A 57,671-nucleotide genomic window follows, 5' to 3' on the forward strand; every position below is an offset into this window, starting at 1 on the left:
GGACTTAAAAGAAAATGATATTGTACTTATTGATACCGGTTGTCGCTTAGGAAGGTTATCTGTCAGATATTACACGAACTTATGTCTATGGAACACCAACTGAATCCCATATAAAAATCTGGAACTTAGAGAAGGCGGCACAAAAAGCAGCTTTTGATGCAGCACAATTAGGCGCAACGTGTGGTACTGTAGATGATGCAGCGCGAAAAGTAATCGCCAAAGCCGGTTTGAGTCCTGATTATGAACTTCCCGGATTACCTCATCGGGGTGGGCCACGGAACAGGCTTGGACATCCATGAATATCCCTATCTGGTTAGAGGGAATCCTACTGTTTTGCAAGAAGGAATGGTGGTAAGCAATGAACCTATGATTTGTATTCCGGGACAATTTGGAATCCGTCATGAGGATCATTTTTATATGACTTCAAAAGGTCCTAAATGGTTTACAACTCCTATGCATAGTATTGACAATCCGTTTGGTATTGGTATAAATTAATTTCTTATAACGACATAAAAAAAAGGGGAAACGATTCATCGTCTCCCCTTTTCTTTTACTCCAATTTTTTATTACTTAACCAATAATTTTTTATGCTCTGTAAAACTACCATCTGTAGCTACGACAATATAGACTCCTTTTCTCAGACGATGTACAGGATAAGAAGTTGCATTTTCCAGCACATCTATTATTGCTCCTGTACTATCGTAAATAGTTATTTTTATAGTGGATAAATTTAAATTCAACAAATTAAAATTAACTACATCTGAAGCCGGATTTGGATACATCGTAAATGATTTCGTAAAATCGACCTGATGGGCTCCTGCGCTTCCATTTTGTAAATTAATCGTTAACGGTGCGCTCCAATCGCTAAATTCAGTAGCATTTTTTGCTCTTACCCTAAATTGATAAACAGTTTGTGCCCCTTGTTTTGGAATCCATAAATAATAGGTCGCTGAAGTTCCAAAGGTAGTCCAGCCCGCAGTTGAATTATTTAATTGCACTTCGTAACCTGTAGCATTGGAAACGGTATTCCAAGATGCGTAAAATCCTGTGGCATACACTCCGGCATTACCAATATTCCCTGGTGTTGCTAATGTCACGGGATCCGGCGGTACCACTGTACCTGAAACCACAGAATAATCTTCTACTTCGCCATCGGCAATATTGCCACAAGCTAACGGATTTGAATAGTATTTCATTACAATACGCATTCTTGTAGTTCCCGCAAAAGCAACCGGAGTAAAACTGCCTGTAGCTGTACCATTGGAAGAAATTCCATCAATCACTTTTTCTGAAGCTTCAAAAACATTGTTTTTATTATAATCAATCCAGATTTCCCCAGTATTCTAAATAGGCATCACCTGAAAAACCCGCTTTCAAACTTACATTTGTAAGCACGTTTGGACTTACCGTTATTACTTTAGAAGAATAATCAGCATATCCTCCCGCATCTTTGCCGGAAGCATTCGTAAAACTTCCGATAGTTACTGAATTGATGTACTCATATTTATTATCTGCTTGTGTAGTACAATAAGATGAATTTGCAGTAATAGTAGCAGTAACTTCATTAGAATATGCCGAGTAAACGGAATTTGCTTTTGCACGCACTCTGTATTTATAAGTGTTTCCAGCTGTTAAACCTGTATTTGTATAGGTTACTGCTGTACTTGGCAATGTTACTATCTCAGCAAAGACATTGTCAGTTCCGGCTCTTTCAATTACAACGTTCGTGGCGTTTACAGCATTATTTACCCATGTTAATTGCACTTGTAGACTGGCATTATTAGCAGTTGCAGCCAAACCTGAGGGAGCCAAAACAGTTGTAGTGGTTTGAGCTCCGGCTAAAATTAATTCGTTAGGCTTTGTGTTATACGCATAATCCAAAACGCTGTAACCAACTCCTCCTGCTTCTACTTTAACATGCATCCAACCGTAACAAGTACGTCCTCTGCTCTTGTATTCAAATCCTACATATCCGGTTTGATTGTCCCAGGTGGTGTAAGTTGCTGTTCTTAAATCTAACTGATCCGGATATGCTGCACCTGGAGCTACAAAACTGCTTGACGCATCAATCGCGGTCCCCTGATTGATTAAGGCAATATTCCTTGTTCCGGCCTGACCAACTAATCTTTTGCCATACGTTTCAATTTTTAAAGCAGCAGCAGCAAATTGCCACGCTCCATACTCTGTGTTATCTCCAATACCTAAATCAAAATATTGCCATGTTTGTGCTGCCGAAGCAACAAAATCAGGATTATTAACATAGAAAATTCCGTAAGGCGCATCAAACTTCAAATTAATAGTTTTGGCAGCATTATCAAGAGTTGAGATTCCGCCTGTAATAGCAGCATCTTTAAAGGTTATTACCACTGCAGCATCGTTCGCCGGAATATGGGCAGCTGCTTTTCCTGTAAAAGAAACCACCAGCTTATTATTTGCCTGAAGAGTTAACACGGCTGTTAATCCTGAAGGAACGCCTGTGATTGTATAATCAGTTCCTGAAGTAAAGGTTCCGATACTTTTAGTAAAAGTTCCATTATTGGTCGATAAAGTGATTGTACTGGTTGCTGTAACACCTCCATCATTAGCTTCTGCTTCATATAAAACACTATCAGATAAAGTAACTGCTGTTTTATTTGACATTCCGGTATAAATTGGCGCATTAGGCTGCGTGTTATAGGCATATTCAGAAATGGTATAACTATCACCATTAGCCGCAACATCGACTTTAAACCACCCATAACAAGTTAGTCCTTCGATTTTATATTCAAAACCTACATAACCGGATTTTCCATCCCAGGTAGTATAATTTGCTGTACGCAAATCTAACTGATCAGGGTAGGCACCCGGAGCCGTCATATTGCTTGATGGTCCTACGGCTACATTTTGTGCCAGCAAAGAAATATTTCTGGTCCCGCTTTGGCAAGCTAACTTTTTACCGTAGGTTTCAATTTTTAAAGCATTAGCAGCATAACGCCAACCGCCAAATGATGTATCATCTCCTTTTTCGATATCAAAGGGTTTCCAAGTTAGAGCAGAAGAAATACTAACATTAGGCATATCTACAAAGAATATTCCGTAAGGATCTGTAAATTTCAAATTGAAAAACAAGGATGTACACGATAAACCTGTCGTTCCTCCGGCAAAAGCAGCCGGTAAAAATGTAATTCCGGCCGTTGTGTTTTGTGCTGCGGCATGATTTACAGCTTTTCCTGAAAGCGTTACCGTTAATTGTCCGCTTGAATTTACGGTAACTACAGGTGTAATTCCAGCCGGAAAAGTGTGCGTAAAATGTGTCCCTGCCAACATAGTTCCCGAGTTTAATGCAAAAGTTTTGCCGCCACTTAGTGTTACAATTGATGCGGAATCAAAAGCTCCGTCATTTACAACTGTTTCTTTAAAAGTGGTTGCGCTTGCGATTAAACTGCTTTCTGTTGTGTTTACTCCTGTATCGATTAAATTTTGAGGCTGCCAAAGTGTAATTCTTGCAGGATGCTGTAATGCTGCCATCATTCTGTCGATCTGCCCTTGCGTATACATTTTATAACAGCCTTGTGCACCATTATATCCCATATAGTTTTCAAAGTTTACCTTGTCACCACTGCAATTTGTTCCCGGCGTACAGCCAAGTGTGTGTAAACCGTCCTCTGGAGGTGTATCATCAATTTCATCTGTTCCGGAGCAACCACCTTCAAAAGTGTGGATCAGGTTCATAAAGTGACCAAACTCGTGTGTCAGGGTTGCCGAAAATTCTTTGCTATAAGAGTTATCATAAAGATAGGCGCCATTAAAAACAACACGTGCAGTATTGCTTGCTGTCATATCAGAATTAGGATACCAGGCCACTCCGGAATTATTGTAAACGCCATCATTATACAAATCATTCTGAATGTACACATTCATGTATTTAGTATTGTCCCAGGCATCTGCGGCGATCTGATCATCATAACCGCCTCCATTGCCGTAACCATTTTTCGCAGGATGAAAAACAACTCCGTTTGTACATCCTCCGTTAGGATCTTTTTTTGCCAGTTTAAATGTTACTTTTATAGTCCCTCTTCTTGCCTGAAAAAAAGGCTCAACAGTTTGATAATCGGCATTTCTTCCGTTAAAATCATCGTTTAACTGTGCCAGATGATTAACAATCTTTTCGTAGGTAATTGTTTTACCACTTTGTACATCTCCATAAATATGAAAAACTACAGGAATGGTATAGGTAACTTCTTCTGTTTTTGCAGTTTTACTTTTACGCTGAAGAGCAAACTTTTTGGTAAAAGCGTCAAAATCTTTTTTCTCCTGAAGTGAGCGTGGATTATTCCGGTACACTTTTGCATTTTCTTCTGTTGTCCGGCAAGGGAGTCCTTGCGCGCTAATTTTTCCTATCGAAAAAACCAGCAATAATAGTAGTAGTTTTAATTTCATAATTTATTTGGGTTAATTTGTTAACACCAAAATTAACAGGATAGGCACTACTTTAATGATACTATCTTAATTAAAAACAATACATAGTTATCAACTTTTTAACTTTAAAAAAACACTATATTAAAAAATAAACAACTTTAACTGAGTATTTAAAAACAAAACCTCCTTTTAACCAAACATACACAAACCACTAAAAACAAAAACCGGAAGCCTATCTAAAGGCTTCCGGCTAAAAACAATACAACTAATTCAAATCAAAATTTATCCCAGAAAATTTTCGTGGTCATTAAATCTCCGCCAATAGCAGTAGCGGCCTGCTCATAATTTTCTTTATTGAGTGTTTTATCAAAAAGGGAATATATATTGCGCACGGGTACTTTTCCTCCTGAGGCATCAACTGCCGTTGAAGGAGCTTTTAGAACAGGGAAATCTAATCTTCTGTATTCTGTCCATCCTTCATATCCCCTGTTATAATAGGCAATCCAGAGTTGGTATGCGATCTTTTCTTTTACAGTTCCTGCTGCAGTTGCAAAAGCAACATCAGCTCTGTTGCTATAGGTTTGTGCATCAGCATTTGAAACTCCCCAAAAATGCATGCTTGCCAAAATTCCTTTTTTATAATATTCTTCTGCAGCATCTCCAACACTAAACCCCCTGTTGGCTGCATCTGCCAACAAAAAGCAAGTTTCTGTATAATCAAAAAGAACTCCCGGATTTGTCTTCTCCTTTAGTCTTGGCCCTATATTAGAAAAATCGCTATAACTTACTTGTTTGGCGTAAGGAGCTCCTTTATACTGGCCTTGTTTCTTAGAATTTGGATTAAAAAAGATGTCGCGTCTTGGATCCTCTTTTGCATTCAGTTCATTGACAAAAAACTCTGTTGGCACAGTCTGGCTTTCATTTACCAAAGTATCATACAAAGGATTCATATCCACAAGTGAAGAAAAATAGGCAAACAATGCTGTTTGACCTTCGTTTGTCATTACTCCTGAATTATAAGCACTTTCAACCATCGTTTTGGCTTTAGCCGGTTCTACATCAGCAAGATGCAATCCAAGTTTTAGTTTTACACTATTGGCTAATATTTTCCAGTTATTTACATTGCCTTTATATATTAAATCTGCTGCTCCAAAGCTCTCTTTAGTAACATCCATGTCTGCAATTGCAACATCGAGTCTTGCTGCGAGATCTAAATAAATGCTTTTTGCATCATCATATTTAGGATAAGGATGCCCTTTAATATCCAGGGCTTCGCTATAAGCAACGTTACCAAACAAGTCAACAAGGGTTTGATATGTCATAATAATCTGAACTTCAAGAACTGCAATTTTGTTTTTCTTAATTGCAATATCCACTGCTCCCAATACTTCTTTATCTTTAATTTGTTTTTCTGCGTTTACCAGATCCTGCAGAACATCTCTGTATAATAAAATCGCATTAGAATTGCCTAAATTCCTTCTTTCCTGATTGTAGTTTACCTCATCAGTATAGGTTGTAGTTGTCCAATATTGGGCGTATCCTCTAAAATTGTTATTGTTTACTGAAGCGTTTGTCAGGAAAAATGCATACTCAACTTGTGCGCTTGTCATTAAGGCGCCGGGTAAAACAGTTGTATATGCTTTTTCGTCCTGATTTAAATCCTCCAGATTATCACATGAAACAACGGAAAGCAAAAGGACTCCTGCAAAAAATATTTTTTTTATTATTTTCATCTTGTTTGTTTTTAGAATTGAACTTTCATATTAAAGTTATACTCTTTTGATGTTGGCAAAACTCCAGTCTGAAATCCCTGAAGATTTCCGGAGGAAAGTCCCGCTTCCGGATCAGCATAGGGTAAATTTTTACTTATTATCCATAAATTAGATCCATTCACAGCGAAAATTATATTGCTTATAAAAGTATTTGTAAGGAATCTTGAAGGCAATTTATAACTTAACCCTACCTCACGTAACTTTACATAAGAAGCATCGTAAACATATTGCTGTTCCGGCATCGAGTTATAAAAAGAATATCCATTAGATCCCTCGACACTTACCACCACATTATTGGGAGTTCCGTCTTCTTTTACACCAGGCAATAAAACACCTCCTCCGTTTGCCACCGGATCTCTTTGCGGATTTCCTAAATGGTTATTAGAAACTGTACTTTGGTATATTCCGGTAGTGTGCCCAAAACGCTGGTCTAAAGAATAGACATCACCTCCCTTTTTGACGTCGATTAAAAAATTAAATGTGAAGTTTTTATACGTTAAAACGTTATTAAAACCACCAATCCAATCCGGATTTATATCCCCAATAGTAGCTCCGGCAGTTTGAAGGTATCTTCCGTTTGCACGAATTACTTTTTCTCCGTTTAAATAGGTAAACCCTGAACCTATAAGCTGACCAACAGGTTTACCAACTTCTGCAACATAACCTACACCCTGAAAAGAGCCTAGCGAAATTCTATCTGCCCCGCCTAGCGAAATCACCTCGTTTTTATTTGTAGACCAATTCACTTTTGCTTCCCAGGAAAAATCTTTTGTTTTTACAGGGATTACGGTCATTGTCACTTCATAACCTTTATTCTGAACATCTCCTGCATTGATCCAGGCTCTTGTATAGCCGGTTTGCGTTGGGGTTTCAATTGAAAGAATCTGATTTGTTGTATTTGTTTTATAGTAGGAAAAATCAAATCCCAACCTGTTTTTAAACAATTTAAGTTCAATTCCGGCTTCAAATCCTTTGGTTAGCTCACTCTTTAAATTAGAATTACTTTTACTGTTTTCAGTAGAAAAACGAATTCCGTCTGGACCAAAATTATCACTCTTGGGATAAGTTGATGAAATCACGGCAAACGGAGCGTCATTACCGGTTTCAGCATAATTTAAACGGAGTTTTCCAAAAGACAACCAATCAGTCCTGATATGATTACTGAAAATATAGGTAGCCGTAATAGAGGGATAGGAATACGTATTATTATTTTCCGGTAATGTAGACGACTGATCCACACGATAAGTTCCTTCGAGGAAATAAGTTTCCATAAAATTAAAACTTGCATTAGCATAAATACTATTAGTTCCCAAAGTCACCTGAGATTCAGAAGGACTGTTTATTTTATCGATAGAATTATTTAAGGCATAAATTCCCGGAACTACCAATCCTCCATTGGTCGCAGCAAATATTGAGTTACTGACAGAGCGTCTTGAATTTGCTCCAGCCATTCCGTTAAACTTGATTTTATCAGTAATAGTAGTCTTGAAATTTAGAATTAAATCAAAATTTATCTCTCTAAAAGTTTTATCAAATCTTGTATATTGTCCCAGTGCATTTGGAGTTCTTTTTGACCCTACCGCAATGCGCTCTTCCTGTAGTTGATGATAATAATCTACAGCACCTTTCGCTGTTACATCAAACCAATCGTTTATTTGCGTATTCAAAGCCATATTACCAAAGAATCGATCACGGTCTAAAGTATTATAATTGTTGGCTCTTTGAAAATAGGGATTATCATGAAACTGAATTTTCAAATCATTAGGACCTCCTACGCTCCATGTTGTGTTTTCTCCTGTCAAATTATAAGCCTCTCTCAGATCCTTAAAATCAACACTTGTTGAATACCATTGTCTGACACTGCTTAAATAATTATTTCCGCCATCTCCGTAACCCGTTTCATTCATTCCCTTAGCATTTGCCTTTAAATAATTGGCAGAAGCCGATATTCTGGTTTTGGGTTTTAAATTATAACTTGCCGAGAAATTGAAATTATCTTTACGATTATTACTATTTGGCAAAATTCCCTGACCCTGGTCATAATTAGTATATCCTACTCTAAAGTCACCATTTTCATTAGAAGCTGAAACTGCAATATTATTGGTCACCGTTATGCTATTCTGATAAAAACTATTTGGATTCTCCCTTACCGGATTCCATGGGGTTGCTTTTCCGTAACCGGGCAGTTCAGGATAAAATGAACTCCAATTGTATACTAGTAAATTAGAATCAAATTTAGGTCCCCAGGAAGCATCATCTGTTGCAGCATAAGGATGTACGCCATTACCTAAATCAACTGTACCATAAAAATCGCCATATCCGCCACCGTATTGATTTTGATATTCCGGCAGCGTCTTTTTATCTACTACACCAATAGTAACTCCGGAACTAAAACTGACTCCTAAACCACCTTTAGATTTACTTCCTTTTTTCAGGGTTACCAAAATTACCCCGTTAGATGCTCTGGAACCGTATAAGGCAGAAGCGGCAGAACCTTTTAAAACGTTCATTGTTTCAATATCATCCGGATTAATATCCGAAGCTGCATTTCCATAGTCATATCCTCCGGTATTACCACCGCTTTTCTGATCTGTACTATTGGTATTGTCATTATTTAAAGGAATACCATCAACAACCCATAATGCCTGATTATTTCCTGTTAGAGATGTCGTACCACGAATGATAACATTAGTCGAACCGCCAATATTATTATTGCGCCTTATTTGTACACCTGCAATTTTTCCCGAAATAGAGTTTGCGACATTCCCGGTGTTTACTTTTGTCAGCTCATCACCTTTTATTTCCTGAGTTGCATATCCCAGGGATTTCTTTTCTCTTTTAACTCCCAAAGCTGTAACAACAATTTCCTGAAGCTGCTCTGAACCTCCTGATAAAACTACGTTAACGGCATCACCGGTAACTTTTTTCTCCTGAGTTTTCATTCCGATATAATTAAAGATAAGAACAGAATTCAGACTTGTTTTAATCGAATATTTCCCGTCAAAATCTGTTTGAGTTCCTGTTTTTGTTCCTTTGATCAATACACTCGCACCCGGTAAAGGCACTCCTGCATCATCTGAAACAATTCCTGATACAATCCGCTCTTGTGCAAAGGCAAATTGTGCTAGCAGTACAAAAAAGAGTACAGCTGTTTTTCTTTGAAAAAACTTAAATTTCATAAAATGGTTTTATAATTAGTATTGGCAAATATTTTGCTTTTTTGATAATTTTTATGATAATATATTATCACAAAAACCTATTATATTACCCTTTAACTACATATTTTACACTTTTGCATGTATTATCTTATCCTAGACAAAAACATCACATTTTTTTTAAAAAAATTTTGATTTTTAAATTTGTTTCAAAACAAAAAAAGGAGAATTTCTTTTTATCGAAATTCTCCTTTTACTTATTATTTATTACAACTTACTTAGCTCCCGGCGGGCATTTTTCTTGTATGAATTTTATAAAAGTATCTATCAAATGTTGCCTCGTGCCTTCTCCCTCATAGATACTATGGGAACGATTTGGGTAAATCATTAAATTAAAAACTTTATCGTATTTAACGAATTCATTAATCAAAACCTCGGCATTTTTATAGTGCACATTATCATCCCCTGTTCCATGAATATAAAGCAAATTTCCTTTTAAATTCTTTGCATGTGTTACCGGCGAAGCCTGAATATAAGCTGCTTCATTTTCACCCGGCAATCCCATGTAGCGTTCCGTATAGATATTATCATAAAAATGCTGATCTGTAACTGCCGCTATGGCAACTCCTGTCTTGTAAATTTCAGGGTATTGAAACATCAGGTTTAAAGTAACAGCACCACCACCACTCCAGCCATGAACAGCAACTCTGTCTGCATCAATAAAATTCCATTTTAAAATTTCTTTCGCTGCCATTGCCTGATCACGAGTATTGATAATTCCGATATTTTTATAAATAGATTTTCTCCATTTTGTTCCTTTCAATACCGGGGTCCCTCTGTTATCCATTGCAATTCCTATGTATCCTTGTGGAATTAACAGATCTATAAACCCATTAAAATAAGGCATATCATTCGCAACAGAAGCCATTGGCTCACCATAAACATAAAAAAACAACGGATATTTTTTTGTTGGATCAAAGTCAAGTGGTTTAGCCATAATTCCGTCCATTTCGATACCATCTACAGTAGTTATCTTAAACTTTTCTAAAGAAAAATCACGTACCGGTTTTGTAAAAACATCTGCTTCGCCTGGCAGTATTTTTTTATGATCCGGCAGCGAAACTAAACGGATATTAAAATCCCGGTTGATAGTAGAATTTGTGTGTTTTGCATACGATCCGTCAGTAGAAAATTCATATTCATTGGTTCCTTCGAATATTTCAGGAGTAACCCTTTTTGTTTTTCGGGAATTTAAATTCGTTTCATACAAATACCGCTGAGTTGCATCCTTAGGACTTGCGATATAATAAACTGATTTTGTTTTATCATTATATGCATTAAAATAAGCATCAAATTTTCCGGTCGTGATAAGTTCTTTCTTTTTTCCGTCCCTGCTAATTTTATAAATATGCATCCAGCCATCCGCATCAGAACTCCATAAAAAAGCTTTTCCGTTATCTACAAACTGACAGGGGAAACCATCATATACTCCGGAAGAAATGTCAAAAACATCAATCCACTCATTTGATTTTTCCTGATAAATTAAATCTGCCTTACCGGATTGTGTGTTGCAATTATAAAGAGAAGCCTGATTTTGATTTCTATTCAACTGCACGACCATTACAGCATCTTTGTCAACCCATTCCATTCGAACCAAATAATTATTATCAGGTTCACCGGGGATATCAAGCCAGTTTGTTTTTAGAGCACTAATGTCAATAATACCAATTTTTACTGAAGAAGGTTTTTCTCCCGCTTTAGGATATTCTACAGGAACTACGAACGGATATAAAGCATCTGTATTATTGATCATTAAGTGAAATTTTGTCCCCGAAGCATCAACACGCCAAAAAGCAATACTTTTTCCGTCAGGACTCCAGCGAAATCCATCACGTGCGGCAAGTTCTTCTTCATAAACCCAATCAAAAGTTCCGTTGATGATTTTATCAGTTCCATCTGTTGTCAATGGTGTTATTTTACCTGAACTTAAATTTTCAACATAAATATTATGTTTCGACACATAAGCAACATTTTCATTGTCATTAGAAAATTTAGCAAACATCAAGGAAGATTCTTCTAAATTTGCTCCAAGCTTTCTGCCTTTTCCTGTTGTTATATCAAAAAACCAATAATCACCTTTGGTATTGGCTCTCCATACTTTTTTTGAATTGGTATAAACCAGTACTTTTGTCTTATTTTGATTCCAGACCAATTCTTCGATCGTCCCCTTGAAACCTGCATTTTTTAATTGTTCACGGGTCAAAACAGTCTTGTTCTGATTTAATTTATCGACATCGTAAACCAAAATATTCTCTTCTGAATTTACCCAGAACGAATGCGAATTTGGCAGCCACTTTAATTCATTTATGTCAATATTTTTTTGGGCAAAAATACCTGAGCAAACAAAAAGCAGTGCTAAAAATTGTTTTTTAATCATGATTTATTTGGTGTTTATTAGCTGTTCTATTTCCTCTGTTTCGATGGGCATTTCTTCACACAGATTAATATTTCCATCCTCGGTCAGTAAATAATCATTTTCTAATCGGCAGCCAATACCTTCTTCCCGAATATAAATTCCGGGTTCGCAGGTCAGCACCATTCCTTTCTCAAAAGGTTTTGAGTATAGCCCTACATCATGAACATCCAGGCCCAGATAATGTGCCGTTCCGTGCATGAAGTATTTTTTGTATGCTGGATTCTGAGGATCCTGAGAGGCTATTTCTTCTTCCGTAATCAATTGTAGTTTAACTAATTCTGCTTCGATTAATTTTGCCATTTGCGATTCGTAATCTTTCGACATAACACCGGGTTTCAAGAACTTTGATCCCTCTTTTAAGCAATGCAAAACCGATTCGTAAACTTCTTTCTGACGTGGCGAAAATTTCCCGTTTACCGGAAGACATCGTGTAGTATCAGAATTATAATTTGCATAACAAACGCCAAAATCGACCAACACCATCTCACCATCTTTACAAACTGAATCATTGGTATTGTAATGAAGTGCACAGGCATTTTTACCCGACGCAATAATGGGTCTGAACGCATGACGGTTTCCGCCATTTTTAATATATTCGTACGCCAGTTCAGCTTCGAGTTCGTATTCTTTTGCCTCAGGTTTTACAGCTTTCAACAGCGCTTTGAACCCTCTGATACTTATTGCAATTGCTTTTTGAATCAGGGCCATTTCTTCATCAGATTTTATTGGTCTCAGATCCCGGGTAATTTTAGCAACGCGCTCATATTGATGCAATGGGTATTTCTGTTTACACCACTGAATCATTCGATCCTGACGCGTATTCATTTCTGATGTTACCCTTTTAATATGTTCGTTATGTCCTAAATAAATGGCATCTGCTTCGAACGCAAAAAGCTGTATTGCTTTTTCAAATTCATGAATCCATTTTACATTCTTGATTCCGGAGATAGCCGAAGCTTTTTCTTTGGTCAAAAAATCGCCTTCCCAGATTAAGGTATCTTCGCTAACTTCTTTTACAAATAAAATCGCCTTATTTTCTTCTTTAAAAGCATCGGGATAAAGCACCAGAATCGTTTCATCCTGTTCAATTCCTGACAAATAAAACAAGTCATTGTTCTGTGCAAATCCCATGACATCATCTGCATTATTAGGCATTACATCATTTGATGTCAAAATTGCCAAACTGTTGTTTTGCATCTTTGCCACAAACCTTTTTCGGTTATTTTCGAATAAAGAAACCGGAATCGAATCGTATCTCATCTTTTATAATTGAAACATTTTAGTATTGACAGAGAGCGTTTTACCGGAAATAATCTCCTCGATTATTTTCCCTGTCGCAGGCGCCAGGCTTAATCCCATCATAGCGTGCCCTGTTGCGAAAGTCAAATTTACGACTTTTTTTGCCCTTGTAATAACAGGCATTCCGGAAGGTGTACAAGGCCTGAATCCCAACCAGGTATCTTGTGCTTCCGGCATTTCGACTTCCATATCCGGATAAAATTCGTTTATACTATTTACGATTCCCTGCAATCTGTTCTGGTTGATTTTTGTATCTCCGGTATGTGTAATTTCCATTGTACCTCCAAAACGAATGTCTGTATTCATAGGCGTGACAGCTACTTTTCCTTCGCACAAAATAGAAGGAATCGAAGGTTTATGATTTTTATCCTTCAGTGTAAAACTGTACCCTTTTCCCGGTAAAATTGAAATCGAAATTCCTGTTTTTTTAGCCAGTACAGGACTCCAGGATCCAGCTGCCAAAACCACTTCATCTGTAGCAAATGTACCTTTGCTGGTCACAATCTTTGTAATTTTATTATGATCAAAAACAAAATCCTGCACATTTGTCGCCGGATGAATTTCGACATTTAATCGTTTTAATTCCTGTTTAATAAAGTCCAGAAATTTTTGAGGATACAAATGTGCGTCACTTTTATAATGAACTCCACCTAAAACATTTGTTTTTGTGCCTTTCTCTAATTTCGTGACCTCGGCTGCCGAAAGATAATCAACTTCCAGGCCTAATCTTTGCGCTTCTTTTGCTTCATGAAATATATCTTCTGCTACTTTTTCTGTTTTGTACAACATCAAAAGTCCTTTTTCTTCATAGAAAAAAGAATCATTTTCTTTGGCAAAATCCTGATATAACTCTTTACTCAACAAGGATAAATCACGCAATGCCGGCATTGCTTTTTCTACATGTTTAGCGTTGGCATGTTTATAGAATTGAAGTCCCCATTTTATCAAATCAGAATTCAGTCTTGGTTTTACATAAAACGGACTTTGGCTATCAAACATCCATTTTATTCCCTGGGCGATCATACCGGGTTGTGCCAACGGAATTATATGCGACGGGACGATCATTCCGGCATTCCCGTATGAACAGCCATCACTCATTTCTGACTGATCAAAAATAATTACTTCATATCCTTCTTTGGCAAGATAATAAGCTGAACACAAACCTATAATACCTCCTCCAACTATACTTACTTTTTTCATTTGATTAGAATTAAAAAAATTCATTGAAGGAGCATTTTATTCTTCTTCAATGAATAGAAATTTTTAATAGTTTATTAAATTACCTGAAAACCATGCGCATAAGGATCATCTGCTTCATCAATCATAATCGTGTTATAACCATATACTTTTGCCCAACCCTGAATACTTGGCACTATTGCAGGAATATCTCCAATAGTTGTTTCTTCTACAATTCTGCCAATAAACTTGCTCCCTATATAACTTTCATGAATAAAATCTTCGCCAATTTTAAGCTTTCCCTTAGCATGCCACTGAGCAATTCTTGCAGAGGTTCCGGTGCCGCAAGGCGATCGATCAATGGCTTTGTCTCCATAAAAAACAGCATTTCTTCCGGATGAAGTCGGATCTAAAGGTTCTCCTGTCCATAATAGATGTGTCACATCCCGAATCGTATCATTTTGTGGATGAATAAAATAATCCGGATATTTCTCATTGATTCGCTTGCGAACTTCCTGACTGAACTGAATAATTTTTCCAGCCGAAAAATTCTGAATTCCTGAGAAATTTTCTTGCGGATCTACAATTGCGTAATAATTTCCGCCATAAGCAACATCAAAAGTAATTTCGCCCAATTCCGGACAATCTACAGTCAAACCTTCGGCGGCCAGATATGATTTTACATTCGTCAAACGAACCCAGTCTACCTTGCCTCCGCTTTGTTGATATTCAATATTTACTAAGCCGGCCGGAGCCTCCATTTTTATTTTTCCGGGTACTTTAGGTGTAATCAAACCTTCTTCGATGGCAATAGTAATAGTACCTATTGTTCCGTGACCACACATGGGCAGGCAGCCTGATGTTTCGATAAATAATATTCCAAAATCATTTTCAGGATCAGTTGGCGGATATAAGATACTGCCGCTCATCATATCATGACCGCGGGGTTCAAACATTAATCCTTTGCGAATCCAATCAAATTCTTTTAAAAAATGCTGGCGTTTCTCACTCATATTAGCACCTTTTAAATTTGGTCCTCCACCAGCCACAACTCTCACAGGATTTCCGCAAGTGTGTGCATCTACACAAAAAAAAGTTTTCTTTGACATTATTTTATCTGGGATTTTGTTTGAATATTATTTAGCGTTCTTAAAATTTGCAACGGATTTTCATTTTTTAATTCGGCCGGCAACAAATCATTGGGCCAATTCTGATAACTAAAGGGTCTTACCCAGCGATAAACAGCATGAATACCAACGGCGGTAAATCTCGAATCCGAAGAGGCAGGATAAGGACCTCCGTGAATCATCGACGGACAAACTTCAACTCCTGTAGGAACACCATTAAAAATCAAACGTCCTACTTTGTTCTGCATTGCCACAACCAGTTTAGTGTACTCTTTTAGCTCCTCTGATTCTCCAATAATTGTCCCTGTCAATTGTCCGTCTAATTGGTTGACAATTTTCAATAATTGTTCCTCATCCTCGCATTGCACAAGGATCGAAACAGGTCCGAAAACCTCATGACTTAAAGTTTTATTTTCTAAAAAGGTTTTACCGCCTACAGTCAAAATTTTCTGAACTCCAAAATTAGGATCAGCTTCACCTTTATATTCTGCAATTTTAGAAACCCCTTTTTGAGAAATCATTGTTGCCACTCCTTCTTCAAAACTATCTTTCATTGAAGGATGCAGCATACAAAATGGTTCCATTTTTTCAATAGCGTTTTTTAATTCTTCTGAGAATTTATTTAGTTGGGCATTTTTTATTCCAATTAATAAACCGGGATTGGTACAAAACTGTCCGGCTCCAAGAGTAATTGATCCTGCATAGGCAGTTGCCCATTTTTGACTATTTTTTTCTAATGCTTTTGGCAGAAACACCACTGGATTTACACTTCCCATCTCCGCAAAAACAGGAATAGGTTCCGGTCGTTGTGCGGCAAGATCAAATAAAGCTCTTCCGGCACGAATACTTCCCGTAAATCCAACTGCTTTTACCAATGGATGTTTAACCAGGCTGGCTCCAAGAGTTGTTCCGCCACCAACCAGATTAGAAAAAACCCCATTAGGCATATTCGTTTTTTCTGCTGCTTTCAAAATTGCAGAAGCCACCATTTCGCCTGTACCAACATGCATCGAGTGACTTTTTACAATTACAGGACAACCCGCGGCTAAAGCCGAAGCGGTATCTCCGCCAGCTGTTGAAAATGCAAACGGAAAATTACTTGATCCAAAAACTACAACCGGACCTAAAGGGACCAACATTTTTCTTAAATCTTCTTTGGGAACAGGATGCCTTTCTATTATTGCAGTATCAATTGCAGCCTGAACCCAGCTTCCTTCAGTAAGCATCTGAGCAAACGCACGAAGCTGACCAACCATTCTGCCTCGTTCTCCTTCTGCTCTGCCCATCAGGAATCCGGATTCACTGCAATACTGCACTAACAAATCATCTCCTAAAGCTAAAACTTCGTCTGCAATAGCATTTAAAAAAACAGCCTTTTCAAGACCTGAACACTTTTTATAAGTCCCAAATGCCTGATGGGCTAACGCAACAGCTTCTTCTATTTCTTCCTGAGTTGCTTCTGTAAAAATCCAGGGATTTTCCTTATTTAGCTGCGGATTAAATGTTTTGAATGTTTTTTGTCCCTCAGCTTTAAGTTTATTCCCTACATAATTTTTCCCTGTAATCATATCTCTTTTTGTTTTTGAATAAGTATTTTACACTCCTTAAAAGGAAACTTCAAACCAATTGTACCAACAGAAGATTATAAATTTTTATAATCGGGCAATACCGGTCTGGATGCCAAGGATTTTGTAATAATATCTAAAACATGTTCTCTTTCAGTCCCTCGTAGCGGTAATCTTGGTGCGCGAACATTTTCTGTTCCAATTCCTGTTGCTACTTCTGCAAGCTTGATATTCTGAACTAAAAAAGCATTAATGTCTAATTCTAATAAAGGTAAGAACCATCTGTATATTTTGAGCGCCTCCTCTATTCGGCCTGCTTTGGCCAATTTATAAATTGCTACTGTTTCTCTGGGAAAGGCATCTACCAACCCTGAAACCCATCCATCAGATCCCATCAATAAACTCTCCAGGGCCAAAGTGTCAACTCCTGATAATATTTTTAACCGATCTCCAAAACGATTAATCATTCTGGTTACATTAGAAATGTCTCTGGTTGATTCTTTTACGGCCTGAATATTATCGAATTTCAAAATTTCTTCAAACATATCCAGCGTAACTTCAATTTTATAATCTATAGGATTATTGTATACCATTATGGGAAGCGATGTGTTTTTTGCCACTTCCGAAAAATACATTACTGTCTCATAATCAGAAGCTTTATAACGCATAGGAGGCAACATCATCAAGCCTTTTGCGCCATCTTCTTCTGCTTTATTAGCTGCCAGAATCGCTCCACGTGTAGTTTGTTCTGCAATATTCATGATCACAGGCACCTGATTATTAACTATGCCAACAGTACCTTTTACCAACTCTCTTTTCTCTTCTTCTAAAAGAGTACTGGCTTCTCCCAGTGTTCCTCCAAGAATTATTCCTTCAACACCGGCTTCTAATTGTGCTTTTAAGTTTACCTCAAACATGCTGAAGTCTAATTTATCATCTACAGTAAATTTTGTAGTTACTGCCGGCATTACGCCTTTCCATTGAATACTCATAATATTGATTTTAATTGGAACCAAAATTATTTATATTGAGCAAAGCAGGAGGCTAATAAATTACCACAAAATAATACTATATTACCACATATAAGCCAGTTAGGCAAAAAACAAACTAATATATTGCTGTTTTTTTACCAAAATAAAATATATTTGAAGTAACTAACCTAACCCAACCATGAAAGTTTTCCCCTTTAAAATCCCTAAATCGGGAGAAGATCCCCTTATATATCAAGAAGACAGAGAAGTTGTTTTTTATGACAAATTGCATCAGCATGAAGAGATTCAAATCAGTTTTATAGAAAAAGGCCAGGGTGCAATTTTTGCAGGTGACACTATTTCCCACTATAATGATGGTGATATATTAGTAATTGGAAGCAACTTACCACATGTTTTCAGAAGTGAAGTACACGAAAATGAATCCTCTGTAATGCTTACTTTATTTTTTACGACCAACTCATTTGGCAAAGATTTTTTTACGCTTCCTACTTTTAAAAATATTAATCCGTTATTAGAAAACAGTAAAAATGGATTTATAATTCATAACGCTCCGAAAAAAATCACCAAATCTTTTAAAAAACTAAAAAAATCAGACAATTACGAACGTTTCATTCTGTTTTTAGGAATACTGAAATGGCTTTCAAACAATGATAAAGAACATTTGTCTAATCATTTGTATGATAAAAAAATAACTGATAACGAAGGGAAGAGAATGCAAACGGTGTTCGAGCATGTGATGACTAATTTTCAGAAAAATATAAATTTAGATGAAATAGCTTCAATTGCCAATATGACCAAAAATGCATTTTGCCGTTATTTTAAAGTCAGGACAAACAAATCTTTTTTTCAGTTTTTAATCGAAATAAGAATTGAGCATGCCTCGAAATTATTAGCCAATAATGATGAACTTTCTGTTTTAGAAATTGCTGAATTATGCGGATTCAATAACATCTCCAATTTCAACAGAAAATTTAAAGAATTAAAGCAAACTTCACCTTTACAATATAGAAAGCTAAACTTATAGCCACTCGAAATCTGCTTTTTTTTTAACCGAAAAGTACGCTAATATTTTACTTTACGTTTAGAAAACACAAGGTTCACAAAGCCAGATCAGCACAAAGTTTTGCGAACCTTGTGTTTTTATAATGCCCTACCGTTTAAAAAATCTTTGCGTACTTTGCGGTTAAAAAACTATTCCATGGAAAGTCTTGCCATGATAGGATAATGATCTGAATTTTCGAAATCAGGGAAGCTTTCAAATTGTTTTACTTTCATTTTACTGTCTGTAAAAATATAGTCAATTCGGGCCGGATAATAGCGGAACTTATAAGTTGCCCCAAAACCTTCTCCTGCTTCTTCAAAAGCATCCTTTTGTTTTCCTTTTATACTTCGGTAAACGTATGAAAAAGGGCTGTTATTCATGTCTCCACAAATAATAAATGGAGTGGTACATTTTTTTATATTTTCCTTAAAAATTTCTGCCTGCTCCTGTTGCTGCCTAAATCCTTTACTGATTCTCGTATAAATAAGCTGCGATTTTTCCTGATTTACATTATCAATATTATTTGAGATATCACTTACATCCGGCGAAATTTTAATAGATTGCAAGTGCATATTATACACTCTGATTACATCCTTACCCCGCTTGATATCTGCATAAATTACATTGTTGTCTGAATTTGGAAAAATAATATTTCCCTCGAAAATAATAGGAAACTTAGAAAAAATAGCCTGTCCGGTTTTAATCTGTTTTCCATCAATAAAAATATAACGGTGCGGATACACTTTCAGATCAATATGAGCTGAATTTGAATATTCCTGAATACACAGAATGTCCGGATCCTTTTCGTCAATAAAAGCTTTAATATTGGATGGAATATCATCACGATCCAACCATTTAAAAACATTAAAAAGACGAACGTTATAACTCATTATAGAGAAGTCTTTTTCATCTTTAACATATTCCTTGGCAGAGAATTTATAAAATTTACTGATAAATGTAATTCCGGTTAACAAAACCAGACCAGACAAAATAAGACGCTTTTTAAACTGAATTGCCCAATAAACAAAGAAGAACCCATTGAACACAAAAAAAGCCGGCATAAAGAGTGTCAGCACCGATAAAAGCGGAAAACTTCTAGGTGCTAAAAAAGGCAAAATATAAATACTAAAAGTTACTACAGTCAGCACTATATTCAAAAAGAACATTATTTTATTAAACCACGAAAGGTTTTTCATATTTTCTTGCTAAAAGGATTATTTTCCAGCTTTAAATAAAAACTCTTTTTCTTCTTTTGTCAGACAATCATAACCGGACTGGCTAATCTTATCTAAAATTTCATCAATTTGTTGTTGCGTTTTATCTTTCGTAACAATTCTGGATGCAACTTTTTCTGCAGGTTTTTTATAATTCTTATGAACTTTTTTGAAAGGGGTCGAAGGGGATTTTTTGAATAGGTTTGTAAAGAAATCTATTGTTCTGGAAATGATGATACTTAAATCTGTACCATTTTGAAGCAATTTAATAAAAATAAAACCAAAAAGAGCTCCTGCTAAATGTGAAATATGCCCACCGGTATTATCTAAACGAAACTGCATTAAATCCAGAACAAGAATTACCGTTGTAATGTGCCAAAGCTTTACATTACCAATAAGCAATAAACGAACATTCATTAAAGGCTGATACGTCGTCACGCCAACTAAAACTGCCATGATCGCAGCTGAAGCTCCAACAATACTACCCGGAATATTTAAAAAATAAAAACTTAAAGAGAACACAACACCAGAAAAAACAGCCCCTAAAATATATAGGCCGAGGTATTGCTTCTGAGTAAAAAAAGTCAGGAACAGATTGCTCGCGAAATTCAAAACCATCATATTGAACAACAAATGTAAAAATGAGGAATGAAAAAATGCATACGTCAAAAAGGTCCATGGCCTAAACATAAATACATTTGGATCTGACGATAATGCCAGCCAGTCTGGATATGCAAAACTCCCGCCCGAAAACTGATAAAAGAACACTAATGAGATCAGAAAACAAGCAATGTTCCAGTAAATAACACGCATTGCTATGCCGCCTAACTTATATTGTAGTTTTAAATCATCAAGAATATTCATAATAGCTTCTTTTAGTTTCTATTTGCGATATTAAAATTAAAAATTAATTCCAACGATTACCATTAAATTGATTCTTTTTCCAGTACCACATAATTAAAAAACCAAACAAAGCACCTCCAATATGTGCATAATGCGCTACTCCGTCACCAATTCCCATAAATGAATTCCCCAGAATACCAAAGAAGCCATCATAAAGAAGCATATAAACCGGTACAAAATATTTCGCTTTTATCGGAATAGGAATAAACATAAGGGCCAGCTCTGCATTAGGAAACATAAATGTAAAAGCCACAAGCAATCCGTAAATTGCACCAGAGGCCCCCACAACAGTTCCCAAATACGCTTCAGTAAAATGTTTAAATTCAGAAACTGATAATATCTGTTGCCATCTTGTGTCTATTTTTCCTTCATCTAACAATTGCAAAATTTGCACTTTATTAAATCCGTTGGCAATTAAAGTTTGTAGTGCATCCTGATAAAAATAATAATTTACAGCAAAATTCACCAAAGCTGCCCCTAAGCCACAAGAAATATAAAAGAATAAGAATTTTTTCCCACCCCAAAAATGCTCCAGTGTAGAACCAAATGAATATAATGCAAACATATTAAACGCAATATGCATTACACCTCCATGCATAAACATGTGCGTAAGTGGTTGCCATACTTTGAAACCAGGATTTTCAGGAAAAAACAACGAAAAATATTCGTAAGAAACCGGCACTAATTGAGAACCAATAAAAAATATAATGTTGATTATCAACAATTGTTTTACTACGGGAGTCATATTCATCATAAGGCAAACTTTTTATCTATATCTTCCACACGCATTGTAATGAAAGTTGGTTTTTGAAAAGGTGATATATTTGGATCTTTACAAGCAAACAAACCGTTTACTAAATTATCCTGTTCTTTTTCGGTTAAATAAGATCCTGTCTTAACCGCTAAACTTTTGGCCATCGATTTGGCAATAGTATCATTTTGACTGTAACTATTGGCTGGAATTCCGTCTTGTAAATCACTTAACAATTGCTCAATCACAAGAGAAACTTCACTTTCGGTAATATTAACCGGAATTCCCGAAATCACAACATGATCAGTTTGTGCTTCTTCAAAAACAAAACCAGTTGTTTCTAAAGACGGTTTCAATTCTTCAATTAACGTCATTTCATCCGATGAATAAAATAAATTCAAAGGAAACAACAATTGCTGACTTGAAGCCTGGTTCACAGTCATATTCAATAAAAATTGCTCGTACAAAATACGTTGATGCGCACGTTGCTGATCAACGATTACCATTCCGGATTTTATGGGCGAAACAATATACTTTTTATGAATCTGATATGTTCCCTGACTTGCCTGCTCAATTTCATGATCATTAAACAATGACGAAGTTACTTCTTCATTTTCAAATGTAAAAGGCGAACTTTCTATTGTATCGGTTTCTAAACCTACATATAAACTTTCCCAGGTTGCTGTAGGCTCTACTCTTTTATTATATCCGGAATAGGAACCTGAACCCGATCCAGACGCGGAACTAAAACCTGATCCGGAACCTGAACCTGATTTAGAATAATGCTGGTTGGTTTTATCATCTGTAAACGGATTATAAGTACCATCAACCTGAATTGTTGGTGTCTCTCCCTCTAAATCTTTATAATGATAAGGCGTATCTAAATTAGCATCACGATCAAAATCAAGAACAGGAGACACATTAAATTGCCCTAAACTATGTTTGATTGATGCTCTAAGAATAGCATATAAAGCCTGTTCATCATCAAACTTAATTTCAGTTTTAGTAGGATGAATATTGATATCTATCGTGTTTGGCGGCACCTGCAAATACAAGAAATAGCTAGGCTGTGAACCGTCTTTCAAAAGTCCGTCGTATGCAGCCATTACTGCATGATGCAAGTAACCACTTTTAATAAAACGATCGTTTACAAAAAAGAACTGTTCTCCCCTGCTTTTCTTTGCAAATTCAGGTTTACAAACAAATCCCTGAACATTGATAATTTCTGTATCTTCGTTAACAGGAACTAATTTTTCATTTGTTTTACCGGACATAATCCCAACAATACGCTGGCGATAGCCTGCGGCAGGCAAATTATACATTTCACTTCCGTTATGATAAAACGTAAAATGAATATTAGGGTGCGCCAAAGCTACACGCTGAAATTCATCCATAACATGGCGAAATTCAACAGTATCTGACTTTAAGAAATTACGACGGGCAGGGATATTAAAAAATAAGTTTTTAACCGCAAATGAAGTTCCCTTTGGCAAAACAGCCACTTCTTGAGAAATAAATTTACTTCCTTCAATAACAATATGCGTTCCCAGTTCTTCCTGATCTTGCTTCGTTTTCATTTCCATGTGCGCAATTGCAGCAATAGAGGCCAATGCCTCTCCACGGAAACCTTTTGTACACAAGGAAAACAAATCCTCTGCCTGACGGATTTTAGAAGTCGCGTGACGTTCGAAACACAAGCGTGCATCAGTCACACTCATTCCTGAACCGTTATCAATAACCTGAACCAATGACTTCCCTGCATCTTTAATAATCAACTTAATATCAGTTGCTTTAGCATCAACAGCATTTTCTAACAGCTCTTTTACGACTGAAGCAGGTCTTTGAACCACCTCTCCAGCGGCAATTTGATTGGCAACATGATCGGGAAGTAATTGAATTATACTCGACATTAAGAAAAAATAATTAAAAGGTTAAGGTTAAAATTTTCAAACCAAGAAGCACAAATTTAATGAATTTCTACTGGCTTTTAGAATAAGTCCCCTCATAAAAAAAACAAAAAACCTGTACTATTTTACACAGTACAGGTTTTTAATATTTTAGAAGAAATATATTGTTATTCTTTAGTGCTCTTTTTTTATAATTCTACGATCTGAATTGCCTTAAAACCGACATTTTATCAAACCTGAATATATTAATCTTTGACATAAAAGTGATTTCCCATTATATCTTTAAGACCAACAAAAACCATCCAGATAAAAACAAAACAAAGCAATATGCCAAATCCTGACTTTAAACTTCCGATCGTAAGAGGAACCAGCAAAACAGCAAAAATCATCGAGCCCACACCGACCAACAACAAAAAAAGTTCATTAGTATCTTTCTTTCTGAACTCATTAACAGCAATGATCACTAAACATATAGTATAAGCAAAAATAAGTCCGTTAACCCATAAATTAGAAGATTCCGGGTGGTTTTTCAGCGTAGTAAAGGAATCCCAGCAAACAAGAATTGAGAAAAAAATTCGGGAAATAGCCCAAAAAAATCTTGTTTTACTGAAAAGATCACTCATACTCCTTACTCTTTATCAATTTTTATTGGAGTCTCTTCTATTTGAATCGCACCGGAAGACAACAAAGGCTGATGAAACGGGTGTGACATTGAAGCCTGCTGACGAATATAGGCCATTTTTATAGCCGCAATCGCAGCTTCAGTACCTTTATTTCCGTGAATCCCTCCACTTCGATCAATTGACTGTTGCATATTATTATCCGTCAAGACACAAAAAATAACAGGAATATCAGTTTGAACATTCAAGTCTTTTATTCCCTGCGTTACGCCTTCACATACAAAATCAAAATGTTTGGTTTGCCCCTGAATGACACATCCTATAACAATTACTGCATCTACATTTTGCGTTTGCAACATTTTTTTCGCACCATAAATCAACTCAAAACTCCCCGGAACATTCCAGCGAATTATTTGCTGAGAAGGCACTTCATTATCAATTAAGGCATCAAAAGCACCATTGTAAAGCCCTTCAGTTATAGTTTCATTCCACTCAGAAACAACAATCCCAAATCGAAAGTCTTTCGCATTTGGGATCGTGTTTTTATCGTATTCTGATAAATTTTTATTTTCGGTAGCCATCTTTTATATTTAAGATTTAATTTCAGATTGCTAAAATACAAATCTTAAATCTAAAATCTAAGCTCTGCTGTAATATTATTGCGCTAATCCAATCAATACATCAACAGAAGCTGCTTCCGGAGTTGTATCGTAGTTCTCTTTAATATTTGTTAAATATTTCAAAGCATCTTCTTTTTGACCTAAAGCCAAAGCCGTTTTACCAGCTTTTAACAAGAAACGAGGTGTTGTAAAATCGTTTTTATTCGTTTCAGATGCTTTTACATAATAATCTAAAGCTTCTTTTTGTTGGTTTTTTTGAGAATAAGCATCTCCAATTGCTCCTTTTGCCAAAGCACTTAAAATCAAATCATCAGATTTAAAATTACCTAAGTACTTGATAGCATCATCAAATTTACCTGTATTTAAATATGCCATACCAGCATAATAGTTCGCTAAATTTCCAGCATCGGTTCCGGAATATTCATCAGCAATTTTTACAAATCCAAATTTACCTTCAGAACCATTCAATGCCAATTTGTATAATGAATCGCTTGCTACACCATCTGTTGCTTTTTGAAAGTTTTGTTGAGCAACAAACATTTCTGTTGCAGCTTCTTCCTGCTTAGGAGCCTCAATGAATTTTTGGTACGCCAAATATCCAATAGTAGCAACTGCAATACCGGCAACTAAACCAATAATGATTTTTTGATTTTTAGCAACCCAATCCTCCGTTTTTGACGCAGTTTCATCTAGTTTAGAAAAAACCTCAGCTGTTTTGCTGTTTTTCCCGTCAAGAATCACTTGTTGTTCTTCATTTACAACTTCGTCTTTAACTTCCTTTTCCTTTGGTGCTTTATATCCTCTTTTATTGTAAGTAGCCATTTAAAATTTAATTTAGTGAACGGCAAAAATAAAATTTTTATTGAAACCAACGTAAAAAAAATCAATTTTATATCTATTTTAAAAAAATAATTGATTAAACAGCTTCTTCTTTCTGTTTAACAGCGCAATAAATCATCTTGAAATCCGCCAAAAGCCTAATTATTTGGACATTCCGGGTAATTTGTATTTGATTATTTTCTACTCATTATTAAGTTGTAAATCTCCCGAAAGGTAATTTTTAACCACAGATTTCACAGATTCTCACAGATTAAGAATTTATTAAATTAAATTTGCTGAACAAAATCCTTTTTAATCCTTTTATCTGTGGCAGAAAAAAACCTGATCTGCAGGGAAAAGCCATAATTTGGGAACGTTAATTCTTATCATTACAGTTTCAAACAAAAATGTATTTAAACAAAATTTCTTTATTCAATTATAAAAATTTCTCCGAAATCAGTTTTGATTTTGACCACAAGATCAATTGTTTTGTTGGCAAAAACGGAATTGGCAAAACCAATGTGCTCGATGCAATTTATCATTTAGCCTACGGAAAAAGTTATTTTAATCCGCTGGCCGTACAAAATATCAAACACGGAGAAGAGTTTTTTGTAATTGATGCCGAATTAGAAAAAAACGGCAGAACAGAACAAATTGTTTGCAGTTTAAAGAAAGGACAAAAGAAAATCTTAAAAAGAAACGGAAAAGCATACGATAAGTTTTCAGATCATATTGGGTTTATCCCGTTAGTTATTATTTCACCCGCCGATCGTGATTTAATTGTAGAAGGAAGTGAAACACGCCGTAAATTCATGGACAGTGTCATCTCGCAATTAGACTCGAATTATTTACATCAGCTTATTCAATATCAAAAGGTAATTGTGCAAAGAAATGCATTACTCAAGTATTTTGCTTTGAATCATACGTTCGACAATGATACCTTATCTATATATAATGAGCAATTAGATAGTTTTGGACAATCTATTTTTGAAAAGAGAAAAGATTTCCTGGAACAATTTATACCTATATTTAAGGTACACCATCAAGCCATAACAGGATCTGAAGAAACGGTACAATTAGTTTACGAAAGTCATTTGTTCGAAAAAGACTTATTGACGCTTTTACAGGAAAACATCAATAAGGATCGTGCGCTGCATTACACAAGTGTCGGAATCCACAAAGACGATTTATCATTTGAAATTGATTCACATCCCATAAAAAAATTCGGATCCCAAGGTCAGCAGAAATCTTTTCTGATTGCTCTGAAATTGGCTCAATTTGAATTTCTAAAAAAACAAAGTGGCGTAAAACCATTATTACTTTTTGACGATATTTTTGACAAACTAGATGAAACCCGTGTTTCTAAAATCATCGAAATGGTCAATAGCGAAACTTTTGGACAACTTTTTATTTCGGATACACATCCGGAACGAACGGAAGCCATTGTAAAATCGACACATCAGAGTTATAAGATTTTCAATTTAGGGTAGTTTTTTTTTATTAATTTTAGCAGTATACCCTTCAGGATTTTGATAAAGTTTCGATTTTCGTAAAAGTCAAGAGAATAAAAAAACATTTAATGATTCGTGCTAATTTGTATAATTGGCCGCAAACATATAAATTGAAAAATCATTACATTAGCAATACCATTTTTAAAATTCAACCTTATGAAATTCTATAAAATATTATTACTACTCGTTTCAATTACATTAATTTCCTGTAACGAAAAAAAAACTAATGCTGTAAAGTCGATTACTCCAAAGGAATTTGCAGAAAAAATTAAAACAACCGAAAACCCCCAAATTCTGGACGTTCGAACTCCTGCCGAATTTGAATCAGAACACATTGACAATGCCGTAAACGTAAACTGGAACAGTGATGATTTTGCAACAAAAGCAGCATCTTACGATAAATCAAAACCCATTTTTGTATATTGTTTAAGTGGTGGAAGAAGTAAAAAAGCAGCCGCAAAACTGAATGAATTAGGATTCACAAACATTTACGAACTAGAAGGTGGATTTTTGAACTGGAAAGAAGAAGGGTTCTCTAAACCTTTATCATCTCAGGTGGGAATGACAATGAACGATTTTAATGACCTATTACATACCGATAAAAAAGTTTTAATTGATTTTTATGCTGAATGGTGCGGACCATGCAAACAAATGGAACCGTTTCTTTTAAAAATGCAAAAGGACATGGCTGACAAAGTAGTAATCATTCGTATTGATGTAGACAAAAACAAAACCTTGGCCACTCAAATGAAAATTGACCAGCTTCCTACTATCGTTTTATATGAAAACAAAGCGGTGCAATGGAAGACTACAGCTTTTATCAGCGAAAAAGACTTAAAAAAACAACTGCAATAATACACAGAATATGCTAACGAAAGAATCATTGCAATTTTTAGACGATTTAAAGAAAAACAACAATAGGGACTGGTTTCAGGACAACAAAAAGCGATACGAAATTTTCAAAAAAGATTATCAGCAATTAGTGAGTGATTTTCTGGACGTAATGAAACCTCTTGATCCCTCATTAGAGTTATTGGAAGTTAAAAATTGCACCTTCAGGATCAATCGCGACATTCGATTCTCTAAAGACAAATCTCCCTATAAAGCACATTTAGGTGTTTGGATGTCAGGAGGAACAAAAGGACTGAACCGTTCGGGATATTATGTACACATTGAAAAAGGCGCCAGTTTTATTGCCGGTGGATTTTATTCGCCTGAATCTGATGATTTGAAAAAAGTCCGTAAGGAAATTGCTTTTTTTCACGATGACCTGGAAGCTATTATTGCCGACAAAAACTTTAAAAAAGAATTCGGAAATTTAGATGTTAATGAAAGCAATTCGCTTAAAAACCCACCACGGGGTTACGAAAAAGACCATCCTGCAATTGAATTTTTAAAACTAAAAAGTTTCACGGCAACTCAAAAATATGATATTTCTGAAGTGACCCAAAAAGACTTCGTTGCCAAAATGAGCAAAAAATTAATCACTTTAAAACCTTTAAACGAATTCATCAATCGTGCATTAGACACCGATGAATTTTAAAAAAGTTAGCCACGAATTTCCCGAATTTCCACGAATTAATTTGTGCTGATTTGGGAAATTCATGGCAAAAAACTTCAATGAATGAAAAGAAAAATACTTTTTCTGGGAGAATCGTATCGTGCTGACGCTATTACGTGGATGAATGGTCTGAAAGAATTTGGCGATTTTGAAATTTGTACCTGGGAACTTCAAACACCAAACAACTCAAAACTCAACCGGTTCAAACGTATTTTAGAATATCTCTTCTCTCCTGTTTCTATTCGTAAAACAATCCGACAGCAAAAACCGGATATGATTATTGCAGAAAGAACCACCAGTTATGGTTTTCTGGCTGCGATTTCAGGAATGCATCCCATCGCCATTGCACAACAAGGCCGAACGGACTTATGGCCGGAAGGCTCTGTTTTATTGCCTTTAAAAAAAATCATTCAGAAACACGCTTTCAAAAAAGCCGATCTAATTCATGCCTGGGGTCCCGTTATGACCATTTCGATGAAAGCAATTGGCGTTGATATGAGTAAGGTTTTGGTTATCCCGAAAGGAATTGATTTGACACTTTTTTCTCCTTCGACCAATAATTCAAACAAAATAAAAGCAATTGTAACACGTTCTCTACAACCGGAATATCGTCATGATTCTATTTTGAAAGCTTTTGCAATTCTACATCAACAAGAAATTGATTTTTCATTGACCATCGTTGGTGATGGAACTCGCCTACAAGCCTTAAAAGACCTGGCCAAAGATTTACACATTGAAAATAAAGTACTATTCACTGGAAGAATCCCAAATACGGAACTTCCTAAATTATTACAACAATCGAATATTTATATCAGCATGCCTGTTACCGAAGGGGTTTCTGCTTCCTTATTCGAAGCAATGGCTTGCAGTTGTTATCCCTTAGTTTCTGATATCCCCGGAAATCAAAGCTGGATTAAGCATCGTGAAAACGGACAGTTAATAGCAATTGATAATATCGAAATGCTTGCCGAAGAGCTCATTTGGTCTTTCGAAAATACTGAATCCCGCAACAATGCTATTCTTCAAAACCGAAAATTTGTCGAAGAGAATGCTAATTATAACATTAACATGAAAATTATTGCGGATAAGTATCATGAGTTATTGGATTCTCGTGCTTAGTTTAACCGCAAGGAACGCAAGATTTTTATCTCCCAAACTTTTTAAAAGGCAAAGTTCGCAAAGCGTTGTATTGATAAAGCATTGCTAACTTTGCGAATTTTTGAGATAAAAAATTTTATTCGATAACGCGAGGATAAGCCAAAGAAACTTTCTTTTTAAAATCATCATAAATCACAAAGTGGAAGTTACTATTTTCCTGAACAAGAATAACATCACCGTATTTTTCTTTTTTTAAAAAGACAACTTTACAATTAGAAAAATCAATCAGCTCCCTGTTATCAATACAATCTTTTATGATATCTTCCTGATCGTTTCCTTTTGTATTATTCCACACAAAATCATACGATTTCCAATCAAAAGAATCCATTAACTCATTATATAAAATTTTATTTTTATCATCTTCTAAAACTCCATTGCTTTTAATTAACCGAACTGAATCTGAATCTTTATAAATATAAAAAATCCCCAAATCTCTATTTAATTCTGTTTCCGATTTTAAATTGCCCCCACAAAAACCACTAAAACGGATATCGACTAAAACAAAACGAATATGTACTTCATCAATCAACATAAATCTCCCTGAAGAAGATGTAAAACAATCGTTACCGCAAGAAGCGAAATAACTACTCTCGAATGTTCCATCTAAATTCAATCTTAAATTACTCCCCAACGAAAACTTCTTTTGTACAACTAAAGAGTATTCTTTATAATCTCCAGCTCCGATTATCCCATCAATCTTCCAAGTTCCGTATATATTTGTTTGAGCATTAGAAAACACTGAAAAGAATATACTCAGAAATAATAACACAACATTGTTTCTCATGATTGATTTAAAAATAATTACACATTTAAATTAAATTCAAACTTATAAAAACATTTCAATTCCATAACATTAAAAGAAAATAAAAACTTACAAAAATAAACATATAACTTTTTTTCTATCAGTTTTGCGTTATCAACATATTTTTCAGACTTATGAGTTAACAGCTTTGCATGAAAATTAATTGTAAAGTGCGCAAATTCTGGTTTTATAAAAATGCAAAGTGCGCAAAGCTTTATATTGACCCAGCTTTGCGAGCTTTTTATTCTAAACATTCGAATAGATAAAAATCTTAGCGACCTTTGCGGTAAAAAAATCATATTCTCTTATTCAATAGAAAAACAACTCAAATAAATTATAATCCTTACTTTTGACCTTAGATTATAAAAGCCTTTTATTTATGGAAATCCAATCCAATTTTTCTTTAAAAAACTACAATACTTTTGGTATCGAAGCCAAAGCCAAACAATTTGTTGCCGTTCATTCAGTAGACGAATTAAAATCAATTTTGAAACAATACAAAAACGAGAAAAAATTTATTTTAGGTGGAGGAAGCAATATGCTTTTAACCAAAGATATTGAGGCTTTGGTCATTCATATTGATTTAAAAGGCAAAAAAATCATTAAGGAAGATGACGACTTTGTCTGGGTCGAAAGTCAGGCTGGAGAAACCTGGCACGATTTCGTTCTTTATACCATCGAAAATAATTTTGGAGGCTTAGAGAATATGTCATTGATTCCGGGAAATGTTGGCACAACACCTGTTCAGAATATTGGTGCTTACGGAACTGAAATAAAAGACACTTTTGTTTCTTGCGAAGCCATGAACATTGAAACTCTGGAAATAAAAACTTTTACCAATCCAGAATGCAATTTTGGTTACAGAGAAAGCATTTTCAAAAATGAAGTTAAAGATCAATACATTATTACATCTGTAATTTATAAGCTCACAAAACGCAATCATAAAATTAACATTTCATACGGAGATATCACAGCTGAACTGGCTAAAAACAACATTATTACTCCAACATTAAAAGATGTAAGTAATGCTGTCATTGCAATAAGGCAAAGTAAATTACCGGATCCTAAAGAATTAGGAAATAGTGGCAGTTTCTTTAAAAATCCCATTTTATTAAAATCTGATTTTGAGAAAATCCATCAAGAATTTCCTGAAATGAAATATTATGAAGTTTCTGAAACCGAAGTAAAAGTTCCGGCTGGCTGGCTAATAGAACAAGCCGGTTTTAAAGGAAAACGTTTTGGTGATGCCGGAGTACACAAAAACCAGGCTTTGGTTTTGGTAAATTACGGAAACGCAACCGGACAGGAAATTTTAGCCGTTTCGAGAGAGGTACAAAAAACTGTTTTCGAGAAGTTCGGAATTCATATTGAAGCCGAAGTGAATGTTATTTAGATTTTTTCTCGCCACGAATTTCACTAATTACCAATATTGTCAGACTGAGCGGAGTCGAAGTCCTTTTTAACACCAAAGTATATCTCCCGAATCTTAAAGACAGTAGATGTAACAAAAGAGAAACAATTATTATTTTTAAAATAAAATGACAGAGATTCTTTCAATAAAAACAGTAAATCCAGATGACGAAAAAGTTTTGGCAATTACTGAAGAATTATCGGAAAATCTTTATCTTCGTTTTGGAAGTGATGGAAAGAATTCTTTTCAGGACTGGCAAAACGACAATTCAAAATTTGTATTTGTTGTAGCCGAAATAGATAATGAAATTGTGGGATGTGGAGCAATCAGGCCAATGGATCAAAATACCGGGGAAGTAAAACGAATGTATGCTAAATTTCCCGGCAAGAAAATCGGACAAACAATTTTAGCATTTTTAGAAGACAAAGCCCGAACTCTTGGCTATACCTATTTGGTTTTAGAAACACGAGTAAAAAATGAAAGCGCTGTCCGGTTTTACCTAAAGCAAAATTATAAAGTAATTCCTAATTACGGAAAATATACCGATCGACCCGAAGCCATTTGTCTGGGAAAATCTTTAAATCAAAACTTATAAAAATGTATACCCCTGACTTATACAAAAACGAAGATCCGGAATCCATAAAAACATTTTTGAAAGAAAACAGTTTTGGCATTCTGATCAATCAAACTCACGGAAAATTATGCGCAACACATATTCCGATAGAACTTGAAGTGAATGCTGACGGAAAAGAAATTTTGCAAGGCCACCTTTCAAAACTCAATCCGCAAGCAGAAGGTTTTGCAGAAAACGATCAGGTCCTGGCAGTATTTATAGGTCCGCACAGCTATATTTCGTCTTCGTGGTACGATCACGAAAACGTACCAACCTGGAATTATATAGCCGTACATGTTTACGGAAGAATTAAAATTGTTGACGAAGCCACTTCAATAGAGCAACTTAAAAAATTAGTCGACAAGTACGAGGCCAATTCGGAGAATCCTGTTCGTGTAGAAAATTTATCTACAAAAACAATGCGCGAAGCCAGAGGTATTTTTGGCTTTGAAATTGAAATAGACGAAATTCAGGCTACCAAAAAACTATCTCAAAACCGGGACGATCATAATTACAAAAACATAATTTCAGAATTAGAAAAAACCGAAAACCCTCAGGCTATTGCTGTTGCAAAAGAAATGTCAAAATGCCGAAAGTAAATTGGTTTTAGCCATTGAAATATAGGAATTCATAAGTACATTTGCACTCGCAAGATTCAAAAATCAAAAGACATTAAAATCAGATGCTTACATTCATTTTTTACTTTTTTATTGCTATTGTTGTCGTACAACTTTCTTATTATTTGGGTGTTTTTGGAAAATTTGCTTTTGGTAAACCACAGAATATTACACCAAAAAGAATTCCGGTTTCAGTAATCGTCTGTGCGAAAAACGAAGAAGAAAACGTAAAAAAATATATTCCACTATTAGCAGAACAAGATTACCCTGATTTTGAAATTGTTTTAATTGATGATGCTTCAAGCGACGAAACATTAGAAGTTTTTGAAGAATTTGAACAACAATATCCTAACATTCGTCTGGTAAAGGTAAAAAATAACGAAGCTTTTTGGGGTAATAAAAAATACGCTTTGACATTAGGAATCAAAGCAGCAAAAAAAGATTATTTACTATTTACGGATGCAGATTGCTACCCGACTTCAAAAGATTGGATTACCGCAATGACCTCGAGATTCACCATGAACAAAACAATCGTTTTAGGATATGGCGGCTACGAAAAGATAGAACGATCTTTATTGAATAAAATCATTCGTTTTGAAACTGTTTTAACTGCTGTACAATATTTTTCCTGGGCAAAACTAGGACTTCCATATATGGGAGTTGGACGAAATTTAGCCTATAAAAAGGAAGAGTTTTTTAATGTAAATGGTTTTATCGGACATATACAGATTCGTTCAGGAGACGATGATTTATTTATCAATCAGGCAGCAAACAAAAACAATACAACTATTTCTTATACACCGGAGAGCTTTACTTACTCTAAACCAAAAGAAACTTATAAAGAATGGTTTGTACAAAAGAGAAGACATGTTTCTACTGCAGAATACTATAAATTTTTTGACAAAATGCAGTTGGCCCTCTTCTTTATTTCACAATTATTTTTCTTCATATTAGTTATTATCTTATTAGCTTTCCAATTTCAATGGATTGCGGTTTTGGCTATTTTAGCAACACGTTATACAGTCGCATGGACAGTAATTGGATTTTCTGCCGGTAAATTAAAAGAAAATGATCTAAAAGTTTGGTTTCCGGTTGTAGAAATCATGCTTATATTCACACAAATTAATATCTTTATAACTAATATCTTTTCAAAACCTGTATATTGGAAATAAATTCTAAAATAGAAAAAGCAAAAAAGGGCGATCAAATCGCCTTTACTTTTTTATTAGATTATTTTTGGAATGAAGTGTATGGCTTTATGTTAAAGCGTACTGAAAATGAAACTACTGCCGAAGATATCACTATTGAAACCTTCTCGAAAGCGTTTGACAAAATTGCCAGCTATAATCCCGAATTCCAATTCAATACCTGGCTAATTGCTATTGCAAAAAATGTATACATTGATTTATTGCGCAAAAAGAAAACCAATCTTTTTATAGAGATCACTGATACCGAAGACCAACAGGCATATAACATTGCCGACACTACCCCCTCAGCTGAAGATGCTTTAATTAAAGAGCAAAACCTTTCGCGCTTACTTCAATGCATCAAAGAATTGAAACCCCATTATCAGGAAGTAATTCAGTTACGTTATTTTCAGGAAATGACGTATCAGGAAATCGCACTTAAAATCGATGAACCTCTGAGCAATGTAAAAGTAAAGTTACTTCGTGCTAAAAAATTATTAGCTGAAATTATCGAGCGTAACAGATAATTCATTATCTTTAAACAAAGGATAAGATATTATTCATTTTATTCTTAAAAAACTAAATTATCCACACACTAAAAACTACAACAATCCCGTTGTTAGCTAAACCCAAAACCTTACTGCTTATGATTTAACGTTACTTAACCTTAAAATCCATAAACTATGTCTAAATCAAGTATCTACGAAACAAGCTGGACCAACCTTGTTTTCGAAAACAAAAACAAAGAGTACGGCGCATACCAATTACGCCAGGAGAATTCAAAAACTACCCTCTCAGCTCTTTTTATGGGTTTGCTATTATTAGCCGCTTTGGGAAGTGTATCGATGTTAATCAACAAATTTAGGATTGCAGATCCTGTAGAAACACTACCAGCAGATCCTGGACCAATAGTCGTAACACCATATGAGATGCAGCCTGTTGTTCCAAAAACACATGAAGCAGTTGCACCGCCGCAACAAAGTGCACCGGCAGCACCATCAATTGGAACTCAACTATCACATCCGGTGGTAGCACCAGTAGCGCAGGCAACTCCGGATTTTATTGCACCAAATACTGACAATGCTCCCGTTGTTGACAACACCAACTCCGGAACCGGTACATCTACTAATGTATTACCATCAACTGGCGGAGGTGGCGGAGAACCTGCTCCATCAACCGGTAACATTAACGACCCTGTGAATACAGCAATATTAGACAAATTGCCTGAATTTCCGGGAGGAATGGCTAAATTCTATACTTATGTAGGAAACAATTTCAACAGACCAGAAATAGATGCTGAAAAAACACTAAAAGTATATGTTTCGTTCGTAATCGAAAGAGACGGTTCTATTACTGATATAATGGTAAAAAATGACCCGGGTTACGGAATTGGAAAAGAAGCGATCAGAGTTTTAAAATCACTAAAAACAAAATGGATTCCGGGAGTATTGAACGGGAAAGCAGTTCGAACTGCGTATAACCTTCCAATAACAATAAAAACGGAAGTTGAATAATAAAAATAAAAAAGCAGAATTTAGGTTCTGCTTTTTTTATGTCTTTTATTTTAATTTCGCGCAAAGTCCCAAAGATGCGAAACTCCCTTTTTTAAGTTTTAAACTTTGCGGGATTTATCTTTCAGTAAAGAAATCTTAATATTTCCTGATCTCTTAATGGTGAGAAAATCAATATTATTTTTTATTTTAATTACTTTTACGGCACCTTAAAAGGAAAATCAAATCTATTAAAATTAAAAACTAAAAAATGGGAATATTTTCGGCTATTCTTGGCAACGCTGGTTCTGTTAGTCAGGAAGATTTACTTAAAAAATACGGACAACTTTTAACTGACAATGAACAAGTTGAAATGGGCTTTAAATTAATTCGTGATACTTTTATCTTTACGAATAAAAGATTAATCTTAGTGGATGTACAAGGAATAACAGGAAGCAAAACAGAATACAAATCAATTGCATACAAAAGCATTACTCGTTTTAGTGTAGAAACTGCAGGAACTTTTGATCTTGATGCCGAATTAAAAATTTGGGTTGCCAGCGAATTACAACCAAGTATTGTAAAACAATTTAATAAATCTGTAAATGTGTACGATGTACAAAAAGTACTTGCTTTTCACGTTTTAGGTTAATTTTCAACATAAAAAAACCCGACAATTTTCTATGAACTGTCGGGTTTTATTTTTCTGTCACAAATTACTATTTCTTTTTAGTAGTTGTTTTTTTCGTAGTTGTCGCTTTCTTGGTTGTCGTAGTTTTTGTAGCCACCGGTAAAGTATTTACAATTTTCTCCTGAACATAAGGCTTATACAAACCATCCTTTTCAGCTCTTTTTTTAGCATCTTCAGCTCTTTGTTTGGAGTCAGGATGCGAACTCATCATCTGATCAATAAAAGAAGCTTCGGTTCCTTCACTCATCTTAGCTAAAATTCTAAAAGCAGATTCTTCGGCATTTACATTATAACCGTTCTTTTTCAGGAAATTATAAGAATATAAATCTGCCTCAGCTTCTTGCTTACGGCTAAATTTACTATCAATAATAGAACTTCCTATTTTACCTAATTGACTATCGGTAACCGCAGCAATTTTTGTAGATTGAGAGGCTGCCGCATCCATTAAAGCTTCTTTCTTATAAGCCGCTTTTATCGCATCTCTTGAGTCATTATTCGCAACGTGACCAATTTCATGACCAATTACAGCCAGCAATTCATTATCATCCATAATATCCATTAATCCTGAATATACACGAACACTTCCGTCAGCAGTAGCAAAGGCATTTACTTCTTTCAACTTATAAACTTTATAGTTTAAAGTATATCCATCACCGGCAGTATATTTTCCAAATACCCTGTTTAATCGTATAGCATACGGATCTGTAGCAGCCGCAACTTCATGTTCAGCATCCATTTTATCTACTGCAGCTTTAGATAATGCAGCTGCATCAGCATTACTAAAAGTAAAACCAGTTACTCCTTTTTGGACAGCCCCAATGGCTTTATCACCAAAATTAATCTGCGCATTCATCTTAGTAAAACCAAAAGTGGCAAACAAAACTCCTAATACAATAAATTTCTTTTTCATGTTTTATATTATTACAATTTAACAACAAATGTATTACAATCTTTGTGTATTCCTATTTCAATTAAATTCATTTTATAACAAATAAAGATATAAATATTAAACGAGTAAAAATCAGCCTGCTATCATAATTATCAAACTTATTCAAATAAACCAATAAAAAACAAGCTTTTAATTCGGCATAATGATTTAAAAACAATAATTTAACAAGCTCGTAAAATTATCATCAAAATAGTTTTTACCAACCCTGAAAAGATCTATACCAAATTAAATCTTAAAGGAATCTCCAAATAAACTACATTCCTTATCTTTGTACTTTGAATTTTGATATATGGAAACAGTCATTGAAAATATACCAACCGGAAAACCTAAATGGTTAAAAGTTAAACTTCCAATTGGACAAAAATATACTGAACTTCGTGGTTTAGTAGATAAATACAGCTTAAATACCATTTGTACTTCAGGAAGTTGCCCAAATATGGGCGAATGTTGGGGCGAAGGAACAGCTACTTTTATGATTTTAGGAAACGTTTGTACCCGTTCATGCGGATTTTGCGGTGTAAAAACTGGCAGACCCGAAACGGTAGATTGGGACGAACCTGAAAAAGTTGCCCGTTCTATAAAAATCATGAATATTAAACATGCTGTAATTACAAGTGTTGACAGAGATGATTTGAAAGACGGTGGTTCTATTATCTGGATTGAAACTGTAAAGGCAATTCGCAGAATGAACCCAAACACCACTCTCGAAACCTTAATTCCTGATTTTCAAGGAATAGAAAGAAATTTAGACCGAATTATAGAAGCTAATCCTGAAGTAGTATCTCATAACGTAGAAACGGTTCGTCGTTTAACTCGTGAAGTACGTATTCAGGCAAAATACGATCGTAGTTTAGAAGTTTTACGTTACCTGAAAGAAAAAGGAATCAACAGAACCAAATCCGGAATTATGTTGGGTCTTGGAGAAACAGAAGAAGAAGTTTTTCAGACGATGACAGATTTGCGCAATGCAAATGTTGATGTTGTTACTATTGGTCAATACCTGCAGCCAAGTAAAAAGCATTTGCCTGTAAAAGAATTCATAACACCGGATCAATTTGCTATATACGAAAAATTTGGTCTTGAATTAGGTTTCCGCCATGTCGAAAGCGGACCTTTAGTTCGTTCTTCCTACAAAGCACAAAAACATATTTTATAAAAAAGGTTATTCGTTTTAATTGTTTAATCGTTTAACTGTTAATACACGGCTAAACGATTAAACGGCTAAACGATTTAAACAAATAAACAAAGCACTTGAAAACAAGAATTGCTATTAACGGTTTCGGAAGAATTGGTAGAAATTTATTCCGTTTACTTTTAAACCATCCTGACATTGAAGTCGTTGCCATCAACGACATCGCCGATAACAAAACCATGGCACATTTGATAAAATACGACAGTATTCATGGTGTTTTACCCTTTATTGTTCGTCATGACGAAAAAGGAATAATTGTAAATGAGCAACATTATTTGTTTTTTCATGAAAAAAGTATTTCAAAATTAGACTGGAAAAGCCATAATATTGATTTCGTTATCGAATCAACAGGAAAATATAAAACGCACGAAGAACTGAATGCACATCTTGAAGCCGGAGCAAAAAAAGTGATCCTTTCGGCTCCATCAGAAGTTGACACTATCAAAACGGTAGTTTTAGGCGTTAATGAAAATATACTGGATGGAAGCGAAAACATCGTCTCCAATGCAAGTTGTACTACAAATAATGCTGCTCCGATGATAAAAATCATCGATGAATTGTGCGGAATTGAGCAAGCATACATCACAACAATACATTCCTACACTACAGATCAAAGTCTTCACGACCAGCCACATAAGGACTTACGCCGTGCCAGAGGCGCAAGCCAGTCGATTGTTCCAACAACAACAGGTGCAGCTAAGGCATTAACGAAAATTTTCCCTAAATTGCATGAAAAAATTGGTGGTTGTGGAATTCGTGTCCCTGTTCCCGATGGTTCATTGACAGATATCACGTTTAATGTAAAACGTGCTGTTACAATTGAAGAAATAAACAAAGCATTTGAAGAAGCCTCAAAAACAAATTTAAAAGGAATATTAGATTATACAGAAGATCCGATTGTTTCTGTTGATGTAATTGGCAATACACATTCGTGTTTGTTTGATGCACAATTAACTTCCGTTATTGACAAAATGGTCAAAGTTGTGGGTTGGTACGATAACGAAATTGGCTATTCATCACGATTAATCGATTTGATTTTGCTTATAAGAAAAACATAAGATTCATTGTAAAAGCATTGCAATACATGAAATACCACCTTTTTATTCTTTTTTGTTTTTTTAATTCATTTTTGTATTCTCAAACCAAAAAGAATACGGATAGTATTTTCTATTACAACAAGTTAGTAAAAAACAATCTCAACAATAAAAAATACGATCGGGCTGTTTTTTATACTAAAAAATCAATCGCCTTTTGTGAAGCCAACCATAAAACTGAGGGCTTAGCCAACCAAACCTTCAAACTTGGTAAAATCAATTATAACCAAAAAAATTATGAGGAGGCACTAAAAAACTTCCATAAAAGTGTTTCCTTGTTTAGTACCCTAAAAGCTACATGTACCAACGTTTTAGCCTTGCATTATATTGGCGTGACCAATACAGTAAAAGGAGATTATAAAACTGCAGAGATTTATTATAAAAAAGCAGAGGATCTCATAAAGAAATTAAATATCGTTGATCAGGCTGAAGTTCTTAGTTATCAAAAAGCTATCGCTTTAAAAACAAATAACAATTTACCGCTAGCAGCCAAAACTTTTCGTGAAATCACAAAGAAACCGGATAACCCTTCGATATTAAAGACCAAAACAAATTCGTATTATCAACTGGGCTTAATTGAAACACAACTCAAACGAAATGATTCTTCTATTATTTATTTCAACAATGCTTTAGAATACAGTGAAAAGAGTAATGATCTGAAACAAAAGTCAAAAATTATTTTAGCAATAAGTCAATATTATAAAGAAAATAAAAAATTTGATCTCGCCTACTCTTATTTAGATGAACATTACCAGATCGAAAACTATATCTTAAAATTAAAGAATGCTAAATTAGATCTTAATGAATTTGCAAAATTCAAAAAAAATCAATCCTTAAACAATACCATTAAACGGGAAAGCGAAGAGAAAATTCAGTTAAAAACTTATCGTTATTCAAAATTAGTCAGTATTTTGGCGATTGCGCTTATTTCGATTTTATCTCTTTTAAGTTTAGCCTTATATAAAAACAACATTATTCGGAATCAAAATAATTTACTTTTAAGAGAAAAAAACAAGGAACTTATCCTCGCCAAAAATAAAGCCGAAAAAGCATCAAAAGCCAGATCAGAGTTTTTATCGACCGTAAGTCATGAGCTTCGGACCCCTTTAAACGCTATTAACGGAATTACACATTTATTACTTGAAGATAATCCTAAAAAAACGCAATTAAAATATTTAGAATCTTTAAAATTCTCAGGAAACTACCTCACTACTTTCATCAACGAAATTCTCGAAATCAACAAAATTGATTCGACTAAAGTCGAAATAGAAAACATTAGCTTTAACCTCAAAGAACTTTTATTCAACATTCAAAGCTCACTAAAAGAATTAGCTACAGCCAATAAAAATTATTTCAACCTTGAAATAGATGAATCGATTCCGGATAACTTAATTGGAGATCCCACGAAAATATCCCAAATTATTCTGAATTTAATCAACAATGCCTTAAAGTTTACACAAAACGGAAATGTAAACGTAATTGCAAAATTATACACTATAGCCGAAGAAAATGCTACTGTTTATTTCGAAATTGTAGATACGGGAATTGGAATACCTGAAGACAAATTACAAACGGTATTTGAAAGCTTCTCACAAGCATCTATAGAAGTAAATAGAAAATATGGCGGAACTGGCCTGGGACTTACAATTGTAAAAAAATTGATAGAACTTTTAGGCGGAGAAATAAAATTAAAAAGTGAAGTTGGTAAAGGTTCTACTTTTACCTTTAAGTTAGATTTTAAAATTAACAAAGTACCCCTTGAAGTTGTGGAAGAAAAAAAACCATATAACGACAATCAATTGAAAAACAAATCGATTTTATTAATTGAAGACAATAAAATTAATCAAATGATCACTCGAAAAATGCTTGAAAACAAAGCAATTACCTGTGAAATCATTGATAACGGTGAAGATGCTGTCGAACTTTTAAAAATAAAACGCTTTGACATGATCTTAATGGATGTTCATTTGCCCGGTATCAACGGAACAACTGCCACAAAACTAATCAGGGAATTTGACAAAACGACTCCGATTATAGCATTAACAGCCATTTCGCTTGACGAAAACAAGGACATGCTTTTATCTTTTGGAATGAATGATGTTATTACCAAACCATTTATTCCGGATGAGTTTTACAGTACAATTGCAAAGTATTTCGAATAGATTTTTAAAGTTACTAAGATTCTAAGTTCAATTTGACATACTCTAAAATTGTCGCATCAAAATTTTGTTGGTGATTGATAAAAGTACTTTTTATAGGCAAATAGTACAATTGCGAAACCAATTGTGAATGTTTCAAGCGTACATAATCTTTTTCTGTCGTAATAATTTTTTTATTTTTTGCTTTATCCTGAATCAAGTCTAAATCTGAATCCGAAAAGTGATGGTGATCCGGAAAAGTCAGGCATTCGTCTTTTTCATTCTTTAAATAATCAAAAAACGGTGTTGGTTTTGCAATTCCGGCCAAAAGTAATTTCGATTCATTTTTAATTTCATTCACAGCAATTTTTGCCTCTTTACCATAGATAAAATCATCATAATCTATAAAAGTAAAATAGATTTGTTGCGAACAAGTCAGTTTTAATTTCTGGCGAATTTCTTCTTGTGCTGCATCTGACAAATCTTTTGGACATTTGGTTACAATTACAACATTAGCTCTATTAGCCCCACTTCTGCTTTCGCGAAGATTTCCGGTAGGCAACATACAATCATCGGCATACAAATCATCGTAAGAACTTAACAAAATATAGAATCCGGCCTTAACTTTTCGGTGTTGGTAAGCATCGTCCAGTAAAACAACTTGTGGTTTTTCGTTATGCGAAAGCAATTGTGTAATTCCGTTTCTTCTGTTGGCATCAACTGCCACCTGAATATTGGGGAATTTTTGATAAAACTGAAAAGGTTCGTCGCCCAGAATTTCTGCATTTGAAGTTGAACTGGCTAAAACAAAACCTTCTGACTTTCGCTTATAGCCACGGCTTAAAGTTGCAATTCTATATTTATCCGATAATAACCGAATCAGATATTCTATTTGAGGAGTTTTTCCCGTTCCGCCAACGCTTAAGTTTCCTACAGCGATAACCGGAATATCAAAAGAGGTTGATTTGAGAATTCCTTTATCAAAGAAAAAATTTCTTATACTTGTGATCAATCCGTATAAAATGGCGAATGGGAACAGTATTTTTCGAAGTAAGTTCATTTTACGAAAGTATAATTTTTTTCGTTAATTTGTTTTATGAATTCGTTTCAGGTTTTAAGTTTCAAGTTTTTTCCCGGCAACATAAACCTGAAACAAATAAAACCTGAAACTTGAAACAAAAAATGAAAAAATGAAAATAAAAGAAATATTAAAGGTTCTCGAAGAAATGGCACCTTTAGCTTACGCCGAAGATTTTGACAATGTTGGACTTTTAGTTGGCGATGCCGAAACTGAAAGTACTGGAGTTTTAGTGTGTCACGATGCTTTAGAAAATGTAATCGAAGAAGCTATTGCTAAAAATTGCAATCTGGTAATTTGTTTTCACCCGATTCTATTCTCCGGAATTAAAAAAATTACAGGCAAGAATTATGTCGAGCGTGCGATCCTGAAAGCTATTAAAAATGATATAGCGATTTATGCCGTTCACACTGCCCTTGACAATCATTCGGCTGGGGTTAATAAAATATTTTGCGACGCTTTAGGATTAACGAATACTAAGGCTTTAATTCCAAAACAAAATTTCATTCAAAAATTAGTTACATATACCACTCCTGATAATTCAGAAAAAGTTAGAAATGCCCTGTTTCACGCAGGTGCTGGAACCATTGGAAATTACGACAACTGCAGTTTTAATACTGAAGGCTTTTTTACTTTTCAGGGAAATGAAGACAGCAATCCTGTAATTGGAGAACGAGGAAAATTACATACCGGAACCGAAATAAAGATTGAAGTAGTTTTTGAAAAACATTTACAATCAAAAATTCTAAAAGCACTTTTTGCCCACCATATATATGAAGAAGTCGCTTATGAAGTTTATAGTCTTCAGAATTCACATCCAAACATCGGTTTAGGAATGATTGGTGAATTTGAAACTGAAATGGATGAAAAAGATTTTCTATACTTCGTTAAAGATAAAATGATTGCCGATGGAATTCGCCATTCTTCCTTTTTAGGAAAAAAAATCAAGAAAGTTGCGGTTTTGGGAGGATCCGGAAGCTTTGCCATAAAAAATGCAATCCATGCCGGAGCCGACGCTTTTTTGACTGCCGATTTAAAATACCATCAGTTTTACGAAGCAGAAAACCGTCTACTTTTAGCCGATATTGGTCATTTTGAGAGCGAACGCTATACAAAAAACTATATTGTTGATTATCTTCGAAAAAAAATCCTTAATTTTGCCATCATTTTATCAGAAGAAAATACAAATCCAGTTAAGTACTTATAGAATATGGCGAATACGAAAGAATTAAGTGTTGAGGACAAGTTAAGAGCAATATACGATTTACAGCTTATTGACTCTAGAATTGACGAAATCAGAAACGTGAGAGGTGAACTTCCTTTAGAAGTGGAAGATCTTGAAGATGAAGTTGCAGGTTTAAGCACGCGTTCAGAGAAACTGAAAAGTGAACTTGAGGTTATTGAAGATCTTATCAAATCGAAGAAAAACGCGATTGATGAGCACAAAGAGGTTATCAAAAAATACACAAAACAACAAGAATCCGTTCGTAATAACAGAGAATTTAATTCTTTGACTAAAGAGGTTGAATTTCAGGAATTAGAAATTCAATTGGCTGAAAAGCAAATCAAAGAAATGAAAGCTTCTATCGAACATAAAAAAGAAGTTACTTCTAATTTAAAAGAAAAACTTGACGCTAAAAGTTCGCACTTAAAACATAAAAAATCTGAATTGGATGCTATTATGGCTGAAACTCAAAAAGAAGAAATCTTCTTGTCTGAGAAATCAGCTGAGTTTTCTGCTCAGATTGAAGAAAGATTATTAGCTGCTTATACTCGAATCAGAACTAGTGTTCGTAATGGTTTAGCTGTTGTATCTATCGAAAGAGGTGCATCTGCAGGATCATTTTTCACTATTCCGCCTCAAACTCAGGTAGAAATTGCTTCTAGAAAGAAAATCATTACTGATGAGCACTCTGGAAGAATTTTAGTTGACAGCGCATTAGCTGAAGAAGAAAAAGAAAAAATGGAACAATTGTTCTCAAAATTCTAAATAACTGTCCCGATTTTATCGGGACTTTTTTTTGCACTTAATTTCTTGCGACAGATTAAAATGATTTTAACAAATTAGTGAAAAATTTCGCCACGAATTTCACGAATTCACACTAATTAATTCCTGCTAATTCGTAAAATTGCTTCGCCTGTTCGTTATCATTAGAGACGTGGCGAAAAAATACAGATTAGTAAAATCATTTTAATCTGTGGCAAAACATTTTTTATCTTTATAAAAAATTTAAGTTTTGGGAATTAAAAAAGGAATCCGTTTTATTACATTAAAATCGGTAGGATCATATATTAACATTTTGAGTTATGTGCGTCCGCAAAAAGCTGTCGAACTTTCTTATGCCCTTTTTAGTCAACCGCGCATTGGAAGATTACAAAAAGAAAGCTTACCCAAAATATTAAAAAATACCGAAACGGAAACGTTTCATCACAACGAACATCACTTTCAGACCTATATCTGGCAAGGCAATGAAACCAAAATCCTGCTTGTGCACGGATGGGAAAGTAATGCTTCTCGCTGGAAGAAAACCTTACCCCATCTTCAAAAATCGGGAAGCACTATTATTGCTATTGATGCTCCGGCTCACGGACAAAGCAGCGGTAAAGAGTTTAATATTCCGCTTTATGCTGAATTCATCAACAAAGCAGTCGAAAAGTACCAGCCTACAATTATTATCGGGCATTCTATAGGTGGGGCAGCCTGTGTTTATCATCAATACTTATTTCCAAATACCAGCATTAACAAAATGGTGATTCTTGGAGCACCGTCAGATTTAAAAACTTTGATCGACAATTACATTGCCATGTTGAGTCTAAATACGAGAATGTTTTCGCTTCTTGAAGACAAATTCATAAATCGTTTCAACTTTAAAATTGGGGATTTCTCCGGACAAAAATTTGCCTCTCAATTTAATGTTGCCGGTTTTATTGCGCACGATACTTCAGATAAGATTGTTGCTTTTGAAGAAGGTAAAAAAATTGCAAGTAACTGGAAAAACAGTCAGTTTGTAGAAACGAAAGGTTTAGGTCACGGCATGCATGATGATGAATTGTATGAAAAAGTAATTGAGTTTTTGTTTGCCTAATAAGGGACAAAGTTGCAAAGTCTCAAAGGGACAGAGGTTTAAACTGAAATTTAAACCTTTTTACCTTTAACAAACAACTATACTACAATTTTAAAATTCTTAAATATTTCTTTTTCACCTTTTCCCGTAATTACTATTGCTCTTGAATCTTTGGTTCTTCTGATCCAGTCTTGCTCGAGCATTTTATTCAATAACAAAGTTCCTACTGAACCTGCGATATGATATCGCCTTTCGCTCCAGTCCAGGCAAGGTTTTAAAAATATTCGTTTTTGTTTTTGGACTTCTTCCAGATTAATTCCAAAATCTGAGAACCATTTTTCTCCTTCGGGGCTAATTTCAAAAATATTATCCTTTGCTATTATTATATTTTGTTCCAACAAGCTATCGGCTAAAGCCACACCTATTTTTCCTGCTAAATGATCGTAGCAGGTTCTGCAATATTTTACGGGAGGATAATTTTCAGTTTTCTTTTTTGAAGAAATCTCCGGTTTCGGAATAAGATTGGCCATTGCTTCAACAACGTAGGCAACTTCTTTATTAGAAAATTTATAATATTTATGTCGGCCTTGCTTTTCGACACAAAGCAAATTAGCCTCAAGAAGTTTAGCCAAATGCATACTCATATTTTGAGGAGATGTATTGACAGCAACTGAAAGTTCTGTAGCGGTAAATGCCCTGCCGTCTAACAATGTCCACATAATTGCAGCGCGTGTAGCGTCTCCAATTAATCCTGCCGCTTTTATAAATTGATCTTCCATTAGACTTTCATAGTTAAATATAGAATGAAGTATTCTTTTGTAAAGTTAAATAACTTTGTTAAAAACAATCGAAATGAACGCTACTTTATTCCTTCAGTCTGACATTTATGATCCTTATTCAGTATACAAAGAGATGTTGGACAAAAACCCGATTTACCGGGATAACGAGAATAAAATCTGGGCCATTTACTCTTATCAATATTGTACTGAAATTCTAAAAAACCCTGATGCTTTTATTCCTGTTATAAATCCGGATAACCAACAGAAACTAAACAGAAATGCTTTAGACATCCTAAATAATTTGGTTCGATTGTCAAATGGGGTTCAACATACAATAAATCGGGAAGTTGCCCATTTGTTGTTTTCAAACTTGAAATCCGTCGACATTAATAGAATCCTCTATCAATTGATAAAAGACGATTTAATCGAAAATGAAATTGATTGGGTAAATTCGGTTTGCAAAAAATTACCGCTTTTGGTTGTTTTAAAGAGTTTTGGTTTTGCAGCAAATGATTGTGCTTTTATAGTAAGTAAAATCGAAACTTTGGTCAAAATAATGCTTCCAATAAAAAGTGAAGAAGAGGTAAAATTAATCAATGATGTTTCTGAGAGAATATTTCCTATCGTCGAAAAACAACTTTTGTTATTAGATTTCTATAAACCTTTATTAAATAAAATATCCGAATTAGAGGTTCTTTCTCTTGACGAAATTAAAAAAATAGCTAATAGTAATTTAATCGGATTATTTATTCAGAGTTATGATGCCGGAAGAGGAATTTTGAGTAATTCATTATTACAAATTCTCCATTATAAAACCTTTTCGAACAAAACAGCAATAGAAAAATCGGTGATCGAAACTTTAAGATTTGATCCGCCCATTCATAATACGAGACGAATTGCAAATAAAGATATTACTATCGGTGAAAGGCTAATTAAAAAAAATGACCTGATATTAATTGTACTTGCTTCGGCAAATCGTGATGCTGAAAAGTTCGAAAATCCTCCTATTTTTGATTTTGAAAGAAACAATAATGACGAAAATCTAACTTTTGGGATTGGTGGACATATGTGCCTGGCAAAACATTTTTCAATTCATTTGGCGACTGAAGTATTATGTTTTTTATTCGATCAATATAAAACAATTGCGCTTTTAGAAAACAACATTCAATACGAACCTATGATCAATGCCAGATTACCTAAAAATATCTGGATTGCAATACAATAATTTAAAAACAAAATATGATAGCCGTAATTTTTGAAGTGATTCCCAACGAAGGAAAAAAAGAAGAATATCTCAATATCGCTGCAAGTCTGCGACCTGAATTAGACCTTATCGATGGATTTATATCGATCGAACGTTTTCAGAGTTTTAGTAATCCTGATAAAGTCTTGTCATTGTCTTTCTGGAAAGACGAAGAAAGTATCCAGCAATGGAGAAATCTTGAAATGCACAGGCATGCACAGGCAAAAGGACGAAATGAAGTTTTTAAAGATTATCATTTAAGGATCGCGAATGTTGTTCGTGATTACGGAATGTTTGAACGAAAAGAAACTCCGGAGGATAGCTCTAACTTTCATAATAAATAAAGGTTCAAAGTTGCAGAGGTTCAGAGGTACAAAGTTTTTTTATGTGGAGAGTTTTTAGAAATCGAATCATCCAACAATCTAAAGATCTAATCATCTAAAATCTAAGAAGTCTAAATTTTGCTTACTTTTGCAGTATGGAAGAGAATTTAAAACGTCTGAATAAATTTATTGGTGAAACAGGATATTGTTCACGTCGTGAAGCTGATAAACTTATTGAAGAAGGACGCGTAACAATAAATGGTGTTGTGCCGGAAATGGGAACCAAAGTTTCGCCTGACGATGAAATACGTATTGACGGAAAACTGATTGTGGAGAAACATGAAAAACTGGTGTATTTGGCTTTTAATAAACCAGTTGGAATTGAATGTACCACGAATTTAGAGGTTCGAAATAATATTGTGGATTATATCAATTATCCAAAACGTATTTTCCCAATTGGACGATTGGACAAAGCCAGTGAAGGATTAATTTTTATGACCAATGATGGTGACATCGTCAACAAGATTTTACGCGCGAGAAATAATCACGAAAAAGAATATACTGTAACGGTAAACAAACCTATTACCGAACGTTTTATACAACGTATGGGAAATGGTGTTCCGATTTTAGATACGGTCACCCGAAAATGTAAAGTAGAGCAGATTAGCCAATATACGTTTAAAATCATTTTAACACAGGGCTTAAACCGCCAAATTCGCAGAATGACCGAATATTTAGGTTATGACGTAACGGCGCTTAAACGTATCCGAATTATCAATATTTCACTTGATATTCCGGTTGGGCGTTATCGTGATTTGACTGATGATGAAATTAAAGAGTTAAATCATTTGATTGAACCCTCCAGCAAAACGGAAGAAGCAAGTTTACCAAAACCTGAAGCCCCAAGACGAAGAACCGATTTTCTCTCGAAAGACGATGTTCCGAAACGACGAACAGATTTTATATCAAAGGATGATCCGAGATTTAAGAAAAAAGGAGACTACTAAATTGATCTTATAAAAATACCCTTTCGCAAAAACGAAAGGGTATTTTTATATCCGAACCTGAAAATAGTATTGTATCAAAACCATCTTCTTCTTTTAAACAGAAACGCACCAAAAGAAGATAAGATAACGGATACAAAAAGAAGAATCCAAAAACCAAATCTACTTTCTTCTAATCCATTTGGAACATTCATTCCGTACAAACTCGCAATCAAAGTAGGAATCATCAAAATAATAGAAATCGAAGTCATTTGCTTCATTATATTATTCATATTATTGGAAATTACAGAAGCATAAGCATCCATCATGCCGGTCAAAATATTACTATAAATATTGGCCGTGTCCTGTGCCTGACCTAATTCGATATCAACATCTTCTAACAAATCCGGATCAAAATACTCCCTGTGGGCTTTTAAATTTTTAATTCTATGAAACAAAACATGGTTTGCTTTTAAAGAAGTAATAAAAAACACCAGACATTTCTCTATCTGTAAAAGCGCCTGCAATTCTTCATTTTTAATCGATTTCTCTAAATTGTCTTCTGCTAATTTTATCTTTTGATTAATTTGTTTCAGATATTTCAAATACCAAACACTCGATGACAAGAGCAATCTCAAAACCCAGTCAAAATTATCTTTAACTTCAATATTTTTACGTCGTGAATACAACATAAAATCATGTATGATTTCTGTTCTGTAAAAAGTGATTGTAACACAGATATCATCCTTAAAAATTACACCAAGCGGAATAGTCTGAAAAGGGAGTTTTATATCATTGCTTTTTATAGGAACACGCATGATTATAAGTGTCCAGCCATCCTCCATCTCTACACGGGGTCTTTCATCGATATCTTCAATATCATTATAAAAGGCTTCAGGAATCTGAAGTTCTTCAAGTAAATATTTTTTTTCTGTTTCTGAAGGAGATTCAATACTGATCCAGGAATTTGGAGTCCATTCTTTTGTCTCGATTAATCCGTTGTTGTTATTGTAAAAGGCTTTCATTTCAAAATTGCAGGGTTTTATCATAGCATTTTGAGATGATTTCAAAAAGCTATTTAATTAAATACTAACGAATAATAATCGTCCATTGGAGAAGTTTTTTTTAAAGTGCTGCAAAAGTATCCTTTATTTTTAAAACCCAAAACTTTAAAGCCATAATTAAATATTAAAAAAACCATCTAAACAATTAAAGCAAGACGGTTTTTTAATTATTATTTTTTCAGAAACTCATAATACAATGCTTTTGATAAAAATGTTTTGTTCTGATATTCATCAATTTCTTCTTCTTTTCTAATTTCAATTGATTGTCCATTTAAATGAAGTTTTGAAAAATATGCTCTTCGGGCTTCATCATTAAAATTCAAATCACTTAAAAACATTGGTTCAACACATTTGTTGACCGAAATATTATAAATCGTAATTAGATTTCCCCAGTTTACAAAACTGCATAATAAAACCGTTCCGTAAAAATACCAGACCATTTGATTTGCCAGATAAGCATTCGTTTTTTGTTTTGTAATTTTTAGAAAAACAAAAACTAAACCTATAATAGATAAGATTAAAAAAGCATAAACTCCCAAACGTTTATACGTTAATCCGAAAACTGAAATATATTCTGAATTTTTAATGATGGTGCTAACGATTAAAAGTCCATTTAAGACAATCCAGATTTTAGCCAGTTTTTTAAGGTTAGTTGCTTTTTTATCAAAATTAAATCCGCCCTTAAAATAGAACATAATGACTCCAACCGCCATGATGATAGAAAAGATTACAGAATTGACTCTTTCATGGGTATCGGCACTTAAGTTTGATTTTTCTATGACTTCAAAAAACTGCTCATAATTGTAGGTTATAATAAAAACCAAAAGCATAAAATTCAGTAATACTAAAGTGATCTCACCACTTTTTCTTTCGAAATCAATATCTAAAAACGAAAATGTATTCTGATTTTTAATTTCGGCGATATTCTTAAAATCATTGTCTAACAATTCATTTTTTTCATAACAAACTTGCGGCACCCAGTAATTCCAGAAACTGAATGAAATATAAAACCCTACAACTCCAATTAAAACAACTTCAACAATATCGACATCTAAAGTATAATCAGTCAATAAAGAAGAGAAATGAGTACTTCCGAAAGAATAGGCTGTAAAAAAGATGATTATAAAAATTGCCGGAATAAGGAAATAAGCCACCAACTTCTTGGCAAAATTATTATGAATTTTTCGTTCCGGAAGCCATTGACTGAATATAAAAATACGACCTATCGAAGCAAATGCATTTAAAAATACAAGAGGAAATACTTGTATTATTTTAAGTTTCGATTCCTGAGTATTAAACTGAAAAAAGAGAATTGACAGTGCCAAAGCCAAGAAAGAAACAAAATCTCCGTACCAGGCAAAAGCCAGACAAGACAAAACCGAGGTAATAACCAGGATCAAATGGGACCTGTCTGTAAACCGGTCCTGAAAGAAATAACAGATTGAACCTGTCAATAATAGTCCAAAAATAGCGAGGTTCACTCCTATTGACTCGTTGTAAAAAAGCAGTATAAATAGTATACTGCAAGCTAGGATAATTTGATGTTTTTTCATATTTGTCGATTTTATTTATTAGAGGTCAAATATGTTATCGCCTTTTTTTATAGGTTTTATTTTTTAATGGCGATTTCATGATTTTAATTTTAAAAGTACTTTGCATTTCAAAGTATTTAGATAAAAAAATAGAGTTATTACGATTTCATTAATTTTTCAAGGTAAGAAAGGTGTTCTTTAAAGGCCGCACGTCCTCTGGGAGTCACTTGGTAAGAGGTTTTAGGCTTTTTACCCACAAACTCTTTTTTAACTTCGATGTATTCTGATTTTTCGAGCGCTGAAGAATGACTGGCTAAATTACCATCGGTGATATTAAGGAGATTTTTCATCTCGGTAAAATCAACCCATTCATTGACCATCAGAACGGACATAATACCCAATCTGACACGGCTTTCAAAATCTTTATTTAGTTTATCAATGATTCCCATTGCGTGGATTTATTTGTATTTTTTGAACATTATTAATCCGTACAAGATATGCAAAATACCAAAACCAATGATCCAAAAAACTAAACCATATCCGATATAAAAAAGAGAAATAAATCCTAAAAATAACTCACAGAAACCTAAGTATTTAATATCTGAAAACGTATATTTCTCAGCGTTTATAAGTGCTAATCCATAAAAAATTAAAGTCGTTGGTGCAATAAAACCATATATTCCGTGGTGTAAAAGTGCCAGACAAAATATACCTCCGGCCAATAGCGGAACAGCTAAATTGAAAAGCATGTTTTTTGTAGCCGATGTCCAGACAGGTAAATCGTATTTTCGACTTTTTCTGATAGTAAAAGTAAGTCCAAACACAAAAGCAAATGTCAAAATAACTAAACCAGTAAAAAACAATTGAGTTACTAAACTATAAGGGATAATAATTTGTTCTCCGCTAAAATATTCAATTCCGTTTGCTTTGAATAGTTGATACACGTACAATCCTCCAATCAGTGCCGAAAGACCTGCAAAAACTCCTGAAAGTCCGCTTAAGGATATAAATCTTGAAGAGCGTTCCATCATGGAACGAATGTGTGCTAAATCTTCTTGGTGCTTCTGACTCATAAATAAAGTACTTTGTATTGCAAAGTTATATTTTATTTTGAATTGACAAGTATCAATGTTGATTTTTTTTTTGATTTTTTTGGATGCATTTAAATAGATGTGTATTATCTAAAAATGTTTAATTCCTACGGGATATTTTGTGGGTTCGTAATCTATATTTTAGCTACCGACCTGTAACTCCTAACGGAGTATTTTTGCTGATAAATAATTTATTTTGCGATACGTCATTTTTCTACCAACCTTTAACTCCTAACGAAGTATCACGGAGAGATTACATCTTGGTAAAAAATAATTATCAATAACATTTTTGTCCCGTAGGGACTACACTTCATTAATTAACAATACAAACCTACAAGGTTTTAGAAACCTAAAAATGTGTAATCCCTACGGGATATTTTTACGGGTTGGCTATATACTCTACCAATATGTAACTCCTAGCGGAGTTCCTTATTATTAACGGGTAATTTAATTTGAATTTTGCTGATATTTTTTTTCTATATATAACTTCCTAATTGAGTCTATCTCGTAGAGATTAAATGTTGGTAGAAAAAATTATCGATATTGTTTTTGTCCCGTAGGGACTACATCTATTTTTGGCGGTTTAGTTGCGTGAGGGATAGGAGCTGACTACCGAAGTAGCGCGGATAGCCCGACCGTATCCCGACAAGAGGGCAAATAACCGCAAAGTAAGCTTGCCCTCTTGTCGGGATACGGTCACGCCCAAAGTATATCAAAACAACAAAGCCTACTCGATTGAATAGGCTTTGTTTATTATTAGATTGCAAAAATTATTTTTTCGCGCTTCTCATTTTTCTTGCTAAAAGTGTATTTTTAAGCAACATTGCAATTGTCATTGGTCCTACTCCACCAGGAACTGGCGTGATAAAAGAGGCCTTTTTGCTTACACCGTCAAAATCAACGTCACCTTTGATAACGTATCCTTTTGGATTTGATGCATCATCAACTCTTGTGATTCCAACGTCAATTATTACTACTCCGTCTTTAACCATATCTCCTTTTAAGAATTCAGGAACTCCTAAAGCGGTGATAATAATATCAGCATTTTTAGTGAATTCGGCTAAGTTTTTAGTGCGGCTGTGGGTTAAAGTTACTGTTGAATCTCCAGGATTTCCTTTACGGCTCATTAAGATACTCATTGGTCGCCCAACAATATGACTTCTTCCAATTACAACGGTGTGTTTTCCTGCAGTTTCTACTTTATAACGCTCTAACAATTCCATAATTCCAAATGGTGTTGCCGGAATAAAACTTTCCATTTCAAGCGCCATTCTTCCAAAATTTGTTGGATGAAATCCGTCTACATCTTTATCAGGGTCGATTGCCAGTAAGATTTTTTGTTCGTCAATATGCTTTGGTAAAGGCAACTGAACAATATAACCATCAAGATTATCATCTTCGTTTAGTTCTTTAATTTTAGCTAACAATTCATCTTCGGTAATATCTTCCGGTAAACTTACTAAAGTGGAATCGAAGCCAATTTGCTGGCAAGATTTTACTTTACTCCCTACGTAAGTTAAACTTGCCCCGTTTGTACCAACGATTACAGCTGCCAAATGAGGTACTTTTCCTCCGGCATCTTTTATCGATTGAACTTCGGCTGCAATTTCGTTTTTAATGTCTTCAGCTGTTTTTTTACCGTCTAGTAGTTGCATTGTTTTTGTTTCAAGTTTAAAGTTTCAGGTTTCACGTTAAAAGTGAAACGCATATTTATTGAAAAAAGTTTCAAATTTCAGTCTCAATACCTTGAAACCTGAAACTTGAAACTTTTATTCTTTTTTATCTCGGCATTCCGCCTGGCATTCCTTTCATGCCTCCCATCATTTTCATCAGGTTTTTTCCGCCCGGCCCCTGCATCATCTTCATCATTTTGCTCATTTGGTCGAATTGCTTCATTAACTGATTTACTTGCTCGACTTTGGTTCCGGAACCTTTAGCGATTCTGGCTTTCCTTTTTACGTCGATTATGGCAGGTTTGCTTCTTTCGATTGGTGTCATCGAGTGAATGATGGCTTCGATATGCTTAAAAGCATCATCTTCTATTTCTACATCTTTCATGGCTTTTGAAGCTCCCGGTATCATCCCAACCAGGTCCTTCATATTACCCATTTTCTTTACTTGCTGAATTTGTGTTAAGAAATCATCAAAACCGAATTCGTTTTTAGCGATTTTCTTTTGAAGTTTTCTGGCTTCTTCTTCGTCAAATTGTTCTTGCGCTCTTTCTACAAGTGATACAACGTCTCCCATACCTAAGATACGCTCAGCCATACGATCCGGATAGAAAACATCAATTGCTTCCATCTTCTCACCTGTACCTACAAATTTGATTGGTTTGTTTACAACCGATTTAATCGAAATTGCAGCTCCTCCACGAGTATCTCCATCTAATTTGGTTAAGATAACCCCATCAAAGTTCAAAATATCGTTGAAGGCTTTTGCTGTATTTACAGCATCTTGTCCTGTCATTGCATCAACAACAAACAAAGTTTCCTGTGGCTGAATTGCTTTATGAACACGGGCGATCTCATCCATCATTTCTTTGTCTACTGCCAGACGACCGGCCGTATCGACAATAACAACATTAAAACCGTTTGCTTTTGCATGTTTGATTGCATTTTGAGCAATCTCTACAGGATTTTTATTATCAGGCTCTGAGTATACCTCAACCCCTATTTGATCCCCAACAACATGCAACTGATTAATCGCCGCAGGACGGTAAATATCACACGCTACAAGAAGTGGTTTTTTATTTTTCTTAGTTTTTAAAAAGTTGGCTAATTTTCCTGAGAAAGTCGTTTTACCAGAACCCTGAAGTCCTGACATTAAAATAACGCTTGGTGTTCCGGAAAGATTAATTCCCGCAACATCGCCACCCATTAATTCTGTTAGTTCGTCTTTTACCAACTTCACCAATAATTGTCCTGGCTGAAGTGTTGTTAAAACGTCCTGACCTATTGCTTTTTCTTTTACTTTAGTTGTAAAATCTTTAGCAATTTTAAAGTTAACATCGGCATCTAATAAGGCACGACGAACTTCTTTTAAGGTATCGGCAACGTTTACTTCTGTAATTTTACCGTGCCCTTTTAATATATGGAAGGCTTTATCTAACTTATCACTTAAATTATCAAACATAATTTTTTCTTTATTTGAAGTGCAAAGATAATCTAATTAGATATTTCAGGCAATTTTTATTTAACTGCATTTAACCGCGAAGTTCGCAAGGTTTTACGCAAAGATCGCAAGGTCTTTTTGCTCAAAAAGTCGCGAAAACGCAAAGTTTTTATATTCTTTGCGTTTTCGCGACTTTGCCTTTATTTCTTTTGTGCTTATTTTAGCGCAAAGAATGAAACCTCTGCACCTTTTTAACTTTGTCCCTTTGAACCTTCTAAATTAAAATTGGAAATAAATAAACGGTTGTGAACCTGCGACTGCTGTAGCGTACACAATCCAATACACAAAACCAAGTATAATTGCTTTTCCTATCAAAGGTGTTTTATCGAAAACGAATTTCATTTTTGATGTGATAACTTCTGGTAAAAAGTGCCAAACATATCCAAAAAGCATCAATAAAAATACATTTTTATATCCTAATACTATGGCTTTCCAATGTTCCGGCTCAAAAGTTAACTGACCAATATTATTGATAACCTGCAAGGCTGTCTCAAAATCTCTGGCGCGGAAAAAGATCCAGCAGAAAACTACGAAATGGAATGTTATTAGGATTGAGAAAAACGTCCATAAGAAATTGGAACCTTTGCGTTCTTTTTTGGATGGAAAAAATTCCATAAACATTTTATGAACTGCTAATGCTAATCCGTGTAGTGCTCCCCAAACAATAAACTGTGCTCCTGCTCCATGCCATAATCCACCTAAAAGCATTGTGGTAAACAAGTTAAAATTGGTTACCAGTGTTTGATGTTTCTTTTTTGAAAGTAAAAATGTCAAACAAAAAACTACAATTGCACCAATTGCAATTCCGAAAGGAATAAAACTCTCATTTATATTTGAAATTCCCCAAAGCAACAACCCAAAAAAGAATAAACTCGGGAATAAAAACCCTGCGAATGTTCCTTCACGATTTCCTCCTATAGAAATATACAAGAAATCTTTTAACCAGGTGGATAACGAAATATGCCATCTTCTCCAGAAATCAGTGATGGATGTTGATTTATATGGGGTTCTAAAGTTAGCCGGTAATTTGAATCCTAATAACAAGGCGATTCCAATTGCCATATCTGAATATCCTGAGAAGTCACAATAAAT

The 57,671-nt window shown here is 34.6% G+C and carries 49 protein-coding genes and 1 pseudogene (1 of these 50 running past the window's edge); 22 read left to right on the top strand and 28 right to left on the bottom strand.

Translation table 11 applies throughout. The features are described from left to right. The first annotated feature begins 110 nt into the window (after positions 1-110). Positions 111-495, top strand: a pseudogene (locus tag ACQY44_RS15305) (M24 family metallopeptidase). A 71-nt stretch (positions 496-566) separates the two neighbouring features. Here the strand turns inward: ACQY44_RS15305 and ACQY44_RS15310 are convergent. From ACQY44_RS15310 to ACQY44_RS15355, 10 genes are all read right to left on the bottom strand, one after another. Beyond that, positions 567-1,283, bottom strand: a complete 717-nt coding sequence (locus ACQY44_RS15310; RefSeq protein WP_428231205.1) for a T9SS type A sorting domain-containing protein — start codon at positions 1,281-1,283, stop codon at positions 567-569. Between the two features lie 37 nt (positions 1,284-1,320). Further along, positions 1,321-4,419 (bottom strand): M43 family zinc metalloprotease, encoded by a 3,099-nt coding sequence (locus ACQY44_RS15315; protein WP_428231206.1) that lies wholly within the window; start codon positions 4,417-4,419, stop codon positions 1,321-1,323. Between the two features lie 254 nt (positions 4,420-4,673). Then, on the bottom strand, positions 4,674-6,131 hold the full coding sequence (locus ACQY44_RS15320; protein WP_428231207.1) for a SusD/RagB family nutrient-binding outer membrane lipoprotein: 1,458 nt from the start codon (positions 6,129-6,131) through the stop codon (positions 4,674-4,676). Positions 6,132-6,142: 11 nt separating this feature from the next. After that, entirely contained in the window at positions 6,143-9,349 is a 3,207-nt protein-coding gene (locus ACQY44_RS15325; protein ID WP_428231208.1) for a SusC/RagA family TonB-linked outer membrane protein, read from the bottom strand. A 250-nt stretch (positions 9,350-9,599) separates the two neighbouring features. Then, positions 9,600-11,762, bottom strand: coding sequence for a DPP IV N-terminal domain-containing protein (locus ACQY44_RS15330; RefSeq protein ID WP_428231209.1), 2,163 nt, complete (start codon positions 11,760-11,762; stop codon positions 9,600-9,602). A 3-nt stretch (positions 11,763-11,765) separates the two neighbouring features. Further along, on the bottom strand, positions 11,766-13,061 hold the full coding sequence (locus ACQY44_RS15335; RefSeq protein WP_428231210.1) for an aminopeptidase P family protein: 1,296 nt from the start codon (positions 13,059-13,061) through the stop codon (positions 11,766-11,768). A 3-nt stretch (positions 13,062-13,064) separates the two neighbouring features. Further along, positions 13,065-14,300, bottom strand: a complete 1,236-nt coding sequence (locus ACQY44_RS15340) for an NAD(P)/FAD-dependent oxidoreductase (RefSeq protein ID WP_428231211.1) — start codon at positions 14,298-14,300, stop codon at positions 13,065-13,067. 74 nt (positions 14,301-14,374) lie between these two features. Next, positions 14,375-15,385, bottom strand: coding sequence for a 4-hydroxyproline epimerase (locus tag ACQY44_RS15345; protein ID WP_428231212.1), 1,011 nt, complete (start codon positions 15,383-15,385; stop codon positions 14,375-14,377). Further along, complete coding sequence (locus tag ACQY44_RS15350) at positions 15,385-16,971, bottom strand: aldehyde dehydrogenase (NADP(+)) (RefSeq protein ID WP_428231213.1); 1,587 nt, start codon at positions 16,969-16,971, stop codon at positions 15,385-15,387. The genes ACQY44_RS15345 and ACQY44_RS15350 overlap by 1 nt, the downstream gene beginning before the upstream one ends. Before the next feature lie 74 nt (positions 16,972-17,045). Then, positions 17,046-17,960: a dihydrodipicolinate synthase family protein gene (locus ACQY44_RS15355; protein ID WP_428231214.1), complete on the bottom strand. Its 915-nt coding sequence runs from the start codon at positions 17,958-17,960 to the stop codon at positions 17,046-17,048. A 178-nt stretch (positions 17,961-18,138) separates the two neighbouring features. Here ACQY44_RS15355 and ACQY44_RS15360 point away from each other — a divergent pair, with 178 nt between their 5' ends. Further along, complete coding sequence (locus ACQY44_RS15360; protein WP_428231215.1) at positions 18,139-18,984, top strand: AraC family transcriptional regulator; 846 nt, start codon at positions 18,139-18,141, stop codon at positions 18,982-18,984. A gap of 167 nt (positions 18,985-19,151) precedes the next feature. Here the strand turns inward: ACQY44_RS15360 and ACQY44_RS15365 are convergent, their stop codons facing one another. The 7 genes from ACQY44_RS15365 to ACQY44_RS15395 form a co-directional block, all read right to left on the bottom strand. Beyond that, complete coding sequence (locus tag ACQY44_RS15365) at positions 19,152-20,198, bottom strand: endonuclease/exonuclease/phosphatase family protein (RefSeq protein WP_428231216.1); 1,047 nt, start codon at positions 20,196-20,198, stop codon at positions 19,152-19,154. A gap of 18 nt (positions 20,199-20,216) precedes the next feature. Next, positions 20,217-21,080 (bottom strand): rhomboid family intramembrane serine protease, encoded by an 864-nt coding sequence (locus ACQY44_RS15370; protein ID WP_428231217.1) that lies wholly within the window; start codon positions 21,078-21,080, stop codon positions 20,217-20,219. Positions 21,081-21,123: 43 nt separating this feature from the next. Beyond that, on the bottom strand, positions 21,124-21,873 hold the full coding sequence (locus tag ACQY44_RS15375) for a rhomboid family intramembrane serine protease (protein WP_428231218.1): 750 nt from the start codon (positions 21,871-21,873) through the stop codon (positions 21,124-21,126). After that, positions 21,870-23,780 (bottom strand): DNA mismatch repair endonuclease MutL, encoded by a 1,911-nt coding sequence (gene mutL, locus ACQY44_RS15380; RefSeq protein WP_428231219.1) that lies wholly within the window; start codon positions 23,778-23,780, stop codon positions 21,870-21,872. Before mutL ends, ACQY44_RS15375 begins: the two co-directional genes overlap by 4 nt. 242 nt (positions 23,781-24,022) lie before the next feature. Further along, complete coding sequence (locus ACQY44_RS15385; RefSeq protein ID WP_428231220.1) at positions 24,023-24,400, bottom strand: hypothetical protein; 378 nt, start codon at positions 24,398-24,400, stop codon at positions 24,023-24,025. 5 nt (positions 24,401-24,405) lie between these two features. Continuing rightward, positions 24,406-24,978 (bottom strand): 6,7-dimethyl-8-ribityllumazine synthase, encoded by a 573-nt coding sequence (gene ribH, locus ACQY44_RS15390; RefSeq protein ID WP_428231221.1) that lies wholly within the window; start codon positions 24,976-24,978, stop codon positions 24,406-24,408. A gap of 75 nt (positions 24,979-25,053) precedes the next feature. Further along, the gene (locus ACQY44_RS15395) at positions 25,054-25,839 is read right to left on the bottom strand and encodes a tetratricopeptide repeat protein (RefSeq protein WP_428231222.1); all 786 of its coding nucleotides are present in this window, start codon (positions 25,837-25,839) and stop codon (positions 25,054-25,056) included. 404 nt (positions 25,840-26,243) lie between these two features. On the opposite strand from ACQY44_RS15395, the gene recF reads away from it, so the two are divergent. From recF to ACQY44_RS15415, 4 genes are all read left to right on the top strand, one after another. Next, positions 26,244-27,326, top strand: a complete 1,083-nt coding sequence (gene recF / locus ACQY44_RS15400) for a DNA replication/repair protein RecF (protein WP_428231223.1) — start codon at positions 26,244-26,246, stop codon at positions 27,324-27,326. 177 nt (positions 27,327-27,503) lie between these two features. Next, positions 27,504-28,202 carry a thioredoxin domain-containing protein gene (locus ACQY44_RS15405; RefSeq protein ID WP_428231224.1) on the top strand — a complete coding sequence of 233 codons (699 nt, stop codon included), beginning with the start codon at positions 27,504-27,506 and terminating at the stop codon, positions 28,200-28,202. Positions 28,203-28,212: 10 nt separating this feature from the next. Beyond that, positions 28,213-28,890 (top strand): DUF2461 domain-containing protein, encoded by a 678-nt coding sequence (locus ACQY44_RS15410; RefSeq protein WP_428231225.1) that lies wholly within the window; start codon positions 28,213-28,215, stop codon positions 28,888-28,890. Positions 28,891-28,971: 81 nt separating this feature from the next. Beyond that, the gene (locus ACQY44_RS15415) at positions 28,972-30,027 is read left to right on the top strand and encodes a glycosyltransferase (RefSeq protein ID WP_428231226.1); all 1,056 of its coding nucleotides are present in this window, start codon (positions 28,972-28,974) and stop codon (positions 30,025-30,027) included. 115 nt (positions 30,028-30,142) lie between these two features. On the opposite strand, the gene ACQY44_RS15420 is transcribed toward ACQY44_RS15415, so the two are convergent. Further along, positions 30,143-30,850 carry a hypothetical protein gene (locus ACQY44_RS15420; protein ID WP_428231227.1) on the bottom strand — a complete coding sequence of 236 codons (708 nt, stop codon included), beginning with the start codon at positions 30,848-30,850 and terminating at the stop codon, positions 30,143-30,145. Between the two features lie 397 nt (positions 30,851-31,247). On the opposite strand from ACQY44_RS15420, the gene murB reads away from it, so the two are divergent. From murB to ACQY44_RS15455, 7 genes are all read left to right on the top strand, one after another. Beyond that, positions 31,248-32,261: a UDP-N-acetylmuramate dehydrogenase gene (gene murB / locus ACQY44_RS15425; protein WP_428231228.1), complete on the top strand. Its 1,014-nt coding sequence runs from the start codon at positions 31,248-31,250 to the stop codon at positions 32,259-32,261. Positions 32,262-32,406: 145 nt separating this feature from the next. Beyond that, entirely contained in the window at positions 32,407-32,874 is a 468-nt protein-coding gene (locus ACQY44_RS15430; protein WP_428231229.1) for a GNAT family N-acetyltransferase, read from the top strand. A 2-nt stretch (positions 32,875-32,876) separates the two neighbouring features. Continuing rightward, positions 32,877-33,491, top strand: coding sequence for an FMN-binding negative transcriptional regulator (locus ACQY44_RS15435; protein ID WP_428231230.1), 615 nt, complete (start codon positions 32,877-32,879; stop codon positions 33,489-33,491). 83 nt (positions 33,492-33,574) lie between these two features. After that, positions 33,575-34,681: a glycosyltransferase gene (locus ACQY44_RS15440; RefSeq protein WP_428231231.1), complete on the top strand. Its 1,107-nt coding sequence runs from the start codon at positions 33,575-33,577 to the stop codon at positions 34,679-34,681. Next, positions 34,672-35,223 (top strand): RNA polymerase sigma factor, encoded by a 552-nt coding sequence (locus ACQY44_RS15445; protein ID WP_428231232.1) that lies wholly within the window; start codon positions 34,672-34,674, stop codon positions 35,221-35,223. The genes ACQY44_RS15440 and ACQY44_RS15445 overlap by 10 nt, the downstream gene beginning before the upstream one ends. 156 nt (positions 35,224-35,379) lie before the next feature. Continuing rightward, positions 35,380-36,210 (top strand): energy transducer TonB, encoded by an 831-nt coding sequence (locus tag ACQY44_RS15450; protein ID WP_428231233.1) that lies wholly within the window; start codon positions 35,380-35,382, stop codon positions 36,208-36,210. Between the two features lie 247 nt (positions 36,211-36,457). After that, positions 36,458-36,838, top strand: coding sequence for a PH domain-containing protein (locus tag ACQY44_RS15455; RefSeq protein WP_428231234.1), 381 nt, complete (start codon positions 36,458-36,460; stop codon positions 36,836-36,838). Between the two features lie 67 nt (positions 36,839-36,905). On the opposite strand, the gene ACQY44_RS15460 is transcribed toward ACQY44_RS15455, so the two are convergent. Further along, complete coding sequence (locus ACQY44_RS15460) at positions 36,906-37,787, bottom strand: M48 family metalloprotease (RefSeq protein ID WP_428231235.1); 882 nt, start codon at positions 37,785-37,787, stop codon at positions 36,906-36,908. A gap of 328 nt (positions 37,788-38,115) precedes the next feature. Between ACQY44_RS15460 and lipA the strand changes: the two genes are divergently transcribed. The 3 genes from lipA to ACQY44_RS15475 all read left to right on the top strand — a co-directional run bounded on the left by lipA (position 38,116) and on the right by ACQY44_RS15475 (position 42,274). Then, a complete protein-coding gene (gene lipA, locus ACQY44_RS15465) occupies positions 38,116-38,982 on the top strand; it encodes a lipoyl synthase (protein WP_271337422.1) in 867 nt (288 codons plus the stop codon). A gap of 95 nt (positions 38,983-39,077) precedes the next feature. Beyond that, positions 39,078-40,076 (top strand): type I glyceraldehyde-3-phosphate dehydrogenase, encoded by a 999-nt coding sequence (gene gap, locus ACQY44_RS15470; protein ID WP_428231236.1) that lies wholly within the window; start codon positions 39,078-39,080, stop codon positions 40,074-40,076. A gap of 26 nt (positions 40,077-40,102) precedes the next feature. After that, positions 40,103-42,274, top strand: coding sequence for an ATP-binding protein (locus ACQY44_RS15475; protein WP_428231237.1), 2,172 nt, complete (start codon positions 40,103-40,105; stop codon positions 42,272-42,274). Between the two features lie 13 nt (positions 42,275-42,287). Here the strand turns inward: ACQY44_RS15475 and lpxK are convergent, their stop codons facing one another. Then, on the bottom strand, positions 42,288-43,310 hold the full coding sequence (lpxK, locus tag ACQY44_RS15480; protein WP_428231238.1) for a tetraacyldisaccharide 4'-kinase: 1,023 nt from the start codon (positions 43,308-43,310) through the stop codon (positions 42,288-42,290). A 130-nt stretch (positions 43,311-43,440) separates the two neighbouring features. Between lpxK and ACQY44_RS15485 the strand changes: the two genes are divergently transcribed. The 3 genes from ACQY44_RS15485 (at position 43,441) to ACQY44_RS15495 (ending at position 46,414) form a co-directional block, all read left to right on the top strand. Further along, positions 43,441-44,535 (top strand): Nif3-like dinuclear metal center hexameric protein, encoded by a 1,095-nt coding sequence (locus ACQY44_RS15485; protein WP_428231239.1) that lies wholly within the window; start codon positions 43,441-43,443, stop codon positions 44,533-44,535. Between the two features lie 3 nt (positions 44,536-44,538). Next, positions 44,539-45,318, top strand: coding sequence for a zinc ribbon domain-containing protein (locus ACQY44_RS15490; protein WP_072964878.1), 780 nt, complete (start codon positions 44,539-44,541; stop codon positions 45,316-45,318). A 247-nt stretch (positions 45,319-45,565) separates the two neighbouring features. After that, complete coding sequence (locus ACQY44_RS15495; protein ID WP_428231240.1) at positions 45,566-46,414, top strand: alpha/beta fold hydrolase; 849 nt, start codon at positions 45,566-45,568, stop codon at positions 46,412-46,414. Positions 46,415-46,491: 77 nt separating this feature from the next. On the opposite strand, the gene ACQY44_RS15500 is transcribed toward ACQY44_RS15495, so the two are convergent. Beyond that, positions 46,492-47,172, bottom strand: coding sequence for an ArsR/SmtB family transcription factor (locus tag ACQY44_RS15500; RefSeq protein ID WP_428231241.1), 681 nt, complete (start codon positions 47,170-47,172; stop codon positions 46,492-46,494). A gap of 73 nt (positions 47,173-47,245) precedes the next feature. Here ACQY44_RS15500 and ACQY44_RS15505 point away from each other — a divergent pair, with 73 nt between their 5' ends. The 3 genes from ACQY44_RS15505 to rluF all read left to right on the top strand — a co-directional run bounded on the left by ACQY44_RS15505 (position 47,246) and on the right by rluF (position 49,745). Continuing rightward, complete coding sequence (locus tag ACQY44_RS15505) at positions 47,246-48,397, top strand: cytochrome P450 (RefSeq protein ID WP_428231242.1); 1,152 nt, start codon at positions 47,246-47,248, stop codon at positions 48,395-48,397. A gap of 14 nt (positions 48,398-48,411) precedes the next feature. Further along, a complete protein-coding gene (locus tag ACQY44_RS15510; RefSeq protein ID WP_428231243.1) occupies positions 48,412-48,759 on the top strand; it encodes an antibiotic biosynthesis monooxygenase family protein in 348 nt (115 codons plus the stop codon). A 134-nt stretch (positions 48,760-48,893) separates the two neighbouring features. Then, positions 48,894-49,745, top strand: coding sequence for a 23S rRNA pseudouridine(2604) synthase RluF (gene rluF / locus ACQY44_RS15515; RefSeq protein ID WP_428231244.1), 852 nt, complete (start codon positions 48,894-48,896; stop codon positions 49,743-49,745). A gap of 74 nt (positions 49,746-49,819) precedes the next feature. On the opposite strand, the gene ACQY44_RS15520 is transcribed toward rluF, so the two are convergent. From ACQY44_RS15520 to ACQY44_RS15550, 7 genes are all read right to left on the bottom strand, one after another. Then, entirely contained in the window at positions 49,820-50,770 is a 951-nt protein-coding gene (locus ACQY44_RS15520; protein ID WP_428231245.1) for a magnesium transporter CorA family protein, read from the bottom strand. 185 nt (positions 50,771-50,955) lie between these two features. Further along, the gene (locus tag ACQY44_RS15525) at positions 50,956-52,338 is read right to left on the bottom strand and encodes a DUF4153 domain-containing protein (RefSeq protein WP_428231246.1); all 1,383 of its coding nucleotides are present in this window, start codon (positions 52,336-52,338) and stop codon (positions 50,956-50,958) included. A gap of 137 nt (positions 52,339-52,475) precedes the next feature. Then, complete coding sequence (locus ACQY44_RS15530) at positions 52,476-52,766, bottom strand: winged helix-turn-helix domain-containing protein (RefSeq protein ID WP_055093284.1); 291 nt, start codon at positions 52,764-52,766, stop codon at positions 52,476-52,478. Between the two features lie 9 nt (positions 52,767-52,775). Then, positions 52,776-53,390: a hypothetical protein gene (locus tag ACQY44_RS15535; RefSeq protein ID WP_428231247.1), complete on the bottom strand. Its 615-nt coding sequence runs from the start codon at positions 53,388-53,390 to the stop codon at positions 52,776-52,778. Between the two features lie 788 nt (positions 53,391-54,178). Further along, on the bottom strand, positions 54,179-55,063 hold the full coding sequence (locus tag ACQY44_RS15540; protein ID WP_428231248.1) for a bifunctional 5,10-methylenetetrahydrofolate dehydrogenase/5,10-methenyltetrahydrofolate cyclohydrolase: 885 nt from the start codon (positions 55,061-55,063) through the stop codon (positions 54,179-54,181). Positions 55,064-55,187: 124 nt separating this feature from the next. Further along, entirely contained in the window at positions 55,188-56,540 is a 1,353-nt protein-coding gene (ffh, locus tag ACQY44_RS15545) for a signal recognition particle protein (RefSeq protein ID WP_428231249.1), read from the bottom strand. A gap of 258 nt (positions 56,541-56,798) precedes the next feature. Next, positions 56,799-57,671, bottom strand: the 3' portion of a protein-coding gene (locus ACQY44_RS15550; RefSeq protein WP_428231250.1) for an MBOAT family O-acyltransferase. The gene runs 813 nt beyond the window's last position; the window shows 873 of its 1,686 coding nt (coding positions 814-1,686); its start codon lies beyond the right edge, outside the window — the gene reads right to left on this strand; its stop codon occupies positions 56,799-56,801.

This window comes from Flavobacterium sp. (assembly GCF_965277525.1).
In the GTDB taxonomy this organism is placed as follows: domain Bacteria; phylum Bacteroidota; class Bacteroidia; order Flavobacteriales; family Flavobacteriaceae; genus Flavobacterium.

Coding starts and splice junctions, on each gene's coding strand:
- ACQY44_RS15315 (WP_428231206.1), bottom strand. CDS start 4,419: ATGAAATTAAAACTACTACTATTATTGCTGGTTTTTTCGATAGGAAAA.
- ACQY44_RS15320 (WP_428231207.1), bottom strand. CDS start 6,131: ATGAAAATAATAAAAAAAATATTTTTTGCAGGAGTCCTTTTGCTTTCC.
- ACQY44_RS15325 (WP_428231208.1), bottom strand. CDS start 9,349: ATGAAATTTAAGTTTTTTCAAAGAAAAACAGCTGTACTCTTTTTTGTA.
- ACQY44_RS15330 (WP_428231209.1), bottom strand. CDS start 11,762: ATGATTAAAAAACAATTTTTAGCACTGCTTTTTGTTTGCTCAGGTATT.
- ACQY44_RS15335 (WP_428231210.1), bottom strand. CDS start 13,061: ATGAGATACGATTCGATTCCGGTTTCTTTATTCGAAAATAACCGAAAA.
- ACQY44_RS15340 (WP_428231211.1), bottom strand. CDS start 14,300: ATGAAAAAAGTAAGTATAGTTGGAGGAGGTATTATAGGTTTGTGTTCA.
- ACQY44_RS15345 (WP_428231212.1), bottom strand. CDS start 15,385: ATGTCAAAGAAAACTTTTTTTTGTGTAGATGCACACACTTGCGGAAAT.
- ACQY44_RS15350 (WP_428231213.1), bottom strand. CDS start 16,971: ATGATTACAGGGAAAAATTATGTAGGGAATAAACTTAAAGCTGAGGGA.
- ACQY44_RS15355 (WP_428231214.1), bottom strand. CDS start 17,960: ATGAGTATTCAATGGAAAGGCGTAATGCCGGCAGTAACTACAAAATTT.
- ACQY44_RS15360 (WP_428231215.1), top strand. CDS start 18,139: ATGAAAGTTTTCCCCTTTAAAATCCCTAAATCGGGAGAAGATCCCCTT.
- ACQY44_RS15365 (WP_428231216.1), bottom strand. CDS start 20,198: ATGAAAAACCTTTCGTGGTTTAATAAAATAATGTTCTTTTTGAATATA.
- ACQY44_RS15370 (WP_428231217.1), bottom strand. CDS start 21,080: ATGAATATTCTTGATGATTTAAAACTACAATATAAGTTAGGCGGCATA.
- ACQY44_RS15375 (WP_428231218.1), bottom strand. CDS start 21,873: ATGATGAATATGACTCCCGTAGTAAAACAATTGTTGATAATCAACATT.
- mutL (WP_428231219.1), bottom strand. CDS start 23,780: ATGTCGAGTATAATTCAATTACTTCCCGATCATGTTGCCAATCAAATT.
- ACQY44_RS15385 (WP_428231220.1), bottom strand. CDS start 24,400: ATGAGTGATCTTTTCAGTAAAACAAGATTTTTTTGGGCTATTTCCCGA.
- ribH (WP_428231221.1), bottom strand. CDS start 24,978: ATGGCTACCGAAAATAAAAATTTATCAGAATACGATAAAAACACGATC.
- ACQY44_RS15395 (WP_428231222.1), bottom strand. CDS start 25,839: ATGGCTACTTACAATAAAAGAGGATATAAAGCACCAAAGGAAAAGGAA.
- recF (WP_428231223.1), top strand. CDS start 26,244: ATGTATTTAAACAAAATTTCTTTATTCAATTATAAAAATTTCTCCGAA.
- ACQY44_RS15405 (WP_428231224.1), top strand. CDS start 27,504: ATGAAATTCTATAAAATATTATTACTACTCGTTTCAATTACATTAATT.
- ACQY44_RS15410 (WP_428231225.1), top strand. CDS start 28,213: ATGCTAACGAAAGAATCATTGCAATTTTTAGACGATTTAAAGAAAAAC.
- ACQY44_RS15415 (WP_428231226.1), top strand. CDS start 28,972: ATGAAAAGAAAAATACTTTTTCTGGGAGAATCGTATCGTGCTGACGCT.
- ACQY44_RS15420 (WP_428231227.1), bottom strand. CDS start 30,850: ATGAGAAACAATGTTGTGTTATTATTTCTGAGTATATTCTTTTCAGTG.
- murB (WP_428231228.1), top strand. CDS start 31,248: ATGGAAATCCAATCCAATTTTTCTTTAAAAAACTACAATACTTTTGGT.
- ACQY44_RS15430 (WP_428231229.1), top strand. CDS start 32,407: ATGACAGAGATTCTTTCAATAAAAACAGTAAATCCAGATGACGAAAAA.
- ACQY44_RS15435 (WP_428231230.1), top strand. CDS start 32,877: ATGTATACCCCTGACTTATACAAAAACGAAGATCCGGAATCCATAAAA.
- ACQY44_RS15440 (WP_428231231.1), top strand. CDS start 33,575: ATGCTTACATTCATTTTTTACTTTTTTATTGCTATTGTTGTCGTACAA.
- ACQY44_RS15450 (WP_428231233.1), top strand. CDS start 35,380: ATGTCTAAATCAAGTATCTACGAAACAAGCTGGACCAACCTTGTTTTC.
- ACQY44_RS15455 (WP_428231234.1), top strand. CDS start 36,458: ATGGGAATATTTTCGGCTATTCTTGGCAACGCTGGTTCTGTTAGTCAG.
- ACQY44_RS15460 (WP_428231235.1), bottom strand. CDS start 37,787: ATGAAAAAGAAATTTATTGTATTAGGAGTTTTGTTTGCCACTTTTGGT.
- lipA (WP_271337422.1), top strand. CDS start 38,116: ATGGAAACAGTCATTGAAAATATACCAACCGGAAAACCTAAATGGTTA.
- ACQY44_RS15475 (WP_428231237.1), top strand. CDS start 40,103: ATGAAATACCACCTTTTTATTCTTTTTTGTTTTTTTAATTCATTTTTG.
- lpxK (WP_428231238.1), bottom strand. CDS start 43,310: ATGAACTTACTTCGAAAAATACTGTTCCCATTCGCCATTTTATACGGA.
- ACQY44_RS15485 (WP_428231239.1), top strand. CDS start 43,441: ATGAAAATAAAAGAAATATTAAAGGTTCTCGAAGAAATGGCACCTTTA.
- ACQY44_RS15490 (WP_072964878.1), top strand. CDS start 44,539: ATGGCGAATACGAAAGAATTAAGTGTTGAGGACAAGTTAAGAGCAATA.
- ACQY44_RS15500 (WP_428231241.1), bottom strand. CDS start 47,172: ATGGAAGATCAATTTATAAAAGCGGCAGGATTAATTGGAGACGCTACA.
- ACQY44_RS15505 (WP_428231242.1), top strand. CDS start 47,246: ATGAACGCTACTTTATTCCTTCAGTCTGACATTTATGATCCTTATTCA.
- ACQY44_RS15510 (WP_428231243.1), top strand. CDS start 48,412: ATGATAGCCGTAATTTTTGAAGTGATTCCCAACGAAGGAAAAAAAGAA.
- rluF (WP_428231244.1), top strand. CDS start 48,894: ATGGAAGAGAATTTAAAACGTCTGAATAAATTTATTGGTGAAACAGGA.
- ACQY44_RS15520 (WP_428231245.1), bottom strand. CDS start 50,770: ATGATAAAACCCTGCAATTTTGAAATGAAAGCCTTTTACAATAACAAC.
- ACQY44_RS15525 (WP_428231246.1), bottom strand. CDS start 52,338: ATGAAAAAACATCAAATTATCCTAGCTTGCAGTATACTATTTATACTG.
- ACQY44_RS15530 (WP_055093284.1), bottom strand. CDS start 52,766: ATGGGAATCATTGATAAACTAAATAAAGATTTTGAAAGCCGTGTCAGA.
- ACQY44_RS15535 (WP_428231247.1), bottom strand. CDS start 53,390: ATGAGTCAGAAGCACCAAGAAGATTTAGCACACATTCGTTCCATGATG.
- ACQY44_RS15540 (WP_428231248.1), bottom strand. CDS start 55,063: ATGCAACTACTAGACGGTAAAAAAACAGCTGAAGACATTAAAAACGAA.
- ffh (WP_428231249.1), bottom strand. CDS start 56,540: ATGTTTGATAATTTAAGTGATAAGTTAGATAAAGCCTTCCATATATTA.